Below are 55,929 nucleotides of genomic sequence, written 5' to 3' on the forward strand. Positions count from 1 at the left end.
CCGGCTTGACCTTGATCGGGGTGTTGTCGGCCTTGACGATGACGGGAGCGTCGCTGCCACCCTTGCCGCCAAAGGACAGGGCAAAAGCGCCAAGGCCGCCTGCAATCGCCACCGCAGCAACGACGCCCGCGATCAGCAGGCCGCTCCTGCGCGGCCGTGCGGTTTCCTGCTCGGACAGGCCCGGCACCGCCATCGCCTCGTCCAGATCCGGATCGTAGTCGAGTTCGTCGACCGCGAAATCGTCAGCCTGCGAAACCGGCCGGCTGCCCGGCAGATCGTTCATGTCGAAGCCACCGGCGGCACCACCGGCATAGGACGGTTGCGCTGCGGCCACAGGCGCTTCTGCCGGCCGCGCCGCATAGGCACGCTGGTCGAGCTCGTGGCCAGAACTGAAGCCCGAGCCGTAGGAATCGTCGTCATAAGCGGCGCTGCGCGTGGCCGCAGGCGGCGGCGCCACTTCCAGCGCGTTCATGTCAGTGAGCAGACCGGCGAATTCGGCGTCGATATCGTCATAGGCGGCCGGCTCGTCTTCCTGGAAGCTGAGCTCGGGAATATCGAGGTCGTCGGTGATCGCCACGACACGCTCCGGCACATCGACCGTCTCGACATCCGGCATCTCGTCATAAGCCGGAGGCGGCGCTTGGCGCGTTGGTGCCGGCGCAACATGGGCGGCTGCGACCGGCTGGTCGCGATAGGTTGGCGCTGCCGCCGGCGGCATCGAAGGCTTTTCTGCAAAAGAAGCTTGCGGCTGTGCTGCAAAAGAAGGTTGCGCTGCAAAAGAAGGTTGCGCGGGGGTCGGGGTCACGCGGCTCCACGAACGCGCCGGCTCCGGCGGCGTCGAGCGCCAATCATCAGCGGAGCGTTCGGACGTGCCGTCATCGCCGAGATCGATGCCCTTGGCCAAGGCCGCATCGAAGGCGTGATGATCGAACTCGATCTCGGGCTCATGACCCTCGAGTTCACCCGCAAGCAGATCGTCGAAATCGGTATCGTTCTGGGCCGCGGCGGCTTGAGGAGCCTGCGCAGGCGCGTGTTCGTCCAGGTTCCAATCGAGATTGTCGGCAGGAGCCGCCGGCGCCGCAGCGGACCGCTGCACCGGCACGACAGGCTCATAGACCCTTGTGGGCTCGATGACTGGCGCCGGCCGTGGCGTGGTCATCGCGCCAAGCAGCGCGTTGAGTTCGTCTTCCAAAGTCCGTTCGTCCGCAACCGGCGCTGCCGGGGTCGCCACGACGGTGGGCGCCACATAGGCGGGTTCGACCGGGGCTGGCTGTACCGGAGCGGCGGCGATTTCGGGAACCGGCTCGTGGTCGGCAACCGCATCGTCGATGCTCAGGTCGAAATCGTCGAATGCTTCGTGCGCGGTCTCATGGGGAGCCTCCGCAGTGGGAGCCTCCGCAGTCCAGGCCGGCATCTCATCGGCTTCCGGCGCATCGATCTCAACCGGCGCGCTGGCCTCCATATCGCTGACATCCAGATCGCGCTCTTCCGGATACTCGGCTTCAACAGGCTGAGTTTCGAAAGCCTGAGGCTCGACATCCTGGGCTGCAAAATCCATGTCGACATCGGCCATCGCGTCGTCGAAATGACCGCCAAAGTATTCGTCGGCAACAGCGTGGTCGCCGGCATCGACGACCGGCGACTCGGTTGCCGGAGCGGCATACTGGTCCTGCGCCGGCACATTTCTGTCCAGCGTCAACTCGTCTTCCAGCGACATCGAGACGGCATTGTCGAAATCATCGTCGAACGCGACATCGTCAACAGGCGCAGCAGCAACCTCGGCGACATCTACGCCATGGGCGACGTCATCGGTCACATCGTCATCGAGCAGCAACCGCTGCTCAAGCGAAGCGGCAAGCTCGTCGCCCATCGGCAGATCATCTTCGAGCGGCGACACGTTCTCCAGCGAACTGGCGACGGCAGTGTCGAAATCATCATCGAATGCCGGTTCGTCGAATGCGGGCTGGGCAAACGAAGGTTCGACCGCAGAAGCCGCAGCCTGCGGGGGAGTACCAAAATGATGATCGGCGGCATCTTCGAAGACGAAATCATGGTCCAGAGAGGCGGCAAGCGCGTCGTCCATCGCAGCGTCGGCAACTTCGAAAGCCGGCTCGCGAATCTCTGCGGCAGGTTGGCTAACCTCCATGGACGCGACGTCGTCGCCGAATTCGCCCATCAACTCCTTCTCGAGGTCGATGTCGAAATCACCCTCGTCCGCAGCCTTCTCGACGGCTGGCGCCTGTGGCTTGACCGGCTGGCGCGGATCGAAACCCATGATCCTGGTCAGTTCCGCGAACGGATCATCCTCGGCGAGGTCGTTGTTGTCGGCTACTCTCAGCTGGGTTCTGTCTGCCATTATTGTTCCCGAACTCGCACTCATTCGGACGCCATGGACGTCGCGTAGGGTTGGCCCTTACCAGCGCAATGTGGGCAAATGGTGACAGGTGTTTTAGTTAAACCTAACGCATTTCGGTGGGCGCATCAGCCCCAATCAGCGTCAGGCCGGAGGTCAAAACATCCGAAACAGCCTGCACCAGCCCTAGTCTGGCATGCGTCAATTGTCGGTCGTTAACCTTAACAAAACGTAAGTCTGGATTCTCGGTGCCCCGGTTCCAGTGTCCATGAAAGCTGGAGGCCAGGTCGTAAAGGTAGAATGCCAGCCTGTGCGGCTCCAGCGCAAGGGCCGCGGATTCGATCAGCCGGGGATATTCAGCCAGCTTCCGGATCAGCCCGATCTCGCCCTCGTCGGTGAGCGACGCCGAGGCGGCCGCCAGGCTGTTGCGGTCGAAATTGGCCTCGCCCAGCTGCTCGCTCGCCTGCCGGAACACCGAATGGCAGCGCGCCGAGGCATACTGCACGTAAAACACCGGATTGTCCTTCGACTGCTCGGTCACCTTGGCGAAGTCGAAGTCGAGCGGCGCGTCGCTCTTGCGGTAGAGCATCATGAAGCGGATCGCATCGCGGCCGACCTCCTCCACCACTTCGCGCAGCGTCACGAAGTCGCCAGACCGCTTCGACATCCGGACCGGTTCACCGTCGCGAAACAGCTTCACCAGATTGCACAGCAGCACGGTCAGCTGCAGCTTCAGATCATCACCGGCAATCGCCCGCGCCAGTGCTTCCAGCCGCTTGACGTAGCCGCCATGGTCGGCGCCCAGCACATAGATCAGGTCGACAAAGCCACGATCGACCTTGTCCTTGAGATAGGCGACGTCGGCGGCGAAATAGGTGAACGAGCCGTCCGACTTGACCAGCGCCCGGTCCATGTCATCGCCGACCGCGGTCGAGCGAAATAGCGTCTGCTCGCGATCTTCCCAATCGTCCGGCTTCTCGCCCTTGGGCGGCGGCAGTTTGCCCTTGTAGATATGACCTTTCAGCGTCAGATCGTTGATCGCCGAGCGGATCTTCTTGGCATTGTCTGCATGTAGCGTGCGCTCCGAGAAGAACACGTCGTGATGCACGTTGAGCAGCGCCAGATCCGAGCGGATCATCGCCATCATGGCGTCGATCGTGCGGTCCTTGACGATGGCCAGCGCCTCGTCATCCGGCATTTGCAGCAGCTTGCGACCGAACTCCGCGACCAGCGCCTGCCCGACCGGCACCAGGTAATCGCCGGGGTAGAGGCCGGCTGGTATCTCGCCAATGTCGTCGCCCAGCGCTTCGCGGTAGCGCAGGAAGGCCGAGCGCCCGAGCACGTCGATCTGCGAGCCGGCGTCGTTGATGATGTATTCCTTGGTGACGTCGTAGCCGGCGAAGGCCATCAGATTGGCCAGTGTGTCGCCGACCACCGCACCCCGGCAATGGCCGACATGCATCGGCCCGGTCGGGTTGGCCGAGACATATTCGACATTGGTCTTGCGGCCACCACCGATGGTCGAGCGGCCATAGTTGCGGCCCTGGCCGAGCAGCGCGGTCAGATGCGTCTGCCAGAAGGCGTCCTTGAGCCTGAGATTGACGAAGCCGGGGCCGGCGACGTCGGCTGCGGCGACATCGGCGTCCGTGCGCAGCACTTCCACCAGCCGTTCGGCCAGCGCGCGCGGGTTCTGCCCCGTCGGCTTGGCCAGCACCATCGCCGCATTGGTGGCGAGATCACCATGGCTGGCGTCGCGCGGCGGCTCGACGGCGATGCGTGACAGGTCGGGCGTAACGCCATTACTGTCTTTCAAATCAAGCGCTTCGACAGCTTTTGTGATTCGCGCGCTGAAATCGGCGAAGATGTTCATGGGTCTGACTCTGGCGGACTGTGCAGGGTGACCGGCTCGTTGGCCGGCAAATCGCGCCCGCCCTAGCTTAAATCGGGCGTATGGTCAAACAGACGGCGGTGTTCCTTCAAGGCATAGGTGTCCGTCATTCCCGCCAGGAAATCGGCGACGCTGCGCGCCTTGATGCGATCCTCGGCTCGGTCGAGCCCTTCGCGCCAGCCATCCGGCATGGCGCGCGGATCGGCGAAATAGACATCGAACAGGTCGCGCACAATCTGCTCGGCATCGCCACGCACGCGCATGACCTCGTCATGTCGGTAGAGGTGCTTGTAGAGAAAGGTCTTCAATTCCTTCTCGGTCGCTGCCATTTGCGCCGAAAACGTCACCATCGTCTCGCCCGCCGACTGCACCGCCTCGGCGCTGTCAGGTTTTATACGCGCCAGGTTTGCGGTGGTCGAAACGATGACATCCTCGACCATCATCGTGATCTGCCGGCGCATCAGCTCATGGCCGGTGCGGACATCGTCAAGGCCCGGGTAACGCGCGCGCACGCCTGCCAGGATCGATCCCGGCAGCGTAACCGTCTCCAGCATGTCCAGCGTCAGGAAGCCGGAACGCAGGCCGTCATCGATGTCGTGGGTGTTGTAAGCGATGTCGTCGGCGATCGCCGCGCATTGCGCCTCGATGCCGGCGAAACGGTCGAGTTCGAGGTCGTGCAGTTCGGAATAGTCGCGGATCGCTTGCGGAACCGGGCCTTTGAGGCCTTTTCCCTTAGCATCGGTCAGCGGGCCATTGTGCTTAACCAGACCTTCCAGCGTTTCCCAGGTCAGATTCAGCCCGTCGAACTCGGCATAGCGCCGTTCCAGCCGCGTCACCACGCGCAGCGACTGCGCATTGTGGTCGAAGCCGCCCCATTGGGACATCCGCCCGTTCAGCGCGTCCTCGCCGGTATGGCCGAACGGCGTATGGCCGAAATCGTGGACCAGGGCGACCGCCTCGGCCAGATCCTCATCGCCGCGCAATGCCCGCGCCAGAGCCCGCGCAATCTGCGCCACCTCGATGGAATGGGTCAGCCTTGTGCGATAATGATCGCCTTCATGCGCGACGAACACCTGCGTCTTGTGCTTCAGCCGGCGGAACGCCGTCGAATGGATGATACGGTCGCGGTCGCGCTGGAACGGCGTGCGCGTCGGGCTCTCGACCTCGTCATAGAGCCGCCCGCGAGACTTGGCCGGATCGCTGGCATAGGCCGCGCGCGGCCGATAGCCGAACCCAATGTCGCCAAGCTCATTTGTCATGGCTGATGCCGCCGCAGTTGACTTGCCCCTTCCCGCTTCATACCTATCATGTGAAACCGAAAGCAAGGTGACGCCCATGGGCGCTGATGCCAAGACTGCCATGAAAGTCGAGATGACCGACTCCGCCGCCAGGCGGATCGCGAAAATCGTCTCTGGCGAAGCCGGCAAGACGGCGCTGCGCGTTTCCGTCGAGGGTGGCGGCTGCTCCGGCTTTTCCTACAAGTTCGACCTGGTCGACACGCGCAATGACGACGACGTCGCCATCGAGAAGGACGGCGCGACGGTGCTGATCGACGATTTGTCGCTGGTCTATATGGGCGGCTCGGTCATCGACTTCGTCGACGATCTGATGGGTCAGTCGTTCCAGATCCGCAACCCGAATGCAGTAGCCTCCTGCGGCTGCGGCACCAGTTTCTCCATCTAAGCAGATGTCTGCCATCGGCGCGGTCCGTCAGGTCGCGCTGTCGGCCGGGCGCGATCTCGACGTCACATTGGCGTTCTGGCGCGACGTACTCGGCCTGGGCGTGCACGCCCGCTACGATCCGCCCGGCATGGCCTTCATCATGGCCGGTGATATCAGGCTGCTGTTCACCGACGGCGTGCCGGCCGGCACCGTCTATCTCGACATAACAGGCCTCGAAGCCTTCCACGCCGAGGCGAAAGCATCCGGCGTTCCCTTCACCGCACCGCCCGTACTCGTTCACAACGATACCGAAGGTACGTTCGGTCCAGCGGGGGAAAGCGAGTGGATGGCCTTTCTAAAGGACCCGGCTGGCAATACGATCGGGCTTGTCGAACGTCTCCCGCCTGAACATCCCTGAGGCCGCCCATGAAAATCGTCACCTGGAACATCAACGGCGTTCGCGCCCGCATCGGCAACCTCACCCATTGGTTGACCGAGAGCCAGCCCGATATCGTCTGCCTGCAGGAGATCAAGACGGTCGACGAGCAGTTCCCGCGCGCCGAGATCGAGGCGCTCGGCTACAACGTCGAAACGCATGGCCAGAAAGGCTTCAACGGCGTCGCCCTGCTGTCGAAGCTTCCCTTTGGCGAGGTTATCAGGGGCCTGCCCGGCGACGACACGGATGAACAGGCGCGCTTCATCGAAGGCGTGTTCTCGACCGACCAGGGCGCGCTGCGCGTCGCCTCGCTCTATCTGCCCAACGGCAATCCGATCGATGACGAGAAGAAGTTCCCCTACAAGCTGTCCTGGATGGAGCGGCTGCATCGCTGGGCCGAGCAGCGCCTGCTCCTGGAAGAGGCGCTGGTGCTGGCCGGCGACTACAATGTCATTCCCGAGCCGATCGATGCGCGCTTCCCCGAGAACTGGCTGGGCGACGCGCTGTTCCAGCCGCAGACCCGGCAGGCCTTCCGCCGACTGAAGAACCTCGGCTTCACCGAAGCGGTGCGCGCCGTCACCGACGCTGCCGACGTCTACACCTTCTGGGATTATCAGGCCGGCGCCTGGCAGAAGAACAACGGCATCCGCATCGACCATCTGCTGTTGTCGCCCGAAGCCGCCAACCGCTTTTCCTCGGCCTCGATCGAAAAGCATGTGCGCGCCTGGGAAAAACCTTCCGACCATGTGCCGGTGGCGATCGATCTGGCGCTGCAGCCGGCCTGACAACGCCCGAGAACCCTGATATCGCCACAATCGCGACGTTGATTGAAAGTCAGCATGGCGGCTGGGGTTCCATGATCATACGATTCCTTCTTTGTCCGATCGGCCTGGCTTTTGCCTTGGGCGCACCTGCGACGGCCTTCGCCGACCAGCAGTGCCTGGCCAATGGCAAGTCGTACCAGGTCGGCCAGGTCGCTTGCCTGACGGTTTCCGACCAGAGCCACATGGCCCGCTGCGACCTGGTGCTCAACAACACCTCATGGACGAAGATCGGCGACACCTGCCCTGACAACACGATGAAGCCTCATCTGCACGTAACGCCGATCTCGATGCCGGCGCCCAGCATGGTGCCGACCGAGCCGATCGAGAACTGATTTTCCGATTGTTTTGAGGCCGGCAACCTTACTGGTCGCCGCCGCCCTTGGTCAGGATGTCGTCGGCCAGGGAAATGGCTGTGCGGCGGTCGGCTTCGCCGGCGGCGGCGAACGCCTCTTCCTGCATGCCGCGGATCCATGGCTGGTCGGCCGGCGAGGCGCGTTCGAGCGCGGCCGTCATCATCGCCAGCCCGCGCACGATCTTGCCGCTCTGGAACAGAAGATTGCCGAGCGTCGCCTGGGCGCCGGCATGGCCCTTTTCAGCAGCGAGCTGGAACCAGCGGCCAGCTTGCTTGACGCTGGCCTTCACGCCGCCCTCGCCCTTCAGGAACATCTGGCCCATCTCGAACTGGGCGTTCGGATTGCGGTAATTGGCGGCCGCGCGCATGTAATATTCCTGCGCGGCGACCTCGTTTTCCTCGACCGGACTGCCGGGAATGCCTGTCCTGAGATAGTCGCCCAACGCCACCAGCGCGTCGGAGACGTAGCTTTCCTCCGGCGATCCCGGCTCGACGTCCTGGTCGACGATCTCGGAGAAGAATTTGAAGGCTGCATAGTCGTCGCGCGTCACGCCGTCGCCTTCGGCATACATGCGCGCGAGCTTCCAGGTGGCGCCGATCTGGCCGTTCTCGGCGGCGTATTTATAGGCCTCGACCGCTTGTTCCTTGTGGCCGCTCTTGTAGGCGGAGAAGCCGAACTGGAACACGGCCCACGGGCTCGACTGCGGCTTCACGCCGGTCTTGTCGTCGAACACCTTGTCGTCGAAGGCCATGGCCTGACCCACGGCGCCAAAGATCGCGACAGCGACCAGTGCCGGAAGGACAGACGACCTCAACAACTCAGATATCCGCATAGCAATGTGTTTCTTTGGCACCGCCCGGATGGGTGACCGCGCCGTCGCGGGCAGGCCCTACCGTCTGTGCGTATTTCCAGATCGCGCCCGATTGATAGTCGGTCGTGCGCGCCTTCCAAGTCTTTGCCCTCGTTGCCAGTTCAGCCTCGGACAGATCGACCTCGATCGTGCCTTTGGTCGCATCGATCGAGATCACATCGCCGTCTTTCAAGAGCCCGATCGGACCGCCAACAGCAGCTTCGGGGCCGACATGGCCGATGCAGAAACCGCGCGTCGCGCCCGAAAAACGGCCGTCGGTGATGAGGGCCACCTTGCCGCCCATGCCCTGGCCGTAGAGCGCCGCCGTCGTCGACAGCATCTCGCGCATGCCCGGGCCGCCGCGCGGTCCCTCATAGCGGATGACGAGAACCTCGCCTTCCCGGTAGTTGCGGTGCGTGACCGCCTCGAAACATTCCTCTTCCGAATCGAAACAGCGTGCCGGGCCTGAGAATTTCAGCTCCGTCATGCCCGCGACCTTCACGATCGCGCCTTCGGGGGCAAGGTTGCCCTTCAAGCCCACGACACCGCCGGTTTGGGTGATTGGTCGGTTGGCGGGACGGACCACATCCTGGCTATCATTCCAGACAACGTGCTCCATGTTTTCGGCCAAAGTACGGCCAGTCACGGTCAGGCAGTCGCCATGCAAATAGCCGTGGTCGAGCAAGGTCTTCATCAACAGCGGAATGCCGCCGGCCTCGAACATGTCCTTGGCGACATATTTGCCGCCCGGCTTGAGGTCGGCGATGTAGGGCGTCTTCTCGAAAATCGCCGCGACGTCGAACAGGTCGAACTTGATGCCTGCCTCATGCGCGATCGCCGGCAGGTGCAAAGCCGCATTGGTCGAGCCGCCGGTGGCCGAGACCACGGTCGCCGCATTCTCCAGCGCCTTTAGCGTGACGATGTCGCGCGGCCGGATGTTCTTGGCGATCAGCTCCATGATCTTTTCGCCGGAGGCGAAATTGAAGCGGTCGCGCATCTCGTAAGGGGCCGGCGCGCCACAGGAATAGGGCAGCGCCAGACCGATCGCCTCGGCGACGGTGGCCATGGTGTTGGCGGTGAACTGTGCACCGCAGGAGCCGGCCGACGGACAGGCGACCTGCTCTATTTCCAGCAGTTCAGCGTCGCTGATCGTGCCGACCGAATGCTGGCCGACCGCCTCGAACACATCCTGCACGGTGATCTGCCGGCCGCGATAGCTGCCAGGCAGGATCGAGCCGCCATAGATGAAGATCGACGGCACATTGAGCCGCACCATGCCCATCATCATGCCGGGCAGCGACTTGTCGCAGCCGGCAAGCCCGACCAACGCATCATAGCAATGGCCACGCATGGTGAGTTCGACAGAATCAGCAATGACGTCGCGTGACACCAGCGACGACTTCATGCCTTGGTGGCCCATGGCGATGCCGTCGGTGACGGTGATGGTGCAGAATTCGCGCGGCGTGCCGTTGGCGGCGGCGACGCCCTTCTTGACCACTTGCGCCTGGCGCATCAGCGAGATGTTGCAGGGTGCCGCTTCGTTCCAACAGGAGGCGACACCGACCAGCGGCTGCGCGATCTCGGCCGCCGACAAGCCCATGGCATAGAGATACGAACGGTGCGGCGCACGCGCCGGACCGACGGTCACATGGCGGCTAGGCAGCTTAGCCTTGGAAATGACTCTGGCGTCCATACTCTTCCTTGCCGCGGGCGGTGCGGCCTGCCTCATCGCCGAGCCTTCTGGCGCGTGTCCCGAGACAAATTTGAGGTGCGCCGGGTTTATGGCGGGAAATGGGCAATTTGGTCGGGCGGAACTGTAGCGCGGGGGTTGTTCAGAAACTGTTGCCAAAACGTCACAATCGCGGGAGGCGACACATGTGCGACGTATCTGCAACGCCAGCCCTCGCCAGCACGGCTCGAAACTGTGCCCGCATACGAAAAAGGCCGGGCAGTGCCCGGCCTTTTTCTATTCAATTTTAAAGGCTTACCATTTCACCTTCAACGAGGTGGAGATAGCCGAGACAAGATCGTTGCCGAAGTCGGCGGTATAATCCGTCCCGTAGGTAACGCCATCGTCGCCTACGACTGGATGGATCGAGCCGCTGGTGAGTACACCCAACGCGCCGCCAAGACGAACCTCGATGTTCTGGGTCGGGGTGTAGGACACGCCACCGCTGACTGTCCAGGTATCGGTCTGGGCGCTGAGGCCAGTGGTGGTTCCACGATCCCATGTCAGACCGGCGGCGCCGCTCCATTGGTCATTGAACTTGTGGCCAATACCGCCCGACACCGTCCAGCCATCGCGATAGAGCAGATCAAGTGAAGTAACCCGGGTCGGGCCGGTCGTGGTGCATGCACCGGGGGCGGCGGTCGGGCAGAATGGTACGCTCTGCAATACGCTCCAATTGACCCATTTAATGGATCCAAACGCGAGCCAACCAGGAGCAATACCTGACTGGAGCTTGAGTTCCAAAGACTCAGGCACTTCCGAAGAACCGCTTACGTCGGTTATGTGACCCAGAATTGGATTGGTGGGATCGAGGAATCCGGGAACCTGGGTCAGATCAAGCGTCCCCGAGAGGTTGTCGAGCTTGACGGCTGAATTGTAGACCAGGCTGGCGCGCAGCGCGATATCAGGAATTTCATAGGCGGCACCGACGCGCCATCCATAACCGTCGCCCTTGAGATCAAGGCGCCCAATGCCCGTACCAAGAAAGGCAGGAATAGGGGCGACCAACTGTTCCTTGAAACCCGAGACGTCCTCGTGGAACACGCCGCCGATGAAACGAAATTGTCCTTTGCCGAGGTCCATTTTGTACGAGCAGGTTCCGCCCACGGCTTCGCTCTTGATCTTGGTTACGATATTGCCGTTCGCACCGGCCCAATCGGCGCCGGGATTGCTGTATGCACCGATCGGCTGGCCGTAGTCGATAAGGCAATCGACAGGCCCCAATCCGGCCTTGATGCCTACGCTCGGCACCCAATAGCTTTCGGTATCGCGAGCGCTGTTGGAGAAGCCGATCAGGTTAAGGGGGCCGTCAGCCGGATTCGTGTCCACCACATTCTTGAGGTCGCGTTGCGGCATCACATAGGTGCCGGTAAACTCGGCCGTGACCGGCGCCGGATCGAACAGCAGGTCGATGTCGTAGCCGCCGCGCTCCAGGCCGCCGGCATGCACTGAACCGATCAGACCCAGCGAAAAACACCCCGCCCCCAGCAGTGTTTTCAAACGCAAATTGCTCATGGATGTCCTCCCCGAAATACTAGTGCGTCAAGCTAGAACCAATTCAGGTTAACGGTGCAACAATGAATTCAGATAGCGTACACGTACACTCTTGCGGACCGCATTTCGAACACAGTGGCGACCTTGGCCAGCAGGTCCGAAAATGACCATTTGGGAGCACACTAGGAACAAAATCAGAAAAAAACGCTTAAAACGGCACGAAATCCGGCTATTTTGCCGGCATTCCGCCCGATTGTTACATTATGGCAACAATGGGGCTGAAACTTTCCGTTTACGTCAATATTAACGTTACGGAATGCCTGTTTTTTGGGCAAAAGAGCCGTCGCGAAGCGCTTGTCGGCGCCTCTTGAATCCGGTGCTCAACCGGCGTCGCGCACCCTGGTCAACGCCACCGAAAGCTTCTCCTGCTGATCGCGGTATTCGTCGAGTTTTTCGCGCTCGGCCGCGACGATCTCTTCCGGCGCGCTGGCGACGAATCGTTCGTTCGACAGCTTCTTGTGCAGCCGCGCGATTTCTTCGGTCACCTTGGCCAGTTCCTTCTGCAGACGCGCCGCCTCGGCGGAGAGATCGATCAGGCTGCCGAGCGGCAGGCAGATCGTCGCCTCGTTGAGCACGATCTGGGCCGAGCCCTTGGGCGCTGCGTCCTGCAGCGAGATGTCGCCGACCCGCGCCAGCCGCTTGATGGCGAAAGCATGGCGTTCCAGCCTCTGGTGGGTCTCGGCGCTGGCGCCGACCACCACCAGCGGCGCGATCGCGGCCGGCGGCACGTTCATCTCCGAGCGCACAGAACGAATGCCGGAGACCAGATCGACCAGCCAGTTGATGTCGGCGGCCGCATCAGCGTCCTCGAAGTCCGGCGACGGCCAGGCGGCGTGGCAAAGCAGCGAGTCGCGCGTCATGCCCTCACCTGCAGTCTGCGCCCACAATTCCTCGGTCATGAACGGCATCATCGGATGAAGCAGCTTGTAGATCTCGTCGAGCACGAAGGCGACGCAGGCGCGGCTTTCCGCCTTGGCCGCCTCGTCGGTGCCCATGAACACCGGCTTCAACAGTTCCAGATACCAGTCGCAGAACAGGTTCCAGACGAAACGGTAGGCAGCGCCGGCCGCTTCGTTGAAGCGGTATGAGGTGATGCCCTCGGTGATCGCGTGCGACGCCCTGGTCAGCTCGGTCAGGATCCAGCGGTTGACCGGCAGCGTGGCGTCGTTCAGCCAGAAATCGTCATTGCGGGCGACCTCGTTCATCTCGGCAAAGCGCGTCGCGTTCCACAGCTTGGTACCGAAATTCCGGTAGCCGGCGATGCGCGCCGGATCGAGCTTCACGTCGCGCCCCTGCGCCGCCATCACCGTCAACGTGAAGCGCAGTGCGTCGGCGCCAAACTCGTCGATGAGGTCGAGCGGATCGATGACGTTGCCCTTCGACTTCGACATCTTCTGCCCGTTCTTGTCGCGCACCAGCGCATGCACATAGACGGTGTGGAACGGCTCCTCATGCATGAAATGCAGGCCCATCATCATCATCCGGGCAACCCAGAAGAAGATGATGTCGAAGCCGGTCACCAGCACGTCGGTCTGGTAATAGGTCTTCAGCTCCGGCGTGTGATCCGGCCAGCCCAGCGTCGAGAACGGCCACAGCGCCGAGGAGAACCAGGTGTCGAGAACATCCTCGTCGCGGGTCAGGATTTCGCCCGGCTTGAAATTCTCGAGCTTGTCCTCGACCCAGGCCTTCCACGGCCCTTCCAGTGCCAGATAATACTCGATGGCAGCGGCCAGCGCCTCTTCCTCGGTCTTCTCGACGAAGACGCGCCCGTCAGGCCCGTACCAGGCCGGGATCTGGTGRCCCCACCACAGCTGGCGTGAAATGCACCAGGGCTGGATGTTCTCCATCCAGTCGAAATAGGTCTTTTCCCAATTCTTCGGCACGAAGTTGGTGCGGCCCTCGCGCACCGAGGCGATCGCCGGCTTGGCCAGCTCCGCAGCATTGGCATACCACTGCTCGGTCAGGAACGGCTCGATCGGCACGCCGCCGCGATCGCCATGCGGCACGGCGTGGCGATGCGGCTCGATCTTGTCGAGAAAGCCGCCGGCCTCCATCAGCTCGACGATCTTCTTGCGCGCGACGAAACGGTCGAGACCGTCGAGTTCGTCCCAGATGGCCTGACGCTCGGGCGTGATCTCAAGGCCAGCGAGGAAGTCCTCGTTGTCCTTGAGTTTGATGGCTGCCTCGATGGTCAGGATGTTGATTGCCGGCAGCTTGTGGCGCTTGCCGACCTCGAAATCGTTGAAGTCGTGCGCCGGCGTGATCTTGACCGCGCCGGAGCCTTTTTCCGGATCGGAATACTCGTCCGCCACAACAGGGATCTTTCGGCCGACGATCGGCAAGACGACATTCTTGCCGACCAGATGCCGGTAGCGCTCGTCGTCCGGGTGCACGGCGACTGCCGTATCGCCCAGCATAGTCTCGGGCCGTGTCGTCGCCACGGTGATGAATGTCGCCGGATTTTCCGGATCGAAAATCTCGCCCTCGATCGGATAGCGGAAGTGCCAGAGATTGCCGTTGACCTCCTGCGGCTCGACCTCAAGGTCGGAGATCGCGGTCAACAGCTTGGGGTCCCAGTTCACAAGGCGCTTGTCCTTGTAGATCAGCCCTTGCTTGTAGAGGGTGACGAAAACTTCGAGCACGGCCTTGGACAGGCCTTCATCCATGGTGAAGCGTTCGCGCGACCAGTCGGCCGAGGCGCCAAGCCGCTTCAGCTGGTTGAAGATGGCGCCGCCGGATTCGGCCTTCCACTCCCAGACCTTTTCGATGAACTGTTCGCGGGTGAGATCGCGGCGATGGATCTGCTTTTCCATCAGCTGGCGTTCGACCACCATCTGCGTGGCGATGCCGGCATGGTCCATGCCGGGCTGCCACAGCACGTTCTTGCCGCGCATGCGCTCGAAGCGCACCAGGATATCCTGCAGCGTGTTGTTGAGCGCGTGACCCATATGCAGCGAGCCGGTGACGTTGGGCGGCGGAATGACGATGGTGAAGGCTTCGGCCCCTTCCTCGGCGCCGGCGCCGGCGCGAAATGCGTCCGCCTCCTCCCATATTTTGGCGATCTTGGGCTCGACGGTTTTGGCGTCGTAGGTCTTTTCAAGCATGGGAAAATGGTCCGCGCTGTCGGGATTTTTGCTGGTTCGGTGTAAATCGGAAGGTCTTGGCCAAGTCAACCGCAAGGGCGGTCAACGGTACCAGCCATTAGATAGGGCGGCATGGATCGAGGCAACAGGCCCGGGCGCGGCCCTGGCCTTGGCCGCAAGCCACAACAAACCCGCCATACCTTGCTCTCGCTGCTGTAGGGCGCATCGGCTTTTGGCCGGAGGGGCATTCCCCGCCTACGCCATGCCAACACTCGAGCACCACAGAAAACAGGCCAAGCTCTACCTACCCGCAACGAAAAAGCGCCGCCCAAGGGCAGCGCTTTAATCCGGAATGGGCTGTAACTCTTACTGCGCGCCGCGCGCGACGCGCTCGATTTCCTCGCGCACCAAGCGCTCGACCAGCGTCGGCAGATTGTTGTCCAGCCAGTCCTGCAGCATCGGCCGCAGCATCTCCTCGGCCATCTCGTCGAAGGTCTTCTTGCTGCGGCTGGCAAAGGCGTCGGAGAGCTCGCCGAAGGCTGCGGCGACTTGCCGTCCCGTATGTTCCGAAACGATCGCCGGACGGACCGGCATTGCATCGGCCTGGCGCGCCTGCTCGCTGCGCGAAGGGCCAGGCTCGAAAGTCGGCTCGGCCGCCAGATCGTCCTCGAAAGCCTCGATCTCCACGGATACAGCCTGCTGTCTCCCCGTCTCTTGCTGCTTAGTCTCCTGCGGCCTGATCTCTTGCGGCCTGACTTCCTGCGGCTTGGCCACATCGGCTGGCTTTGTCTGACTGCCCACGGCGGCAATTTCGCGCCGCCAATCGGTGACGATCGAATCGCTGGTTTCCGCCTTTGCCCGGGCCGGCGCTTCCACCTTGGCCGCCGGCGCAGACTCGCCGGCGATTCTGGCGCTGACTTCCGCCAGGGTCATCGGCGCATGCGCGGGAGGCGCAGCGGTTGTAGCGGCTGGATTTGCCGGTGCCGGAGTGCTCGGCTTCACTGGCGCCGGTTCGGAGCGCGGCTCCAGCCGCGTCACGACAGGCTCGGCCAGTTGGGCCTGCACATCGGCCAGCGTCACCGGCTTCTTGCTTTCGGCCGCGCTGTGCAACTCGCTGCGGAAGGCCTCGACATCGGAGGCCGGTCCGGCGGCCGGCGCAAGATCCTGGCGCAACTCGTCGGCGTCACCCGGCTGCTTGCGGCCGGTGTCGCTGTCTTCGATGATCCTCCTGATGGAAGCCAGTATTTCTTCCATGGATGGTTCGCGCTGTGCGCTGCTTGCCGTCGCCATCGTCACATCCGCCGCCCTTGTGACCCGTTTTGCAGATTCCTGTCCGGTAAAGCCGGGCACGAATCATGGCGACAGCGTAGCCGACGGATCGCCATCCGAGAATCCCCAATCTCGGGAGATGCGGGATTTCAACAATTTAGACATGGCTCAGAGCCGAAGACCTTTCTTTCGGAAAAGATCATGTCGCTACAAAAGGATAGCGCCGCGCATCCCTAAGATGCGCGGCGCTCCAATGCTTCAATCCTGGCGGGATTTGAACCGTCTGGATGCGATCAGCGGCCGTCCGGCGTGCGCAGGCCGATCCATTTGTCCTTGACGGCTCTGTAGTGCTCTTCAGGCTTGTACTTCGTCACCTGCAGAGCAAGCCGCTCGACCGACAGGCGGCCCATGGCCGAAAGGATGGCATAGCTCGCCACCACCACATCGCGCTCGGAGCTGGCGAGGTCGATCTTGGCCGAAATGACGGCGTTCTGGGCGTTCAACACGTCGAGCGTGGTGCGCTGGCCGACATTGCGCTCCTCGATGACGCCGTTGAGCGCCAGTTGCGCGGCGGCGATCACCTGCCGGTTGGCGTCAACGCTTTCCTGCGCAGAGGTATATTGCGTCCATGCCGACGTCACCGCCTGGCGGACCTGGTCGCGGCTAACATCGACCTCGATGCGAGCCTGGCTAAGCGATTCCTTCGACTGGCGGACCAGGGCCGAGGTGCGGCCGCCCGAGTAGATCGGAATCGTTAGCGACGCGCCGATGCTGGCGGCATTTGACGTGGCATCGCTGGTGGCGCTGGGAACCGTGTTGCTGTAGGCGCGGGAAACGCCGGCGCTGGCGGTGAGCTGCGGCAACAATGCTCCTTCCTGCGACTTCACCGCAAAACCCGCCGCATCGACAAGATGCTCGGTGGCGAGAATGGCCGGGTGTTCGGTCGCCGCGATACCGATCGCCGCATCGAGGCTCCTCGGCAACAGCTTCGCCAGCGGCGAGGCCGCCTTGAGCTTGCCCGGCTCGTCGCCGACGATCTGGCGATAGGTCGCCGCACTGGCGAGCGCCTGCGCGCGGGCAGCGCTCAACTGCGCCACCGCGGCCGAGCGCGAGGCATCGGCCTGTGCCACGTCGGTGCGCGTGCCTTCGCCGACCTCGAAACGCGAACGCGCCGCGCGCGCCTGCTCGGTCAGGAATTGCAAATTCTGTTCCGTCAGAACCGCCACCTGGCGATCATGGATCACATCCATGTAGGCGCTTGCCGCGTTGAACAGGGTGTTCTCTTCGGTGTTGCGCAAACTCTCAACCGAGGCCCTGACCTGCGCTTCGGCCGCCGCGACATTGTTTTTGGTCTGAAACCCGTCGAAAAGAGTCTGGTTGATCTGGATACCGAAACTGCCGGTGGTCAGGGCCAGGCTCCTGTTAGCACCGACAATGTGTCTGGACGTATAGTCAATGTCAGCCGAACCATTGATGGTCGGGCGCCAGCCCGACTTGGCGATAGCGACGCCCTCATCGGTAACGCGCACGCCCGCACGGGCGGAATTCAGCGACGAATTGTTCTGGTAGGCCTTTGAAAGCGCGCCGAGAATGGTTTCCGCCGAGGCGGCTATCGGCGAAAGCGCTGTCGCGGAAATGAGGACGGTAACAAACAAACTCTTGGCTAAGGACGGCACTTTAATCCCTCATTCGTTTTGCACGGGAACCACGCCGCGCCAGCCCATCCCTAGGGATCAGCCAGCGCCGCGTCGATATATCGTTCCCCCGCTGACAGCCTCCCGAAAACACCGGTTAACCAAATCAGCAACGATTGTTCAATCGCAAGCCAACATGACAGCGTTTTTGCTGCAAGGCAAAATCACTTAGAATTCGAACGAATGAATACGTTCAAATCCCGGTAGTGGCTTAATTGCCGCATTAAATGCTCGTCTTCCGGTTACAACCCCCCCTGCTTTGAAAAAAAGCCGGGCCACACCCGCATTGCCCTGCCCTTCGACGGCGACCAGACGGCCGCCTTCGGCGAGTTGGCCGAGCAGCGCCGCCGGCACGTCCTCGACGCTGCCGCCGATCAGAATCACATTGTAGGGCGCCTTGGCGGCATGACCTTGCGGCAACGGCCCGGTGACCACGGCGACATTGTCGCAGCCCTGCGCCGAGAGTGCGGCTTTGGCCGTTTCCGCCAGTCCGGCATCGCTTTCCAGCGCCATGACGGATTTTGCCAGTCTGGACAGCAACGCTGCGCAATAGCCGGTGCCGCAGCCGACATCGAGCACCGAATCGCCGGCGCCGATCTCGGCCAGTTGCAAAAGCTTGGCCAGCGGCGACGGCTCCATGAGGTAGCGTGCACCGCTGCCGTTGGCGCCGTCGGAGATGCGGATATCCTCGTCAATATAGGCAAGAGCCTGCTGGCCGGCCCCGACAAAGGCCTCGCGCGGCACCGCGAGCATGGCATCGAGCAATGCTGCGTCAGTCACATCGGTTGTGCGGACCTGGCCATCGACCATCTTGACGCGAAGTTCGGAGAAATCACCGCTCATGTCCCAACCAATCCGTCAAAAACCAATGCGCTGAAATGCGCTTGCCGCGCCAACACTGCGGCGCATTCGACCGGAACTCAAGCCCCCGCCGCGCGGGAGCTGAAGCAACTGGAGGCCTCGCCCGGAATCGAACCGGGGTGCAAGGATTTGCAGTCCTCTGCGTAACCACTCCGCCACGAGGCCTCGTCGCTCCCGGCGAGCGAACTCAATATGGTGGCAGCGAAAGGTCGTCAAGCGTCCGCGCAGCATTCCGGCGCGCTTTCCTCGTCAGCTTCCGCAACGTGGTTCCCGAGCGGTGTAACCGCTTGGTGCAGCGGTATATTAGGCAGTCGTTAAGCATGGCCTGCCGATCGGTGAAACTCGAACCCGCGGGTTTACGTTGCGGGAGATGGAGGTAGCCCATGCCCAGGGCCGCAACAGACCGGGAAACCAGCGCTTCGGCCAAATTGTCGCTGCTGCGCTGCGAACAGCTTGTGCGCTACGCGATCGACCGCCTCTCCATCGAGGGTGCAAACCGGCTTTCGCCGCATGATCGCGCGCGGCTGGCTTCAGCGGCTGCCGTTCTCAAGGAAATCTGCGAGGGGCTGGAAAAGCGCAGCGACCGCTGAGCCGGGACCGCGTGCCCATCGCTTTCAACTCGGCCGGCGGCGTCGTTCCCACCAGACGACGAACCGCCGCCGCTGGCGGCGCACCGCGGCAAATTCGTAGGAAAGCACCAAAAGGCCGAGCGGAATCATCCAGAAGCCGAGAATCGGCAGGAAGCCGAGAATGCCGAAAAACACCAGCACGATGCCGATGGCGATCCTGAGCCCGCGCGAGCGCGGCATGGTGAACTCGCGGCCGAACACCGAAATTTTCCGCGCCGGTGCCTGGTTTTCGCCTGCTGCAGTCATGTCGAAAGTCGATCCGGTTGCCATCAGTAAAGCCATATGCCGTAAAGGCTGCAATCGCCTTTTGGGTTCCGCCGACCATGGCCGGACGGCGCCCAAGACCGCTCATATGTGGTGTCATCAGGCGATTGCCAGAAACCATTGCATGAAAAAGCGCTAAAAAAATGCGAAATGCTTCTTTGCAAAGCCGAAACGGGTTTGCTATAGGCTGCGCCACTCACATGAGAGCCTCTGTTCCCCGGTAGCTCAGTGGTAGAGCAACCGGCTGTTAACCGGTTGGTCGCTGGTTCGAATCCGGCCCGGGGAGCCAACATTTCCAAATAGTTAGGCGATACGGAAAACCGGCCATTTCCCGGTTATGTACGGCATATGTACGCCGCCGCCGTTTGCTTCCCCGATTTGCGTTTGCCGACTCGCCGACGGAGCATTCTTTTATGACGAACCCCCTGAAGGGCCGGCTGAAGGCCATTGAGAAGCTCGAAAAAGCCTTCATAAAGAAGGCGGCGGCCCATTTTGATGCCGGCGATATGTATCTCACCCACATGTTTCTTCTGGGAGCTACTCAGCGGACCCTATGTCAATCTCGGGGTTTTCGGCGTCTGATTGAGAGCAAGAACTTTCCATCGGCGACGGTCCTGCTCAGGACTCAAATCGACACGGCGATGCGGATTAATGCCCTGCCCCTCATCGATGACCGTGAAAACAGCATGAAGAGGTTGATGGCGAGCGAGATTCAGTTCGATAGGCTGATGACTACTATAGATGGAGGAAAGCGAGAGCGCCTTACCGACGCCTATCTCAGGAAACGCCTTTCAGCTGAGCATCCATGGATCGACAAGGTCTACACTGAGACTTCCGACTTTGTTCATCTGTCGTTTCGTCACCTGTGGACCGCAGTGGCGAGGCTTGAAGATGAAACGCGGACCGTTCACTTCGATATCTCGGGCACAGACGCTCAGCGTCCCCAGTCTGATTATTTTGAGATCTGCGAAGCCTTCGCCGCGGTCTCGACACTCGCTTACGCGCTAATCCAAGCATCTTGGGGTCCGGTACGGCCTCCTCGAGACCCTCTGCAAAACGCTGCCTGATCATCGCTCAGCGGTGCCGATTGCAGTGCCATTTCATTCCTGCGACTATCGACCGGTCCGCGCGACATGGATGCCACATCGGAAGGCCGATTTTTGACTGCCCTAGATGAGTCTTACGAACTGATCGGCCGTATCTTGGCAAAGCTTGTGCTTGGCGGGCTCCGAAGGCAGGAAATCGAGGCCCGCGATGTGATGCCACTGGATGCAGTAATACAGGACGGCTCGCAGCATTTCTTGGCTGCGACGCATTGGTTGCGATCGGAGGGGTTGATTACCGCGGGCGGCATATACTCAGATGGCAGAGCCTGGGGCGTTCAATTGACGTCGAAAGGGATCGGCGCCATCGAAAAGGGCACGTTCAACGGGCCAGAGGCATCGATCCGAGAGACGGTGGAATCAAAGCCTGATGGAGGCCTCGGGTCTGACACCTACGGGAAAATCGGTTCTTTTGTAGGCGGCTTGCTCGGCGGCTTCTCGCAGTCGGCGCAATAAGGAGGCTTGCTCCGATGCGCCTCTATCACTTCACATCCGCTCAATATGCATTGCAAGACATCGAGCATCGCCGGCTCAAAATCGCGGAGATAAAAGACCTCAACGATCCATTCGACCTTCGAGCACCGCGACTCAAAAACAGTCGAGAGCGGCGCAGTTGGGAGGATTGGCGGGACGACATGAGTCGGAAATACGGTATGCTCTGCTTCTCGCCAAATTGGGTTAACGCTGTGATGTGGAGCCACTATTCAGATCGCCACAGAGGGATCTGCCTTGGATTTGACGTCTCCGACGACATTGCGGAGAAAGTAGCCTATTCGCTGAAGCGACCGGCGATTGATCTTTCTCGCGGACCTCGAGAGAGCGACCTCGGGCGCCTTCTGTTCATGAAAGGTCCAGACTGGAGTTATGAGGAGGAGTATCGGGTCTGGACCCGGTTGGAAGACCGCGATCCAACACACGGTGTCTACTTCATGCCATTCGACAAACAGCTTGTTCTCCGCCAGGTCATTGTCGGCCCTCTCTCGGCTGTTACCAAGGCCGACTTGGAGCCCTTGGTGATTGGAATGAAACCTCAAGTTTCATTGATCAAGGCCCGGCTTGCGTTCCGATCGTTCCGGGTTGTGACCCAAAAGATGGGTTTGACGTAGAAGCCCGCCACCTCTCGGCAGCGGGCCAATCCTGCAATTTGCGGGTGGGCTCAGATTTTGGGTATGGCCCGCAACGCCCAACCTATAGGTACATTAGCTATTGCTCAATCAAGACTGAAGTCCCCGGTCTTGCGTGGGTTCTGTCCCCGCAGGCTCGCCGAGAACACCCACCCGGGTTCTCAGCGAGCCAGCCACCCCGGCACGAGGGACACAACGGAGCGACCTCTAACCTGTACGGGTTCGATGTGCGGAAAGTTGCCAAGCATCTCCCAGGAGACTTCGTGCCACTCGATCTACGGCTGGGTAGCATCATCCGGACCACCCAAAATATATGAGGATTCACTAAAAAGTTTGGAACATCAGATGGACAGGGACAGAACCAAAGCGGTCACGCCAGACCTTCGAAAGCAAGCCGCAAGACTTTAGTCTGATAGAAAAAGCCCAGCACTGAGGTCCCAGCAGTGGGCTTTAAGCGGCTACATCCACAGAGGGAATCGACCGCCTTGCAAATACAACTCCAGATGGGCGGCTATATTCCCGGTGGATCCGTTACGGTCTGAGTTGGGCGGCGCCAACTCAACGGAAGCCGGCGGTACCCTTAGCTGGCAACCAGCGGCACGGTGACGGTTGTCGAGTAATTGATGGGGTATTGGTCGAAATACGGGAAGGCGATGACGAAGCCATAGCTGGCGGTCAGATGCGCCATCTTGAAGCCGCCGCTGGCAGGGTCGATCGCGATCGTCACAATGACGTTCTGCAGACCCAGGTTCACCAATTTCTGCGTAGCGATGGCCTGGATGTCGCTCTGCGAAAGCGTGTTGTTCAGCTGCAGCGCCCGAGAAGAGGTCTCCAGCGTATAGCGGACGGTCGACACGGCATTCATGGCCCAGCCGAAGGCGAAGATTCCGAACAAAAGCATCACCAGGACAGGGGCGATCAAGGCGAATTCCAGCCCTGCTGCGCCGGAGCAATCACGGCGCCATCTGGACCCCATCCTTTCAGCGGACACGGATCACCTGCTGATGACTGATCGCGCGCGGGTCCGGGAAGACACCGAAGTTGAACGGGGGCACCCAGGTGCCTGTCGCCGTTATCTGGACGAAGACGGTCGGCAGCTTCGTTCCGCCGCAGATGGTGGTCGCATTCACGACCGTGGTGCCGCACAAGTAGGAGCGGACCAGCACGACCGCGGCGTCATCGGGCTTGTTGTCCCAGCTCGAAAGCGCGACCGCCTGCGTTCCCGTGTCTTTGGCCGCGTCACTGCCCGCGCCGGCCATCACCAGATTGGCCGCGGTTTTGACGCCGGCCCGCATCTGCAGGTAGCTCGTCACGTAGGACCAGCCATCGGCGATGCCGAAGCAGACCAAGCACAGGATGGGCAGCACCATGGCAAATTCCACGGCGGCCATCCCGGCTTTGTCCCGGACAATGCGCAAGGCCCGCTTACCCATCCCGCTACTCGACCAGCTGAACGGACTGCGTCGCCGGGATGTTCTTCATCCCGAGGCTGGTGCAGTCCTGCTTGATGGTCGTACTGCCGGACCATTGGATGGTGTCGGCGACGACCTGGGTGCAGCCGCCGTTCCCCGAGAAGTTGCCAAGGTAGTTGACCTGCTGCTTGGGAAAATAGATGGCGCCAGTCAAAAGCGAGTTCGCCGTGCCGTTGAAGGTGCTCTGCGCTGCGGTCCCTGTCCTGTCGCCGTAGAACAGCACGCCGGAATAGGCTCCGGAGGTGGGCGCGCTCAGCGTCACCGTGGCATTGCCGTTCATGCTGACGGTGTTGCTGCCGGCCATGAAGATGGTTACCCCGCTGCCCGCGACGACCGCGTTAGCGTTGACCTTCATACTGCCCTGCACGACATAGACGCCGGGCTGCAGGGTGACGTTGCCGCTGAGGCTCATGCCGCTGCAGTAGGTGCCAGGCTGGAGTGTTTGCGAGTTCTTGTTGCCGTTGACATTCTTGCATGGGTTGCCGGCTGTCGGCGTCGCCAGGCTGGAGAAAGGATCGGATGCCGGCAAGGCCTTGGTGAGGTTGGACTTGCAGACCGTGGTTGCTGGAACGTTCAGCACCATGCCGCCGACCGTGATCAGGCAGTCGGCCTTTATCGTCGCCGATCCCTGGGTCTTGATGGCGTCCGAGGCAATCGAGTCCGACATGACCGAGCAGCCGGTGAGGTTGACGGTGGTGTTGCCGGAAAAGAGCGCAGCCTGGGCGGCCGACGGGCTGAGCGCCAGCACGCAGGCTTTCGAGGCGTCGGTGATGAGCGCTACGGCCCTCGCCTGTTCCGGAACCGGCGTGCTGTTGAAGATCGCCGTGAAGTAGCGATCGACGTTCTGCTTGACGATGACCTCCACCGCCTTCTTCGCGGTGTTCGGGCCGGACAATGGCGGCGTGTTGACCTGGATCGTGCCCGGCGTGGCAAAATTGTTCGAGGTCGCCGACTGCGTCGCGGCGGCGATGATGGTCGGGTCGTCGGAACCCGCGACCTTCTCGAGCGCGCCGGCATAGGCCGCGGCATCGGCCACCGCCTGCAGCTTCAGGCTGTTGTAGTACCAGAGGGAGGTCTCGACACCGAGGCCTGCGCCGCCGACCACGACCGGCAAGGTAAAGGCAAAGATGACGGCAACGTTACCGTTCGTGGCGCGCCTTAGGCGGCCCAAAACAAACCGGATCCGGGTGAACGCGTTGAACGCCATATGTTATTAGAAATCACGAATAGATAAACGAATGTCTAAAGACTCCATTCTGATTCGACGTAGTGCGACAGGCTAGGCGCGCGTTCGCGCCTGGAATTGTCGTTGGGAAGCTTGGTGATCTGTCGCGTGTCACCGCCACCGATGGCGCAAGACTGGTCGATATGAGCACATGGTCCAACTCGGATCGCGAGCGGCACACTCAACCGTGACGGAGCCGGATGGGCGTTTACCCGCCAGACATCGGCGCCCGGTGCGTTTCATTCGCTTAATGCATGTCGCCCAAAAGTGCGCAGCGGTTTTGGGACAACGACTTGCATAAATACAACAGCCTAAAGCGCGTCGCATGAGGCCGTTCAGACGCGACGCGCTTTAGGCCTTCAAACGCCGCCGAATTGTTGTCTGAAATCGTCAAGCACGCCCTTGCGGGGGCGAAGCTGCGCGTTTGACCGGCTGTTTGGCGGCGTCCGGAATGGCCTCCTTCGCCTCCTGCTCAGTGTTCCGCCGCCCGTAGACAAGCCCAAACACAAGCGCGAAATACCCCGCCTGCAGCAGAAAAGCGGCGATGACGCCCCAGATTACACCCTTCCCGATGGACCCCGTGTCAAGATAGGCCCAAACTGCAACGAGCACCGACGTCGCCAGCATTCCCACCAGAAACCGCGGAAAATACATTGACCCAAACCCCTTGCCGCCGTTCCCCAACGGCTCCCCGCACCTCCTGACCATTATTTAGTATTTTAGCAATTGCGCAAGTATGGCAGTTCGGTCGCTTGCGCAGCCGCCCTGAGGGAGAAGCCTTCCGGGCTAGGTGTCCTCGCGGGAATCCTGCAGCGAGGCAGGGCGCACGTCCACCCGGCAAGGCTATTTGCCCTACGCGATCACACCATACCCTTGACTGGTGAGTCCGCTATTCTTCATGAGCGGCGGACCCCATTTCCGCCTTAAGGCCGGCGCCACCCCAAAAGCCCACCCAGGCATACCCCAACGGCGTCGGCCATTTTTCCCCGGAACATCTCCATGACAGCGACGTTCGCCTTGATGGCGATCGTCACCGGGTTCGCATCCGCAGTGGTGGTTCTGTTTGTCGTGCTGCTGTTCATCCATGCAGCCCGAGACCTTCAAAGCTCGCCCAGCTATCACCGGTTGTGTCGCCGCCTGCGCAAAGGCTTTTAGCGCCTTACGCGCATCGCCTATTGATTCCCATCAGGCAGGGCCTGCGTAGCCGGCGGCTAGTCTCTAAAAGCCAGTCACGATCCACGGATCGGTGTCGTATCCGACGCGTGGTTTTTCCGGCGTTGCATCAATAGCGATCAATCTTCCTTGCGGAAATCCTGAAACGAGGCATGGCGCAGGCTTCACATCCAATCTTTTGCACGTAACGGAGAGCGACGACGGATCGGTGGTCGCCGTCCATCGCGATACCGCGGCGAAGTGGAACGGCAAACGGCTGGATCTGCTCACCTGCATCGTCTTCGACATCGAGAACGGCAAGGCGATGGACCGCCGCACAGGCTCCAGGTGGTGGCATCCCGGAAGCGGTCGTTGAGGTCGCGGCGCAGGCCGGCATTGACATAGAATTGGTGAAGCCTATGGCCGCATCGAGAACCTGTTCGACGAGCAGTACCAGGAAGCGTTCGGCTACAACACGCAAGGCCGAACTGCTTTCATCGGCCTGAGAGGAAGCTATAGAGCGCGATGCCGACAGCCTATTCAACGACGATAGTTGGGGCAGTGTTTACCGCCCTCGCCTTGAGTGCATGCCTGCCGGCCCTGGCAGACGAGGCGCCAAAGCGCGTCGTCTCCATGAACCTGTGCACCGACGAAATGGCGATGCTGATCGCCGGCCCGGCGCAGCTTTATTCCGTGTCCTATCTCGCCAGCGACCGCGCCTCGTCGGTGCTGGCCGATCAGGCTGGTTCCTACGTGGTCAATCATGGTGCCGCCGAAGAGATCTTCCTGATGCAGCCCGATCTGGTCATTGCCGGCACCTATACGACGCGCACCACCGTTGCGCTGCTCCGGCGCCTCGGCTTCCGGGTCGAGGAGTTCGCGCCGGAAAATTCCTTCGACGATATCAGGGCGAGCCTCACCCGCATGGGTGACATTCTCGGCCGGCAGCGACGCGCCGGCGAACTGGTCGCCGAACTCGATGCCGGCCTGGCCGGGCTTGCCACCAAAAAGCCGCCGGACAAGACCGTCGCGCTCTACTACGCCAACAGCTACACCTCCGGTTCGGGCACGCTGGCCGACGCCATCGTCAAGGCTTCGGGCCTGACCAACATCGCCGACACGCTGGGTTTCACCGGCACGACGAAATTGCCGCTCGAACTGCTGCTGCTCGCCAATCCCGACATCGTCGTCGACGGCGGCAGCCATCAGGAGACGCCGGCCTTGGCGCAGGAGAATTTCGTCCACCCGGCCTACCAGGCGCTCAGTGGCCGCAAGATCGCGGTGCCGGCCAAATACACGATCTGCGGCGGGCCGTTCACGCTCGAAGCCGTCCGCATGCTGCAGGATGCGGCGCGCAAGCCGGCCGGTGCGCCATGAGCGAGCTTGCCCGTTACCGGCTGGTGCTTTCCCTTCTCGGCCTGGCTGTCGTGATCCTGTTCCTGCTGTCGCTCACCGTCGGCCCGGCGGCGATCGGGCTTAGTGACAGCGTGGCAGCGCTGTTTTCCGACAAGCGCGACGCCATCTCGCTGATCATGCAGGAGATCCGCCTGCCCCGCGCCATGCTCGGCCTGATGATCGGCGCCACGCTCGGCCTGTCGGGCGCCGCGCTTCAGGGCTGGCTGCGCAACCCGCTGGCCGAGCCCGGCCTGCTCGGCGTCAGCGCCTCGGCCTCGCTCGGTGCGGTGATCGCCATCTATTCCGGCCTGGCCGCGGTCTTTGCCCTCGGCCTGCCGCTGGCCGCCCTTGCCGGTGCGGTGCTGGCGGTGTTCGTCGTCCAGGCGATGGCTGGCATGCGCGGCGGCATGATGACCATCATCCTGTCCGGCGTCGCCATCTCCGCTTTCGCCGGCGCCATGACCTCGCTGGCGCTGAACCTCTCGCCCAATCCATTTGCCTCACTCGAAATCACCTTCTGGATGCTGGGTTCGCTGGCCGACCGCTCGATGACCCATGTCTGGTTGTCAGCACCCTTCATGCTCGTGGGCTGGGCGATGCTGGCAAGCCTTGGCCGCTCGCTCGACGCGCTGACGCTCGGCAGAGACGCCGCCTCCTCGATGGGCGTCGATACCAGGCGCGTGCAGTTTTTGGCCGTTTTCGGCACGGCGGCTTCAGTGGGGGCTGCAACCGCGGTCGCCGGCGCCATCGGTTTCGTCGGCCTGGTCGTGCCGCATATGCTGCGGCCGCTGGTCGGCGCGCGGCCGTCGCGGCTCTTGCCGGCCAGCGCGCTCGGCGGCGCCGCCATGCTGCTTGCCGCCGACATATTGGTGCGGGTCATCGCACCGGGGCGCGATCTCAAGCTCGGCGTGCTCACCGCAATCGTCGGTGCACCGTTCTTCCTGTGGCTGGTCTACCGTACCAGGAGGCAGCTGCTGTGAGCCTGCTTTCCCTTTCCGACGTTCGCGTCTCGCTCGGCGGCAAGCCGGTGCTCAATGGACTGTCCTTCGACATTCAACCCGGCGAGTTCGTCGGCCTGATCGGCCCCAATGGCGCCGGCAAATCGACCTTGCTGCGCGCCGCTCTTGGGCTTGTTCCGAGCCAAGGCAGGATCGCCATCGACGGGCACGAAACCCTCTCCATTCGCGAGCGCGCGCAACACGTCGCCTACCTGCCACAGGAGCGCGACATCGCCTGGGCGGTCTCGGTGGAGATGCTGGTGTCGCTCGGGCGCACCCCGTACGGTTCGGCCTTCTCGCGCCTGACAGCCGCCGATCTCGATGCAATCGAGCGCGCCATGCGGCGCATGGAGGTCGAGGCGTTTCGCGATCACCCGGCCACCAACCTCTCCGGCGGCGAGAAGGCGCGCGTGCTGATCGCCCGCGCCCTGGCGCAGGATGCGCCGCTGCTTTTGGCCGACGAGCCGACGGCCGGGCTCGATCCCTCGCACCAGATCGGCTTGATGCGGATCTTCGCCGAACTTGGCCGTGAAGGCCACGCGGTCGTGGCCTCGATGCACGATCTTGGCCTCGCCGCCCGCTGGTGCTCGCGACTGATCCTGCTCGACCACGGCCTCGTCGTCGCCGACGGGCCGCCGCGTACCGTGCTGACCGCCGAGCGCCTGCGCTCGGTATATGGCGTCGAAACCTATCTCGGCGAAGCAGCCGGCGGCATGGTCGTCCAGCCGCTCGATATCGCCGCTGCTAGCACCCAGACAATCAAACCGGGAGGAGCGCGATGATCGAGCTCGAATATCTGCTGCGCGAGCATCTGGCGGACTGGCGCACTGGCTGGAGCATGGGCACGTTCGGCGCCATCGCCGAGTTCCATCAGGATGCCGGCGAGATCACCGTGGTGGACGAGCCGCACAGCCTGATGCGCGCGACAAAGCGCGGCGCCATCCACATCGACCGCAGGCGGCTGGCCGGTATCCGCGCCATTGCCCATGAGACGGTGAGCCCAAAACGCCACCGCTGGAGCCAGGCCGTGTCGCTGTGCCTGCCCGAAGCCCGGGCGCGGCGTTCGGCCCGCTCGGTGCTGACCGAACTTGGCCCCGACGACGACGCCATCCGCGGCATCGACCGCACCGGCATATTGTTCGACATGGGGCTGTCGCTGCCGCAATGCGATTTCTGCGTCCGCACCAGCGAACCGAAACTGCTTTCGGCCTTGCGAGCCGGCCTTGGCCGTTCGCTGTTCGAGCACGACAATCCGGCGCTGATGGCAGTTCTTGCCGGCCATCCGCACCGCGTTGCGCTGACCAATATCGGCCGCGTCGAGGTCTATCAGAAGATCGGCGGACCCGAGACCGGCGGCGTCTCGCCGCCCGGACCGCACACGCATCTGCTGCCGAAGCTGTTGAAGAGCGGTCGCACGCATTCGGCCAACATCCCTATCCCCGAAGGCCTGCTGCCACTCGGCTCCCTGCATCCCGGTAACCCGGTGATCGGCCCGATGGGCGAAGACCTGCCGTTCGACGCCGACCTGCATCGCGACTTCCAGGCCCTGCTGGAAAATTATGGCAACCCCGAAATCGTTGCGGTGAAGCAGCATGTGCTGGACGAACTTGCCAGCGGCGATGGACCGGAGAGCTTCGACATGCCCGCCAACCGCTTTGCCCGCGCCGCCGTGCGGCTGGCGCTGCGCCAGCAGGCCCATGTCGCCACGCATGACCGCAACCACGCGCTCGGCACCGTCATCGCCGCTTGGCAGGCGGTGCATGAGCAGACCGCCCAGCAGGATGCGGAAGACGACGATGCGCCGGGGCATTAGCCTGACGCCCCTTGTCGCGCAATCATGATGGACGATGGAACGGGCGGATGACGTTATGCCTCGGTAATTGAACTTGGCCCCACTTGCGCGCGGATGCCTGCCGCGGGACGGTGGCGGCAAAACCTGGAGGACCCATGCGAAAGATTCTGGCATCGGCGCTGCTGGTCGCAGTCGCATTATCTGCAAACCCTGCTGCGGCGCTGGACAGTTCCAGCCCACCGGTGGTCGTGACGCCGCTTGCCGATCGTACCCAGACGGCTTCCGGCCAGCCGATCGTGCTGCCGCAGAAAAATGTCCAGGTGCTGGTTTCGACCTACGACATTGCGGTCGGCGCCACCTTGCCGGTGCACAAGCATCCGTTTGCCCGCTATGCCTATGTCGAGGCCGGGACGCTCAAAGTGACGAATGTCGAGACCGGCAACAGCAACACATACAAGACAGGCGATTTCATCGTCGAGATGATCGGCCAGTGGCACCAGGCCACCAATATCGGCGACGGTCCGGTCAAGCTGCTGGTCATCGACCAGGTCGAACAGGGCGCCAAGAACACCATCCTGCAGAAACAATAGGTCTCCCGCGACGGATCTAGGCCGCGTACCGGCTGGCCCAAGCAGCGACTGGTTGTTCCCGCTTCCCCGGCAATCGAGCCGATGCTAGGGCTGGCCGTCTTTAAATCATGAAGGATCGCCCCTTGGCCGGAAATGCTCGCCCCCTGATCGAAATCTGCGTCGAAGGCATCGACGGGCTGCTCGCCGCGCAGGCCGCCGGCGCCGATCGGGTCGAGCTCTGCGCCAGCCTCGTCGAAGGCGGCATCACGCCGAGCCTCGGCACGGTGCGTGCTGCGCTTGAGAGCGCGACCATTCCCTTCCACGTCATCGTGCGCCCGCGCGGCGGCGACTTCCTCTACAGCGAGGCCGAATACCGCTCGATGCTCGCCGATGTGGCAGCACTTCGCGATCTTGGCGTCGCCGGCGTCGTTGTCGGTTGCCTGGATGCTGACGGCACCATCGACGAAACCCGCATGGGCGCACTGGTCGAGGCGGCCGGTCCGCTCAACGTCACCTGCCACCGCGCCTTCGACATGACGCGCGACCCGACAGAGGCGCTGGAAGCGCTGATCCGCTGCAAGGTCGGCCGCGTGCTGACCAGCGGCCAGAGGGACACCGCGGTGGAAGGCGCCGGCCTGCTGGCGGATCTCGTCCGCCAGGGTGGCCACCGCATCATCATCCTCGGCTGCGGCGCGCTCGATCCCGAAAACATCGCCGAAGCACTGGCATCAACCGGGCTGACAGAAATGCATTTCGCCGCGCTCAAGGACGTGCCGAGCCTAATGCGTTACCGCAATCCGCAAGTCGGCATGGGCGGCACCGATCTCGACCGCGAGTACCGCACCACGGTCACCGACGGCGCGCTGGTGGCAGCGACGATCGCGGCGGCCAGAGCATGATGAGCAAAGCCATGACTGCGCCCTCGCCGATCAGCCGCGTCTCGGCACCCGATGAAGCCGCCATCCTCGCGCTCAACAACGAGCACGCCGCCGAACTGTCATGGCTTGAGCCGGAACGGCTATCCTTCCTGCTTGGCGAAGCGTTTTACATCAGGCGCATCGGTTCCCTCGAAGCCTTCATCATGACCTTCGACCAGGATGCCCGCTACGACAGTCCGAATTTCCTCTGGTTCCGTGAGCGCTATCCACGTTTCGTCTATGTCGACCGTGTCGTCGTTGCCGCTGAGGCACGCGGCCGCGGCCTTGCCCGCCGCCTTTATGAGGATCTGTTCGCAGAAGCCGCCCGCGCGGGCCACAGCATCGTCACCTGCGAGGTCAATGCCGAACCGCCCAATCCGGCCTCGGACGCCTTCCACGCCGCGCTCGGCTTCACCGAGGTCGGCGACGCTGTGATCCATGGCGGCAAGAAGGCGGTGCGCTACTACCTCAGGCAGATCGCCGGCTGACGCGGGCGCCACTGGCGCCATAAAGAAGCCAAGGCTAGTGTAATCGCTCTCCGCCAGTTGGGGCGAAACACCATGCCGAGCAACGTCTTCCGCTTCGATGAAAGCTGGGACATCCCCGAGGCGACGCCGCAAGATGTCTGGGACGTGCTCTCTGACGCCGAATTGCTGCCGCTGTGGTGGGGCGACGTCTACAAGGAGGTCGTGCCGCTCGACCGCAAAGGCAAGGGCGTCGTCGGCTCGCGGGCCAAAGCCCGGGCGCGCGGCGCCCTGCCCTATGAATTGAACTTCATCGTCGAAGCCGCTGAGCTCGAGCCCGGCCGCCTAGTGGTGGTGAAGACCTTCGGCGATTTCGACGGCCTGTGGCGGGCGGAGCTGTCACCTTCGGGAACCGGCACCCACGTCGACCTTGTCTGGCAGGTGACAGTCGAGCGGCCGATCCTCAAATTCCTGGCGCCGCTGCTGCGCCCGGCCTTTGCCTGGAACCATCGCTGGACCACCCCGCGCGGCGAAGCCGGCCTGCGCCGCTATCTCGCGGCGCAGAAGAAGGCGGCCTGATGCCGCCTCGGCGCCGCAGAACTCACCAATTGCGGTTCAGCCAGGCCCGCGCCGGCTTCTCGACCAGATAGTAGCTGCACAATGCGCAGGCGAAGACTGCCGCCAGCATCGGGATCGGCGCGCTGCCCTGCTCGGCGACGAATTTGTAGAAGGGCTGCTGCCAGAGATAGAGCGAGTACGACCACAGGCCGATCATCACCATCGGCCTCGACGACAGCAGGCCGCTCAGATGCCAGCTGCTGCTATCCAGCGTATTGACGGCAAGGGCCAGCAACGGCACCGCGAAGAGATAGTGGATCGGCGTAGGCACCGGATCGAGGAACAGGAGGATAGCCGCGGCCGCCGACACCAGGCTGACATAGGGCCCTTTCAGCAGGGACCGCAGCCGGTCATCATGCTTGAGCAGGCAGATCGAAGCCGACAGCAAGATCGAGGCGATATGCACGTCGGTGCGCCAATAGCTGTGCTCATAGTCCATGCCGTACACCCAGTATGAAATGGCGCCGTTGGCCATCGCCAGCAGCGACAGCGTCACCAGCAACCGCACGACATTGCCCCGCCCGGTCACCACCACGCTGATCAGCGCCAGGATGATGTAGGCATGCTCTTCCACGCACAGCGACCATATATGGTCGAGCGCGCCGGCGCGGGTAATGAGAATGCCGGCGTAGTTGTAGGTGAAGGTCAGCGCCGTCAGCGCCGCCTTCCATTTGAAGGCGATGTAGGTTCCGGAAAGCCCGACCATGGCGGCGATCACGAACACCAGCAGCGCCGGGTAGATGCGCGAGAAGCGGCGCTTGAAGAACTTTTTCAACGGAAAACGTTCGATGAACAGGATCTCGCCCATCAGTCGGCCGCTGAGCACGAAGAAAAACTCGACGCCGAGCACGCCGAGATTGATCCCGGGAACGGGGAAAAAATGCCCGATCAGCACCAGCGCGATCGACAGCCCGCGCCAGCCATCGAGATAGGCCAATCTTGCTCTGGCTGCTTTGTCGGTGACGGATCTGGACGGCACGACATGCGTCGCGGAGATGTCGGTCATCCCGGCTCCCTTCGCATTGAAATCTACGAAAAGGGTCGCAGGCCGCTTGCAACGCCCCGAACCCAGCTCGCGCTGGTCACCAGCATATTGCAGTGCAATATCGCTTTGTGCAAGTGCGAGAATGGCGCCGGGGCAGTCCCTGGGAAGTATGCGTCTGTTCTTGCACGGGAATTACCGGAAGCGACGGATACGCGCGCGGCGGCGCACTGGGAAGAACTGGGCAGGTACAGCCCACCTTCCACGAAAAAGGGGCCGCAACGGCCCCTTTCCTTGTCAGTAGTTGGCAGTGTCAGGCATTGGCCGCGGCCACAGCGCGTTTTGCCATCACCACAATCAGGTTGGCGCGGTATTCGGCCGAAGCGTGGAGGTCGGTCATCAAATTCTTCGCCGGCACTTTCACGCCGTCGAGCGCCGATGCGGCAAAGTTCCTGGCCAGTGCCGCCTCGATCTCCTTCGAGCGGAACACACCGTCATCGCCGGCGCCGGTGACGGCAACGCTGACCCCGTCCTTGCCCTTGGCCACGAACACGCCGACGATCGCGTAGCGCGAGGCCGGGTTGCGGAACTTTTCATAGGCCGCCTTCGCAGGCGCGGTGAAACTCACCGCGGTGACGATCTCACCGTCCTTGAGCGCCGTCTCGAACAGGCCGGTGAAGAATTTCGCGGCTGAAATCTCGCGCTTGTTGGTGATGATGGCGGCGCCAAGGGCCAACAGCGCCGCCGGATAGTCGGCGGCCGGATCGTTGTTGGCGACGGAGCCGCCGATCGTGCCCTTGTGGCGCACGGCCGGATCGCCGATCAGCGACGCCAAATGCGCCAGCGCCGGACAGGCCTTCCTCAGCTTCTCATCATTGGCGACGTCGTAATGGGTGGTGGCGGCACCGATGGTGACGGTCTTTCCCGACACCTTGACGCCTTGCAGGTCCTTGATCCGCGACAGGTCGACCAGGTCGGAGGGCGCGGCAAGCCGTGTCTTCATCGCTGGGATCAGCGTCATGCCGCCCGACAAAAGCTTGGCGTCGCCGCTTTTCACCAGCTTGGCGGCGTCAGCGACCGAGGCGGCGCGGTGGTAATTGACCGAATACATCTTCGTTCCTCCTCAGTGCTTCTTCGTCGCGCGGATTGCCGCCCACACGGTGGATGGCGAGGCCGGCATGGCGATTTCGGTAATCCCCAAAGCGTCGGTGATGGCGTTGATGACCGCGGGCGGCGAACCGATGGCGCCGGCTTCGCCGCAGCCCTTGATGCCAAGCGGATTGCTCGGACACGGCGTGTTCGAGGTCGAGACCTTGAACGACGGCAGGTCGTCGGCGCGCGGCATGGTGTAGTCCATGTAGCTCGCCGTCAGCAATTGCCCGCTGGCGTCATAGTGGGCGCCTTCCAGCAGCGCCTGGCCAATGCCCTGGGCGATACCCCCATGCACCTGGCCCTCGACGATCATCGGATTGAYGATGTTGCCGAARTCGTCCRCCGCGACGAACTGGACGATCTCGGTCGTGCCGGTTTCCGGATCGATCTCGACCTCGCAGATGTAGCAGCCCGCCGGGAAAGTGAAGTTCGCCGGATCGTAGAAGGCGGTTTCCTTCAAGCCGGGTTCCATGCCGGCTGGCAGATTGTGGGCGGTGTAGGCGGCAAGCGCCACCTGGAACCAGGGCAGGCTCTTGTCGGTGCCAGCAACCTTGACCTCGCCATTCTCGATGACGATGTCGCCCTCATCGGCCTCGAGCAGATGGGCGGCGATCTTCTTCGCCTTGGCCTCGACCTTGTCGAGTGCCTTTGCGATGGCCGACATGCCAACGGCGCCCGAGCGCGAGCCATAAGTGCCCATGCCCATCTGCACCTTGTCGGTGTCACCATGCACGATCGACACCGAGTCGATCGGCACGCCAAAACGCTGGTTGACCAGCTGCGCGAAGGTCGTCTCATGGCCCTGGCCATGGCTGTGCGAGCCGGTCAGCACTTCGATGGTGCCAACCGCGTTAACCCGCACTTCGGCCGATTCCCACAGGCCGACGCCGGCGCCGAGCGAGCCGACCGCCGCCGACGGTGCAATGCCGCAGGCCTCGATATAGCAGCTCATGCCGATGCCGCGCAGCTTGCCCGCCTTGGCGGCGGCAGCCTTGCGTTTGGCAAAGCCGGTATAGTCGGACGCCTGTGTCGCTGCGTCGAGCGAAGCGCCATAGTCGCCGGCGTCATAATTCATGATCACCGGCGTCTGGTGCGGGAAGGTGGTGATGAAGTTGGTGCGCCGAAGCTCCGCCGGCGACACGCCGAGTTCGCGTGCGGCCGTCTCCATGGTGCGCTCCAGCAGATAGGTCGCTTCCGGCCGCCCTGCCCCGCGATAGGCATCGACCGGCGCGGTGTTGGTGTAGACGGTGCGCACATTGGCGTGGATCGTCGGGATATTGTACTGGCCCGACAGCAGTGTGGCGTAGAGATAGGTCGGCACGCAGGACGAGAACAGCGACATGTAGGCGCCGAGATTGGCGATGGTGTCGACCTTGAAGCCGGTGATCTTGTTGTTCTTGTCGAACGCCATTTCGACCGTCGAGACATGGTCGCGGCCATGCGCGTCGGTGAGGAAGCTTTCGGTGCGGTCGGCGACCCATTTGACCGGCACGCCGGTTTTCTTCGACGCCCACAGGCAGACGATTTCTTCGGGGTAGATGTAGATTTTTGAGCCGAAGCCGCCGCCGACATCGGGCGCGATGACCCGCAGTTTGTTTTCCGGCGCGACATTGTAGAAGGCGCTCATCACCAGCCGCGCCACATGCGGGTTCTGCGAGGTCGTCCAGCAGGTGTAATGGTCTTCGGCCTTGTCGTAATGGCCAAGCGCCGCGCGCGGCTCCATGGCGTTGGGAACCAGCCGGTTGTTGACGATCTTCATGCGCGTGACGTGGGCAGCCGCCTTGATCGCCGCGTCGGTCGCCTTGGCGTCGCCGATCTCCCAGTCGAAGATCAGATTGTCCTCGGCCTCGGCATGGACCTGCGGCGCACCTTTTTGCAGCGCCTTGGTGGCATCGACCACCGCCTTCAATTCCTTGTAGGTGATCTCGACCGCTTCCGCCGCGTCGCGCGCCTGGCCCTTGGTTTCGGCCACGACGATGACGATGGCGTCGCCGACATAGCGTACCTTGTCAACGGCGAGCGGCGACCAGGCCCCCATCTTCATCGGCGAGCCGTCCTTGGAATGGATCATCCAGCCGCAGATCAGATTGCCGATGCCGTCGGCCTTGAGTTCCTTGCCGGTCAAGACGCCGATGACGCCGGGCATGGCTTGCGCCTTCTTGACGTCGATCTTCTTGATCTGCGCATGCGCGTGCGGGCTACGCACGAAAGCGGCATGCTTCATGCCGGGAACCACCATGTCGTCGACATAACGGCCGGCGCCGGTGATGAACCTTTTGTCTTCCTTGCGCACGACCCGAGCGCCAACACCTTCAATGCCCATAGGAATTCCTCCGGAATTTAGGGAGTAGTCAGTAGGGATTAAGCAGTAGGGGAAAGGGGCTCTCGGATCCGTGTGGGCCGCTTGCCCTACTCCCTATTGCCTACTCCCTACTGCCTTGTTCACGCTGCTTGTTTCACCTTGCCCTTCGACACCTTCGCCATCGTCTTCGATGCGGCGAGGATCGCCTTGACGATGTTGTGGTAGCCGGTGCAGCGGCAGATGTTGCCTTCGAGTTCGGCGCGAACCGTCGCCTCGTCGAGGCCTTCCGGGTGGCGCGCGATCATATCGGTCGCCGTCATGATCATGCCCGGCGTGCAGAAGCCGCATTGCAGCCCGTGATGTTCCTTGAACGCAGCCTGCACCGGATGCAGATCGGCGCCGTTGGCGAGCCCCTCGATCGTCACCACGGTCGATCCGGAAGCCTGCACGGCCAGCATCGAACAGGACTTCACCGCCCTGCCGTCGACGTGCACGACGCAGGCGCCGCATTGCGAGGTGTCGCAACCGACATGCGTTCCGGTGAGACCAAGATTTTCGCGCAGGAAATGAACCAGAAGCGTTCGGTCCTCGACAGCGCCACTGACCCGTTTTCCGTTCACGACAAACGAAACGTCCGACATGCATCCTCCCTGGGTATAACCTCGGTAATCATGCTGCCGATGCGGCGTTGGCGCTCGGCCACGCGCTATTCGTACACCGCACAACGCGCAAAAAACACACGGTGCTCATTGTACTTTCGGTCATGGAGAAACCGAAAATCATCGGCCCGACCGCCCCATTGCCAAAGTGCGGATTGAAGGCAACAATGTCATCGACGCTGGCGCCAAAAGACATAAAAACAGGCGCGCACAAAAATGCGTCGGAGGAATGCGGAGAAAGCTGCTGGCCAGTTCACGGACGAGCTATGCATCCGGTCTGTCGGCACTAACCACCGACGAGCCTGACATGGATGCATTCGCCCGGGCGGTCGCCACTGAGGCCGCTGCCATCGACGCCGGCTTTGCGCTGCTGTTCTTCTCGCAGAGCCTGGTCGATGCCACCGCCCTGTCGCAAGCGCTGAAGGCCCATGCGCCGGCGCTGGCCTACGCCGCCTGCTCGACCGCCGGCGAGATCACGCCGCAGGGCCTCGAGGACGGCCATGTACTGGCTCTTCTGCTTCCCTCCGCGTCGTTTTCGGCGGTCAGCACCATGGTCGACAATCTCTCTTCGTCGGGCATGGACAGGATCACCGACGAGGTCGAAGCCTTGCGGCGATTGCTGCGCGGGCGCACCGGCAGTTGCCATACCAAAAGCACCTTCGCGCTCTGCTTCATCGACGGCCTGTCCTTTGCCGAGGAAGCGGTGACCTCGGCCATCCATTGGGGGCTGGACGATATCCCGCTGCTCGGCGGCTCGGCGGGCGATGATCTGAAATTCGAAACCACCAGGCTGATCTCGAACGGCAAGGTGGCTTCCGACAGCGCCATCATCGTACTGATATCGACCGAAATTCCCTTCCACGTCTTCAAGACCGACAATTTCGTCCCCACCGACGAGAAGCTGGTGGTGACGGCATCCGATCCCGATCACCGCACTGTGCGCGAATTCAACGCCACCAATGCAGCTGAGGAATATGCAGCCTCGGTCGGCATCGTTGCGCAGAACCTGACGCCAATGAGCTTCGCTTCGCATCCGGTGGTGGTGAAGGTGGGCGGCGAATATTACTGCCGCTCGATCCAGAAGATGCATCCCGACGGCTCGCTGTCGTTCTTCTGCGCCATAGACGATGGCGTCGTGCTGTCCATCGCCCAGCCCAAGGATATGGTGGAATCGACGCGCGCCGCACTGCGCGACGTCGAGGAGCGGCTCGGCGGCATCGACATGATCCTCGGCTTCGATTGCGTGCTGCGCAGGCTCGATGCCCGCAACCGCCAGGTGTTCCGCGACATTTCGGAGCTCTACCGGGTCAACAACGTCATAGGCTTCGGCACCTATGGCGAGCAGTACCGCTCGATGCACCTCAACCAGACTTTCACCGGCATCGCCTTTGGCGACCGACAGGCGGCGGAATAGGTTCCATGCCGCTCAGGGATATCGACGACATCGACAGGCTGAAGAAGATCAACGCCGCTTTGGTCAGCCGCGTCGAGCGCTCGATGGACCAGCAGGGCAACGCCTTCTCGCTGTTCCAGACCGCGATTTCGCTCGAAAATCGGGTGCGCGTCCGCACCGAGGAACTGCACTCGACCTTGCGCCGGCTGGAGCAGTCGAACATCGACCTCAGCGCCGCCAAGGAAAACGCCGAACTGGCGAACCTGTCCAAGACCCGGTTCCTGGCCGCCGCCAGCCATGACGTTCTGCAGCCGCTGAACGCCGCCCACCTGTCAGTATCGGCGCTGGCCGAAGTGCAGACCAGCGACGAGGGCAAGAAGCTCGTCCGCCAGGTCGAGCGCTCGCTGGAGACGATGGAAGACCTGTTGCGCACGCTGCTCGACATTTCCAAGCTCGATGCCGGCGTGGTCCAGCCCGACATCGGCGACGTCAATCTGGAGACGCTGTTTTCCTCGCTGCGCTCGGATTTCCTGCCGGTGGCCGAAATGAAGGGCCTGGCGCTGAAATTCCGCCCGGTAAGCGCGGTGGTGCGTTCGGACCGCACGCTGTTGCGCCGCATCCTGCAGAACATCCTGTCCAATGCGCTGCGCTATACCCGCTCCGGCGGCGTGCTGGTCGGCACCAGGCATCGCGGCGACACCATCCGTATCGATGTCGCCGACACCGGCTGCGGCATTCCCGAGGATCAGCGTGAGGCGGTGTTCGAGGAGTTCCATCGCGGCGCCGCCATTCCGGCCGATACCGGGATCTCCGGCGGCGGGCTGGGGCTGGGCCTTGCCATTGTGCGCCGCATGGCGGCCGCGCTCGGCCATCCCGTGACCTTCTCCTCGAAAGTCGGACGTGGGACCATCTTCCACATCGATGTGCCGGTCGGCATCGGCGCCAGCGCCGACGCCATCGCCAGCCTTGCCGAGATGGAGCGCCCGCGCGGCTATGGCCTGTTCGGCACCAAGGTGCTGCTGGTCGAAAACGACGCCGACGTGCTGCAGGCGATGACTTTCCTGCTCGAGCGCTGGCAGTGCCTGGTGCGCGCCGCGACCTCGACCGAGGATGCAATCAGCCTGCTCGGCGATACCGACTGGGTGCCCGACATCGTCATTGCCGACCAGCATCTCGACGACGGCGACCTCGGCACTGCCACCATCGCCGAAGTCCGCGACTATCTCGGCCGCGCCGTGCCGGCGCTGATCGTCACCGCCGACAGTTCCGAAGCGGTGGTGAAGGCCGCTCGTGCGGCCGGCATCGAACTGATGCGCAAGCCGCTGAAACCGGCGCAGCTAAGGGCGCTGCTGGCGCACTTGCTGGCTTAGCCCAATCGAGAAATCTGGCAGCCGAGGCAGGTAGCTGAGGAGAAAGTGCACTGTTGCCATAGTTCATATGCAGGTAGCGCAATGATAGTGATCAAGCATATCTACAGCCGGGATCTTTTAGTTGAAGGAAAAATATTAGACCTTTGGGATTTACCTATTCAGTCTAATATTTATATTAATATTAGAGTTACCATCGGATTTGAGGAAAACAATTTTGAAGAGGTTTTTGATTCTGCAATCATAACTGGGAGTCTAGTAAAAAAGCTAATCGACGACTCCACCATCGTGCCGTATGGCGGAAAGGTATTCAAATACAAAGAATTCGCACCTGTTTTAATAAAATCGGATATCCATCAAAAGATATTTAGCTGCGACAGAATGGACTTTCGAGAGAGTATTCATGAGCTCTCAAAGATCATGGAATGGGATTTCGAAGGGATGTAAATTAGCCATTCGATGTAAGAATTTCGAACTAAGGTGACAGCGCATTTTCTAGGTGGCACTCAAAACCCAGCCTGATCCCGAAACAGCTCCGCATTGTCCAGCTTCGATACCTCGATCACCGCTTGCGTGCGGCTGTAGACGTTGAGCTTGCGCAGGATTTCCGAGACATGCGCCTTCACCGTGGTCTCGCCGACCTGCAGCTCGTAGGCGATCTGTTTGTTGAGCAGGCCCTGGCGTAGCATCTGCAGCACGCGCAGCTGCTGCGGCGTCAGTTTCGCCAGCCGCTGCACCATGTCGGCGCGGTCTGCGCTGTCGGCGTCGGGCGGCTGACCCTCATAGGTTTCCGGTACGTAGATCGCACCCTCCATCACCGAGCGGATGGCGGCGGCGAGATCGCTCTTGCGCGCCGATTTCGGAATGAAGCCGGCAGCACCATAGGACAGCGCCTCGGAGATGATCCTTGGCTCCTCATAGCCGGAGACGACGACCACCGGCAGGCGCGGATGGCGGGTCCTGAGCTGCAGCAGCCCATCAAAGCCATGGACATCGGGCATGTTGAGATCGAGCAGCGCCAGATCGAACGGCCTTATCCCGGCGAGAAGATCAAGCGCTTCGGCGATCGAGCGCGCCTCCACCGTGTCGACTTCCGGGTAAGCCATTTGCACGGCGCTGTGCAGCGCCTCGCGAAACAGCGGGTGGTCGTCGATGATCAGGAATCGGGCGCGATCGTTGATTGCGGTCATGGGGTTCGTTTCAGTCCTCCCTGGGCACGATACTCCCGCTGGTATGGCCAGCTTATTGGCAAATAGTCTATCGCCATCTTAAGTCGGAGGCCGAGCCGGCGCTTTTGCGAACGCTCATGCCTTGCCCGGCGGTTCAAATCGGTCAAATGTGCCGGCAGCTGAAGCAGAAAGACCGCGCATGACTGAATTCGTCCTCCCCTTGCCCGCAACCCCGTCGGTGGCCGTCGCCGGCTCGGCCGAGCGTTTTGCGGTGCGCCGCATCTTCTGTGTCGGCCGCAACTATGCCGCCCACGCCCGCGAACTCGGCAATGACGAGCGCGACCCGCCCTTCTTCTTCACCAAGCCGGCCGATGCGGTGGTCGATTCTGGCGTTGCCATCCCCTACCCGCCGCTGACCAAGAACCTGCACCACGAGATCGAACTGGTCGCGGCGATCGGCAAGGGCGGCTTCCGCATTCCGCGCGCGCAGGCGCTCGACCATGTCTGGGGCTACGGCGTCGGCATCGACCTCACTCGCCGCGACCTGCAGGACGAGGCCAAGAAAGCGGCGCGGCCCTGGGACTGGTCGAAAGCCTTCGACCGCTCGGCGCCCTGCGGCCCTCTGGTCCCTGCCGCAAAATCCGGCCACCCGCAAAAGGGCCGCATCTGGCTCGCCGTCGACGGCACGGTGAAACAGGATGGCGATCTCGCCGAGCTGATCTGGCCGATCGCCGATATCGTTTCGATCTGCAGCGAGTCGGTTGCACTACAACCGGGCGACCTGATCTTTACCGGCACGCCGGCCGGCGTCGGCGCGGTGGCGTCCGGCCAGACGATGACCGGCGGCGTCGACGGCATCGGCACGATCGAACTGACCGTCGGTCAACCCAGTTGAGGACGTGATGAGCGACCTCGTCCTCCATAACTACTACCGCTCGTCCACCTCCTACCGCGCACGCATCGCGCTGGAGATGAAGGGGCTGACCTACGAGTACGTGCCGCATCATCTGCGTCATGGCGACCATCTGGAGCCAGCCTACCGCGCGGTCAATCCGCAAGCGCTGGTGCCGGCGCTGATTCTGAGCGACGGCACGCTTTTGACGCAGTCGCTGGCGATCATCGAATATCTCGACGAGACCCATCCCGAACCGCCGTTGCTGCCGAAGGACGCGCTCGGCCGTGCCCGGGTGCGAATGCTGGCGCAGATGATCGCCTGCGACATCCATCCGGTGAACAATCTGCGCGTGCTGACCTCGCTGCGCACTCTGTTCGGCGCTGGCGACCAGGATGTCGTCAACTGGTTCCGCCACTGGGTGAACGAAGGTTTTCAGCCGCTTGAAAAGATTCTGGCTTCGTCAGCCGAGACCGGCACATTCTGCCACGGCGATAGGCCCGGCTTGGCCGACATCTGCCTGGTCGCCCAGATCGCCAGCAACGCCCGCTTCGGCGTCGACCTGACGCCCTACCCCGAGATATCGCGCATCCACGCCGCCTGCATGGCGCTATCGGCCTTCCAGAGGGCGGCGCCGGAGAATCAGATAGATGCGGAATAGGCGCACACTGCCGGAGCAGAGCATGGAGACTTGCCGATGAAAGCCGTCGTCTTCGAAAAATTCGGCGAGGCGCCGAGAATCCAGACCGTGCCGGATCCGAAACCGGCCGCCGATGGTGTCGTCATCAAGGTCGAGGCGACAGGGCTCTGCCGCAGCGACTGGCATGGCTGGATGGGTCATGATGACGGCATCACGCTGCCGCATGTGCCGGGTCACGAGCTGGCCGGCATCGTCGTCGCCGCTGGCAAGCAGGTCACCCGCTGGAAGGCCGGCGAACGCGTCACCGTGCCGTTCTGCGTCGGCTGCGGCCGCTGTTTCGAATGCACCTCCGGCAACCAACAGGTCTGCGAGCACCAGACGCAGCCGGGCTTCACCGCCTGGGGCTCGTTTGCCGAATATGTCGCCATCGAGCATGCCGACACCAATCTCGTGCGCCTGCCCGACGAGATGGAATTCGCCACCGCCGCCAGCCTCGGCTGCCGCTTCGTGACCTCGTTTCGCGCCATTGTCGACCAGGGCCGGGTGAAGCCCGGCGAATGGGTGGCGGTGCATGGCTGCGGCGGCGTCGGCCTGTCGGCGATCATGATCGCCAGTTCCATGGGCGCCAATGTCATTGCCATCGATCTCACTGAGGAGAAGCTGGACTTCGCCAAGAAGATCGGCGCGGTGGCGACCATCAACGCCGCCACCACGCCAAACGTCGTCAAAGCGGTCAAGCAGATCACCAATGGCGGCGTCCATATGTCGATGGACGCGCTCGGCCATCCCACGACATCGTTCAATTCGATCGCCAATTTGCGCCGGCGCGGTCGCCACGTTCAGGTCGGCCTGATGCTGGGCGAACATGCCCGCCCACAGATCCCAATGGACAAGGTGATCGCCTTCGAACTCGAAATCCTCGGCAGCCACGGCATGCAGGCCTACCGCTATCCCGCGATGATGGAGATGATCCGCACCGGCAAGCTCAAACCAGAGCTGCTGGTCGGCAAGAAGATCAGCCTCGATGAGGCGCCCGCAGCCTTGATGGCGATGGGCGGTTTCGAGGGGATTGGCATTGGCGTGGTGACGAAGTTTTAGGTGCGGAGTCGCCCTCCGCCACCAAAACTAGCGCGCAAACTTCTTCGCCCCGAACACGCAGGCCACCACGCCGAGCGTGACGACCACCATCAGCGGGCTGACCTGCTCGTGCAGCAGCGTCGCCGCCAGCGCCAGGCCGAAGAAGGGCTGCAGCAACTGCAGCTGTCCGACGGCGGCGATGCCGCCTTGCGCCAGGCCGCGATACCAGAAGATGAAGCCGATCAGCATGCTGAACAGCGAGACATAGGCGAGACCGATCCAGGCGTGGGAGCCGACGGCGGCAAAGGATGGCGGCAGCGTCACAAAAGTCAGCACCAGCATGATCGGCAGAGACAGCGTCAGCGCCCAGCAGATCACCTGCCAGCCGCCCAGCCTGCGCGACAGCGCGGCCCCCTCGGCATAGCCCAGCCCGCAGACGATGATGGCGGCCAGCATCAGGCCATCGCCGACCGGCGACGCCGTCACACCTTGCATCAGGGCAAAGCCCGCGACCAGCGCGCTGCCAATGCAGGAAAACAGCCAGAAGGCCGGGCGCGGACGCTCACCGCCGCGCAGCACGCCGAAGATTGCGGTGGCCAGCGGCAGCAGGCCGACGAAGATGATGGAATGGGCGGAGGTGACGTGCTTCAGCGCCAGTGCGGTGAGCAGGGGAAAGCCGACAACCACGCCAAGGGCCACGATCACCAGCGACAGGAAATCGCTCCACTCCGGGCGCTTCTGCCGGAACAGGACGAGCATTGCGAGGCCGAGCAGGCCGGCAATCGCGGCGCGGGCCGAGGTCAGGAAGGTCGGATCGAAATCCGCCACCGCCACACGCGTCGCCGGCAGCGAACCGCTGAAGATCAACACGCCGACGAATCCGTTCACCCAGCCGCTCGCGGTCTTGTCCATTCCAGGCTCCATTGCTTTCGCCCTTTATCGGGCCAGGGGGTATGGAACTGCCAGAGACAATGCGGTACAATTCTATGAAACTGTAATGGCCAATCGAGCAGTACGGATGACGGAACTCGCTTTGAAAACCGACGGCGCACACGCCCTTGTCGCGACCACCTTAGTCGAGACTGTCATGGCGACCATCCGCCAGCGGATAGCTGCGCGCAGCCTGACGCCGGGGGCACGACTGCCCTCGATCCGCGCCTTTGCCAAGGCCATGCAGGTGTCCAAATCCACCGTGGTCGAGGCCTATGAGCGTCTCGCCGCCGAAGGCGCGATCCGCTCCCGGCCGGGCTCGGGTTTTTATGCCGCCGGATCGCTGGCGCCATTGTCGCTGGCGGAGATCGGACCCCGGCTCGACCGCGCCATCGATCCGCTCTGGGTGTCGCGCCAATCGCTGGAAGCCGGCGGCGAAATGCTCAAACCCGGCTGCGGCTGGATGCCGGCATCGTGGATGCCGCAGGCCGCCTTGCGCCGGGCGCTGCGCACGGTGGCGCGCGCCGACGATGTCGACCTCGCCGATTACGGCACGCCGCTCGGCCTGCCGCCGCTGCGGCAATTGCTGGCGCGGCGAATGGAAGGGCACGGCATCGAAGTTTCGCCCGAACAGATCATGCTGACGGAATCCGGCACGCAGGCCATCGATCTCCTGTGCCGGTTCCTCATCGAACCAGGCGATACCGTGCTGGTCGACGACCCCTGCTATTTCAATTTTCACGCACTGCTGCGCGCCCACCGCGCCAAGGTCGTCAGCGTGCCCTACACGCCATCGGGGCCGGATATCGAGCTGTTCGCGCAGGCGCTGACCGAGCACAAGCCGCGCCTCTACATCACCAATTCCGCCATCCACAATCCGACCGGCGCGATCCTGTCGCCGGTCACCGCCCACCGTCTGCTGAAACTCGCCGATCAGTCGGACCTGACCATCGTCGAGGACGACATCTTCGCCGATTTCGAGCACAGTCCCGCCCCCCGGCTGGCGGCATTCGATGGCCTCAACCGCGTCGTCCATATCGGCAGCTTCTCCAAGACGCTGTCGGCCTCGGTGCGCTGCGGCTTCATCGCAGCACCGCGCGACTGGATCGAGCAGCTCACCGACCTCAAGATCGCCACCACCTTCGGCGGCGGCCGGCTGGCGGCCGAACTGGTGCTTGCGCTGCTCAAGGACGGCAGCTACCGCAAGCATATGGACCTGCTGCGGGCGCGCCTTTCCCGCGCCATGGGCGAGACGAGCGCCCGCCTGAAGGCAATCGGCATCACCCCATGGATCGACCAGCCCGCCGGCCTGTTTTTGTGGTGCAGTCTGCCCGATGGCGTGGATGCGGCCGAAATCGCCCGCCGCGCACTGGCCGACAACATCGTGCTGGCGCCCGGCAACGCATTCAGCCTGTCGGGAACCGCCAGCCGCTTCCTGCGCTTCAACGTTGCCCAGTGCCAGGACGAGCGGATTTTCCGGGTGCTTGAGACCGCGATGGCGCGCTGATCGCTCAGCGAGAGGCCGCACAGACCTCCCGCACGCAATCGCGCAGCCAGCGTTGCGCCGGATCGGCGTCGAGCCGTGGATGCCACAGCATCGAGATGGTGACCTCGACGGTGGCGACCGGCAGCGGAAAGCTGACCATGCCGGCGCGTGCGCTCTCTGTATGCCGTTCGGGCACGCTGGCGATCAGGTCCGACGCACGTGCCATGGCCAGGGCTGCCGAGAAGCCGGAAACCATGCACACGACAGTCCGCTGCAGGCCGAGCCCGCTCAACGCTTCATCGATCGGCCCCTTTTCGCGACCGCGCCTGGAAACACTGATGTGGCGGCCGGCGGCATAGCGTTCTGGTGTCATCGCACCTTCGCTCAACGGATGGCCGGCCCGCACCGCACCGACGAAGCGGTCGCGAAACAGCGCCTGGATCCGCACCTCCGGTCCGGTTTCGCCGGCGACGCCAATTTCCAGATCGACCACCGCGTCGCGCAGCGAGGCGACATCCCTGTCGGCTTTGGGCGCAAAGCGCAGCCGCGCGCCGGGTGCCTCGGTCTGGGTGCGCGTGACGAGACGCGGTCCAAATTCCTCGACGAAGCCTTCATTGGTGCGCAGCGTGAAAATCTGATCTAGCTTCGCGAGATCGAGAAGCCTGGCAGGGCGCAGCAACATCTCCGCCTCCTGGACGACGCGGCCAGCCTGCTGCCGCAATTCCTGCGCGCGTGGGGTCGGAACCAGGCCACGGCCGGCACGAACCAGCAACGGATCGCCGGTCGCCTCGCGCAGCCGCGCCAGTGTCCGGCTCATTGCCGACGGGCTGAGCCGCAGCCGACTGGCGGCGCGCGCCACGCTGCCTTCGGCGAGCAGAACGTCGAGCGCGTACAGCAGATTGAGATCGGGCGTTGTCATCGGCGCATCGTATCATGACATGGCGTTCCATGCATGAATAAGATGCAAATGCTGCGCCTTCCGTTATGCCACATTGGAAATTAGATCTCCGACAGGTCCGTTTCCCGGACCAAGAAGAAGGAGATCGCCATGGCAATTGCTGAGCAGAATAGAAACGAGCGCGCATCAGCGTCGCAACAGGCCCAGCCCGTTGTGTTAGCATTGGCAAGCCTGTCGCTCGCCACGCTGCTGTCGTCGCTCGGAACCAGCATTGCCAGTGGCGGGCTGCCTTCCCTGATGCAGGCCTTCGGCGCGTCGTTCCAGTCGGTGCAATGGGTGGTTCTCGCCTATCTGCTGGCCATCACCGCCCTAATCGTCAGCGCCGGGCGGCTGGCCGACATGGTCGGCCGCCGGCCGTTGCTGCTTGGCGGCATCGCGCTGTTCACGCTGGCTTCGGTGCTCTGCGGCCTGGCGCCGACACTGTGGCTGCTGATCGCGGCGCGCGCCGTGCAAGGGCTTGGCGCCGCGTTGATGATGGCGCTGACGCTGGCCTTTGTCACCGAGACCGTGAGCAAGGAGAGAACCGGCAGCGCCATGGGCCTGCTCGGCGCCATGTCGGCAATCGGCACCACGCTCGGTCCCTCGCTTGGCGGCTTGCTGATCGCCGGTATCGGCTGGCGGGCGATCTTCCTCGTCAACGTGCCGCTCGGCGTCGCGACCTTCGCGCTTGCCTGGCTGGCCCTGCCTGCCCGCGGCAAGTCTACGGAAGCCGCTCAAGGCAGCTTCGATGCGATGGGCACCGCGCTGCTCGCTCTGACGCTCGCGGCCTATGCACTGGCCATGACGCTCGGTCGGGGCAATTTCGGCACCCTAAACATCGGCCTGCTTATCGCCGCCGGCATCGGCGTCGTTCTGTTCGGCATTGCGCAGACGAAGGCGAAGAATCCCTTGATCCGGCTTGCCCGGTTGTACGACTTCCAGCTCAGCGCCAGTCTGGCCATGAGCCTCGTCGTCGCCACCGTCATGATGGCGACCCTTGTGGTCGCGCCGTTCTATCTGTCGCGCGGGCTCGGGCTCGATGCCGCGATGGTCGGCCTGGTGCTGTCGACGGGTCCGCTGGTCTCGGCGCTCTCGGCGCTCATCGCCGGACGCCTCACCGATCGCTTCGGCGCCAACAGGATGATGGTTGCCGGCCTGCTCAGCCTCGCCATCGGCACCTTGCTGCTGTCGTTCGCCATGACAAAACTCGGCATTGCCAGCTATGTCGTGCCCATCACCGTCACCTGCTTCGGCTACGCGCTGTTCCAGACATCCAACAATGCGGCCGTTATGAGCGGTGTCGCCTCGGCCGAGCGCGGCGTCGTGTCCGGCCTGCTCAATCTGTCGCGCAATCTCGGCCTGATCACCGGAGCATCGCTGATGGGTGCCATCTTCGCGGCCGCTTCGGCGGGAGGACAGGAAACTCAGGACGTGCTGACATCAGTGGCAGCCGCGCACGGAATGCACGTCACCTTTCAGACGGCGACGGCTCTGGCAGTGGCTGCATTGGTGCTGGCATTGCTCTCGGCCCGCGCCGCCGCGCGGTCATCGTCGCGGCAACAGCCATCACGATCGAGGCTGGGGGCTTACGCCCCTGCCCGCTTGCGGCGCTCATAGAGCATGACCAGCGTTTCGGCGGTCAAAGCCGGCCTCTGCTCGCCTTCGATCTCGACCGTGTTGGCGGCCTTCATCAGATACTGGCCCGGTCCCTTGTCTTCCACCGACAAAAGCGTGGTGCGCAGCCTGATGCGTGCGCCCACCCTGACCGGCGCCAGGAAACGCACCTTGTCGAAGCCGTAGTTGAAGGCAGCTTGGGTGTTTTCGGGCACGATACCCAAATCGAGAGCCAGCGCGCCGATGATCGACAGCGTCAGATAGCCATGCGCGATCGTGGTGCGAAACGGGCTCTGCCGCTTCGCGCGCTCCGGATCGACGTGAATCCACTGATGGTCGCCCGTGCATTCGGCGAACTGGTTGATGCGGTTCTGGTCGACGGTCGTCCATTCCGACACACCGAGCTCCTGCCCGGCCATCGACTTCAGCTGCTCAAAGGTCGGCGGCGTCTTCGGCCGTATTTCCGTCATTCCTGCTTTCCCGATGGCTCCAAATGCCTCGGACCACGAACCGACAGCCCCTGTCAATTCGCCTGTTGCGATTCCGTTCCGCCACTTTCCGCCGAACGGCACGCCTCGTCCATGGCCACGCGCCGCAAACCGCCCGCTTGTACAGGAGGCGGCGGGCCGCGATCAGGCAACGCCAAGAATCACTTCTTATCGTAGCCGGAGCGGATCTCCTCCATCGCTTCCTTGATGCGCTCGCGCAGGATTTCGACCGATTCGGTGCCGGATTTCTTGACCAGCTCGGCCACTTCGCTGGCATTTTTCAGGGCGGCTTCGAAGGATTTCTTGGCGAACTCGGCCTGCTTGGACATCAGTTCCTGCGGGTTGCCCGGCGCCCTGTAGCTCTGCGCCATGTCGCTGACTTCACGTAGCGTGTCCTGCAGCATCTCGCGCTGCCTGGACAGAAGCGATGTCGCGCCGGCAGCCCCTGCCCGCGCCGATTTTTCCAGCGCCTCGAGGTTCTTGCGGTGGTGCGCAAGGATCGCCTCGACATTCGGCACCTTCAGGTCACGGCCGAACTTGCTGAACATGTCCAGGAACGAATCGGAGTCGGGTTGTTTGGCCATTGGTCGCTTGCTCCCCAGTTTGCGCAAATGCTGAACCCTAGGCTGGACAATAGCACTCGCGCGCCGCGTGTCCATTCGCCCGCGCAATGCAATTTGGCGGCGAATGCAGCGTCAGCCAGTAAGCAACAGCCGCTCGCCCACATAGAGCGCGACGCCGGCAAGGCCGCCGATGATCATGCCGTTGAAGCGGATATATTGCAGGTCCCTGCCGATGTTCATTTCGATCAGCCTGGTCAGCTGGGCAAGGTCCCAGCGCTTGACCTGGTCGGCGATGAATGTCGACACACCGCTCTTCTGGCTGTCCACGAACGAAGCCAACGCCACGACAAAGCCCTGGTTCATGTCGGCCCTGATCTGCGGATCGCCGTAGAGATGGCGGCCGACCTCGACGAACATGTTGGCGAGATGCTCGCGCACGATCGAATTCTCCGCCTTGGCGTCCTGCTCTATGAACAGGCTGAGGCTCTGCCACATGTCGCCGGCCAGCGCCTTGACCTCCGGCCGCGCCAGGAAATCGCGCTTCAGTTTCTCGGCCCGCTTGGCGTATTGCTTCGAGGTCCTGAGCCGCTCGATGAAGCTATGCGCGAAACGGTCGAATTCGGCGCGCATCGGGTGATCGGGATCGGCACGGACCTCATCAAGCAGCGAACCGGCGGAAGCGACGATCTTCTTCAACAGATACGCGTCGGCGCGAAACAGGTTGAACAGCGACGGCAATTCCTCGCGGATTTTTTCGCGCATGGTCGCCAGCGCCTCTTCGTCGTTCAGGAAGCGGCCAATCACCCTGGTGAATTCGTCGAACAGTTTCTGGTGACGGCGGTCGTCGGTCAGCGCCGACAGCAGTTCGGCCGCCAGCGGCGCCAGCGGCACCTTGTCGATCTGCTCCAGCATGCGGCTGGTGACGAAGCCGCGCAGGCCGGATTGCTCGATTGCCGAAAGCGTCTGCGGCACCAGCCGCACGACGAAGCGCGACAGGCCGGCGGCGCGCTCGGCATCGGCCAGCCAGTCGGCGACCAGCGCTGCAAAATCGACCTCGGCAAGCTTTTCGCGCACCGGCTCGGGCGCCAGGAAATTGACTTCGATGAAGCGGCCGAGATTGTCGGCGATGCGGTTCTGGTTCTCCGGGATGATGGCGGTGTGGGGGATCGGCAGGCCGAGCGGCCGCTTGAACAGCGCCACCACCGCATACCAGTCGGCCAGCCCGCCTATGGTCGCCGCCTCGGCAAAGGCCGCCACGAAGCCCAGCCACGGATAGCTGCCCTCGAACGATTTGGCCACGGCAAAGACCACGACGCAAAGCACCAGCGCAGCCGTGGCGAAGAACTTTGTCCGCCGCAGCGCCGAAAGCTTGGCACCCGCCTCGCTGTCAAAAGCGGCGGGCGCCACGGACGAAACCGATTGAGACATGGATGAGGCGCTCCTGGTCGATCTCTATCTGGTCTGGGCTATTTAGGGAGTGTTTCGGCCCGTGGCATGATCGGATAGGCCGATTTCGCCTGGGACTTGCCGATTTCGCACGCAAAGTTGACAAGAATATTCATCTATCATGCAATCCCAGTCTGGAATTGTTCCAAGGTATAGGCCATATTCCGGCCAGGCCAGTGCGGGCGAATCCGAAGTTCCAGATGAGAAGCCGCGCCAGCACGAATCTAAAATCTGGTGCGGTTGCAACGCGCCAGCACTTGGGTGAGGAATGAAATGCGGTTAACGCGTCAAACCAACTACGCCATGCGCATCCTGATGTATTGCGCGGCCAACACCGAACGGCTGAGCCGCATCCCGGAGATCGCGGCCGCTTATTCGGTGTCGGAGCTTTTCCTGTTCAAGATCCTGCAGCCACTGGTCGAGCACGGCCTGGTCGAGACGGTGCGCGGCCGCAATGGCGGCGTCAGGCTTGGCCGCCCCGCCGAGCAGATCAACCTGTTCGACGTCGTGCGGGTGACAGAAGAGAGCTTCGCCATGGCCGAGTGCTTCGAGAACGACGCCGCCGAATGTCCGCTGATCGACAGCTGTGCCCTCAACTCGGCGCTGCGCGAGGCGCTCAATGCCTTCTTTGCAGTGCTCTCCCGCTACACGATTGCCGATATGGTGGCAGCGCGCCCGAATGTGCGCCATCTGCTCGGCATCGACATGCTGGAGCGGCGCGCCCCGGCCGCCTGACTTTCCTAAGCGGCAGACTGCGGCAACACGAACGGCATATTGGCGACCGGCAAGACGCCGACACGCAGCCGGCAATCAAAGACCTTCTCGATCAGGTCGTCGCTCAGCACCTCTTGCGGTGAGCCGTTGGCGGCGAGCCGGCCGCGATGCATGACGAAAACCCGGTCGGAATACATGGCCGTCAGATTGAGGTCGTGCAGGATGGCGATCACGCCGCCGCCACGCCGGGCGAAATCGCGGGCGATGTTCATGATGATCAGCTGGTGCTTGATGTCGAGGCTGGAGACCGGCTCGTCGAGGAACAGATAACGCGGCTTGCCGTCAAGCACCGGCGCCCAGACCTGGCACAGCGCCCGCGCCAGCTGCACCCGCTGCTGCTCGCCGCCCGAAAGTTCCTGGTAGAAGCGGCCGGCAAAGCCGTCGAGGTCGACTCGCGCCAGCGCTCGTTCCGGCAGTCGTTCGTCTTCACCCGGCAGAACGCCGGAACGGCCGCCGACAAGGCCGAGCCTGACCACTTCGCGCACAGTGAAGGGAAAGGACAGCGTCGTCGCCTGCGGCAGCACGGCACGCGCTGTCGCAGCCTCCACCGGCTTCATCGTTGCGAGGTCGCGACCATTGACAGCAACCGTTCCGGTAAACACCAGATCGCCCGACAATGCCTTCAAGAAAGTTGTCTTGCCCGAGCCGTTGGGTCCGACAATGGCTGCGATCTCGCCCGGGCGCGCGGTAAAATCGACATTGGTGACAATGCGCTTGCCGCTAATCGCCACCGAGACATCGCGTGCTTCGATCATGACGGCCTCATAAGTCGATTAGGCCGCGCTTGCGCAGCAGGATCCAGAGGAAGAACGGCGCGCCGGCGATCGCGGTGACGATGCCGATCGGCAGTTCGGCTGGCGCCACGATGACGCGGGCGACGGCATCGGCCAGAAGCAGCATCGAGGCGCCGAGCAGCGCCGATGCTGGTAAGAGATAGCGATTATCCGGACCGATCAGCAGCCGCAGCAGATGCGGCACGACGATGCCGACGAAGCCGATGCCGCCGCTGACCGCGACCGAAGCGCCTACCGCCGCCGAGACGCCGACGATCGCGGTGTATTTCAGCCGCTGCACCGGGATGCCGAGATGGCCGGCCGTTGCCTCACCCAACGCCAGCGCGTTGAGGCCGCGCGCCAGGAACGGCATCGCCGCCAGCGCCAGCACGATGATCGGGCCGACGGAAGCAATCTTCGGCCAGGTCGCGCCGCCGAGCGAGCCCAGCTGCCAAAAGGTCAGGTCGCGCAACTGCCGGTCGTCGGCCATGAAGATGAGGATGCCGGTCAGCGCCATGGCAAGGGCGGCCAACGCAATGCCGGCAAGCAGCATGGTGGCGACCGAGGTGCGCCCCTGCCGCGTGGCGACGCGGTAGAGCACCAGCGTCACCGCGAGGCCACCGCAAAAGGCGGCGAGCGGCAAGGCCAAACTGCCGAGCGCCAAAGTCAGCGGCGCCAGCCATGTCGTGCCGAGCACGATGACGGCAACCGCACCGAGGCTCGATCCGGCGGAAACGCCGATCAGGCCGGGATCGGCGAGCGGGTTGCGAAACAGGCCCTGCATGACCGCGCCGGATACGGCCAGTGCCGCCCCGATCAGCACGCCGAGCAGCACGCGTGGCATGCGGATGTCATAGACGATCAGCCGGTCGCGCGCGCCGAGCGCGGCATCTCCAGGCACAGCGCCGGTCAGCCAGTCACGGATGACGCCGACGGCCGATGCATCGGAGGCGCCCGATGTCAGCGACAGGAACATGGAAAGCGCAAGCACTAGGCACAGAAGCAAAATAACCAGGCGCGCACGCCCCGAACGATCGCCGTCGACCGCCGTCGCCACTTTGCCCGCCACGCCGGCGATCGACTGATCCACCATCGGCTCAGTCCGTGACCTGACCGCCATAGAGCGAGACGGCGAGATCGTGGATGGCATTGGCGGTGCGCGGCCCGAAGCCAAGCAAATACCCACCATCCATCAGGATCAGTTTGCGGCCTTCACCCGCCGGCGTCGAGGTGATCGACGGGATGGCGAACAGCTCGGCCTCCGCGATCGGCGGCCCGGCATTCTTCATCGCCAGGATCACGTCCGGCCTGGCGGTGACGATGGCCTCGTCGGACATCTGCTTGTAGCCGGAAAAACCTTCGACGGCGTTGACCGCGCCAGCAAGCTTGATGATGCCGTCACCGGCCGTGTCGCTGCCGGCGGCCAAAATCTTGCCGCCCTGAATCGACAGCACGAACAGGATGCGCTTGCGCTCCTTGATCGACACCGTCTGCTTCTCGGCCGCCTTCAGCTTGGCATCGGTCTCGGCCACCAGCTTCTCAGCCTTAGCGTCGACGCCGAGCGCCTTGCCGACGATGCGGATCTTTTCCAGGATGCCGTCATGGCTGTAGTGCTCGGGCACGTCGATGAATGGAACGCTCGACTTCTTCAGCACATCGACCGCTTCCTTCGGGCCGCTGCCATGCAGGGCCAGAATGCCGGACGGATTGACCGACAAAACACCTTCCGGCGACAGCTGGCGCATATAGCCGACGTCGGGCAGCGCGACCGCGGCGGCGGGGTAGCGGCTGGTCGAATCGCGGGCGACGAGATGGCCTTCCTCGCCGAGCGCGTAGACGATCTCGGTGATGGAACCGCCAATCGCCGCGGTCCGCGACGTGTCGGCAAACACCCCCACGTTTTCGCTGGCCGGCGCCGGCGCGGCAAGAAACAGCGATAGGCCCATGGCCGCGGCAAGCGTCCTGAACAGTGAAATCATCGTCGTTTCCTCAGGCTGCGGTCGGGCTTGGAATGCGCGGCAGGTTTTCGGCCAGGAACCGCCAGTCGTCGCGCTCGCCCTCGCCTTCATGCCGTTTGCCGAAGAACTGGATGATCATCTTGCCGTCGGCGCCATAGGCTTCGAGCGACGTGACATGACCGTCCTTGGTCGGCTTGCGCACGGCCCAGACCTCCTGGATGTGATCGGTGCGCAAATGCAGATGGAAGGTCTCGTCCAACACGTTGATCCAAGGGCCCATCGGCTTGATCGACTTGACCGGGCCGGAATGGATCTGGATGCAGCCGCGGTTTCCGACAAAACACATGATCGGCATGGCGTCGGCGGCAGCATGGTGGAACATGGCGCTGACGGCATCATTGTCGAGCAGCCAGGCATAATCCTGGCCGACCATGCGCACAGCCTGGCGGCGGCTGAGCTTCAGCGCTTTCAGCATCCCGAAGAACTGATGCACATCGGTCAGCCGGCTCCAGCGGTCGCGCAAATCGTCGATGTTTGCGGCAACGCCTGGTGTCTCCGCGTCATCCTCGGCCACCCCTGCGACAGAAACGGTCGACTCCTGGTTCGATGATTCGAGGGCCGCCACCAGCTTCTGGTAGGCATAGAGATTGGACGCCGGCCGCAGATGCACCTTGTGCACCGCATCGCCCGCCGCGTCGAAGAATTGCAGGCTGCGGCGGATATCGCCGTCGTCGCGCTTCTCCACGGCAAAGCCATGCGCCCAGGCCTTCGGAAAGATGCGCAAGTCGATGTTTTCGCCGAGCACCATGGCATTGTGTGCGCCGGGCACGACCTTGTCGTAGACGCCGATCTTCTCGTGCACCGCGCTTTCGTTGCGGGTCAGCGCCATCACTTCGCCGACGGCATCGAGACCGGTCAGAAGATCGTTGACCCGCGGCTCGACGCGCACGACGCCGTCGCCGCAATGCGCGGCGACCAGTTCGGCCTCGGAAATACCGAGTTCGGCGGCAAGATCGCGCTCGCGCGCTTTCGGATTGTCTGCCCGCGCC

At 62.9% G+C, this 55,929-nt stretch carries 56 protein-coding genes and 2 tRNA genes (2 of these 58 cut by a window edge); 27 read left to right on the top strand and 31 right to left on the bottom strand.

From position 1 onward, the window contains the following. The 3 genes from AC1DYO_RS18060 to AC1DYO_RS18070 form a co-directional block, all read right to left on the bottom strand. A protein-coding gene (locus tag AC1DYO_RS18060) for an SPOR domain-containing protein (protein ID WP_477265480.1) crosses the window boundary here: on the bottom strand, positions 1 to 2,356 show its 5' portion. The gene continues 956 nt to the left of window position 1, outside the view; 2,356 of the gene's 3,312 nt are visible here — the first part of the coding sequence; its start codon is at positions 2,354 to 2,356; its stop codon lies off the left edge, out of view. Positions 2,357 to 2,459: 103 nt separating this feature from the next. After that, positions 2,460 to 4,223: an arginine--tRNA ligase gene (gene argS, locus AC1DYO_RS18065; protein ID WP_477265482.1), complete on the bottom strand. Its 1,764-nt coding sequence runs from the start codon at positions 4,221 to 4,223 to the stop codon at positions 2,460 to 2,462. 62 nt (positions 4,224 to 4,285) lie between these two features. After that, positions 4,286 to 5,500 (bottom strand): deoxyguanosinetriphosphate triphosphohydrolase, encoded by a 1,215-nt coding sequence (locus AC1DYO_RS18070; protein ID WP_477265484.1) that lies wholly within the window; start codon positions 5,498 to 5,500, stop codon positions 4,286 to 4,288. Positions 5,501 to 5,576: 76 nt separating this feature from the next. Here AC1DYO_RS18070 and erpA point away from each other — a divergent pair, with 76 nt between their 5' ends. The 4 genes from erpA (at position 5,577) to AC1DYO_RS18090 (ending at position 7,495) form a co-directional block, all read left to right on the top strand. Beyond that, positions 5,577 to 5,924, top strand: coding sequence for an iron-sulfur cluster insertion protein ErpA (gene erpA / locus AC1DYO_RS18075; protein WP_142865088.1), 348 nt, complete (start codon positions 5,577 to 5,579; stop codon positions 5,922 to 5,924). A gap of 4 nt (positions 5,925 to 5,928) precedes the next feature. After that, complete coding sequence (locus AC1DYO_RS18080) at positions 5,929 to 6,321, top strand: VOC family protein (protein ID WP_477265486.1); 393 nt, start codon at positions 5,929 to 5,931, stop codon at positions 6,319 to 6,321. 8 nt (positions 6,322 to 6,329) lie between these two features. Then, positions 6,330 to 7,124: an exodeoxyribonuclease III gene (gene xth / locus AC1DYO_RS18085; protein WP_477265488.1), complete on the top strand. Its 795-nt coding sequence runs from the start codon at positions 6,330 to 6,332 to the stop codon at positions 7,122 to 7,124. 71 nt (positions 7,125 to 7,195) lie between these two features. Next, positions 7,196 to 7,495 carry a hypothetical protein gene (locus tag AC1DYO_RS18090; protein ID WP_477265490.1) on the top strand — a complete coding sequence of 100 codons (300 nt, stop codon included), beginning with the start codon at positions 7,196 to 7,198 and terminating at the stop codon, positions 7,493 to 7,495. 28 nt (positions 7,496 to 7,523) lie between these two features. On the opposite strand, the gene AC1DYO_RS18095 is transcribed toward AC1DYO_RS18090, so the two are convergent. From AC1DYO_RS18095 to AC1DYO_RS18130, 8 genes are all read right to left on the bottom strand, one after another. Continuing rightward, positions 7,524 to 8,348, bottom strand: a complete 825-nt coding sequence (locus AC1DYO_RS18095; RefSeq protein ID WP_112564806.1) for a tetratricopeptide repeat protein — start codon at positions 8,346 to 8,348, stop codon at positions 7,524 to 7,526. Further along, a complete protein-coding gene (gene ilvD / locus AC1DYO_RS18100; protein ID WP_477265492.1) occupies positions 8,335 to 10,059 on the bottom strand; it encodes a dihydroxy-acid dehydratase in 1,725 nt (574 codons plus the stop codon). The genes AC1DYO_RS18095 and ilvD overlap by 14 nt, the downstream gene beginning before the upstream one ends. Positions 10,060 to 10,350: 291 nt before the next feature. Further along, a complete protein-coding gene (locus tag AC1DYO_RS18105) occupies positions 10,351 to 11,610 on the bottom strand; it encodes an OmpP1/FadL family transporter (protein ID WP_477265494.1) in 1,260 nt (419 codons plus the stop codon). A gap of 359 nt (positions 11,611 to 11,969) precedes the next feature. Further along, positions 11,970 to 14,753 carry a valine--tRNA ligase gene (locus tag AC1DYO_RS18110; RefSeq protein WP_477265496.1) on the bottom strand — a complete coding sequence of 928 codons (2,784 nt, stop codon included), beginning with the start codon at positions 14,751 to 14,753 and terminating at the stop codon, positions 11,970 to 11,972. Positions 14,754 to 15,098: 345 nt separating this feature from the next. Further along, a complete protein-coding gene (locus tag AC1DYO_RS18115; RefSeq protein ID WP_477265498.1) occupies positions 15,099 to 16,022 on the bottom strand; it encodes a PopZ family protein in 924 nt (307 codons plus the stop codon). Between the two features lie 272 nt (positions 16,023 to 16,294). After that, positions 16,295 to 17,677, bottom strand: a complete 1,383-nt coding sequence (locus AC1DYO_RS18120) for a TolC family outer membrane protein (protein WP_477265500.1) — start codon at positions 17,675 to 17,677, stop codon at positions 16,295 to 16,297. 186 nt (positions 17,678 to 17,863) lie between these two features. Next, positions 17,864 to 18,538: a protein-L-isoaspartate O-methyltransferase family protein gene (locus AC1DYO_RS18125; protein WP_477265502.1), complete on the bottom strand. Its 675-nt coding sequence runs from the start codon at positions 18,536 to 18,538 to the stop codon at positions 17,864 to 17,866. Between the two features lie 109 nt (positions 18,539 to 18,647). Continuing rightward, positions 18,648 to 18,721 (bottom strand) — tRNA-Cys (locus AC1DYO_RS18130). A 218-nt stretch (positions 18,722 to 18,939) separates the two neighbouring features. On the opposite strand from AC1DYO_RS18130, the gene AC1DYO_RS18135 reads away from it, so the two are divergent. After that, positions 18,940 to 19,146, top strand: a complete 207-nt coding sequence (locus AC1DYO_RS18135) for a hypothetical protein (RefSeq protein WP_477265504.1) — start codon at positions 18,940 to 18,942, stop codon at positions 19,144 to 19,146. 24 nt (positions 19,147 to 19,170) lie between these two features. Here the strand turns inward: AC1DYO_RS18135 and AC1DYO_RS18140 are convergent, their stop codons facing one another. Next, a complete protein-coding gene (locus tag AC1DYO_RS18140) occupies positions 19,171 to 19,431 on the bottom strand; it encodes a PGPGW domain-containing protein (RefSeq protein ID WP_181056168.1) in 261 nt (86 codons plus the stop codon). Positions 19,432 to 19,663: 232 nt separating this feature from the next. On the opposite strand from AC1DYO_RS18140, the gene AC1DYO_RS18145 reads away from it, so the two are divergent. The 4 genes from AC1DYO_RS18145 (at position 19,664) to AC1DYO_RS18160 (ending at position 21,658) form a co-directional block, all read left to right on the top strand. Next, positions 19,664 to 19,738 (top strand) — tRNA-Asn (locus tag AC1DYO_RS18145). A 124-nt stretch (positions 19,739 to 19,862) separates the two neighbouring features. Continuing rightward, positions 19,863 to 20,516 (top strand): hypothetical protein, encoded by a 654-nt coding sequence (locus tag AC1DYO_RS18150; protein WP_477265506.1) that lies wholly within the window; start codon positions 19,863 to 19,865, stop codon positions 20,514 to 20,516. Between the two features lie 66 nt (positions 20,517 to 20,582). After that, a complete protein-coding gene (locus tag AC1DYO_RS18155) occupies positions 20,583 to 21,008 on the top strand; it encodes a hypothetical protein (RefSeq protein ID WP_477265508.1) in 426 nt (141 codons plus the stop codon). A gap of 14 nt (positions 21,009 to 21,022) precedes the next feature. After that, a complete protein-coding gene (locus AC1DYO_RS18160; RefSeq protein WP_477265510.1) occupies positions 21,023 to 21,658 on the top strand; it encodes a DUF2971 domain-containing protein in 636 nt (211 codons plus the stop codon). Between the two features lie 598 nt (positions 21,659 to 22,256). On the opposite strand, the gene AC1DYO_RS18165 is transcribed toward AC1DYO_RS18160, so the two are convergent. From AC1DYO_RS18165 to AC1DYO_RS18180, 4 genes are all read right to left on the bottom strand, one after another. Further along, a complete protein-coding gene (locus tag AC1DYO_RS18165; protein WP_477265669.1) occupies positions 22,257 to 22,652 on the bottom strand; it encodes a TadE/TadG family type IV pilus assembly protein in 396 nt (131 codons plus the stop codon). Positions 22,653 to 22,656: 4 nt separating this feature from the next. Beyond that, positions 22,657 to 23,067, bottom strand: a complete 411-nt coding sequence (locus tag AC1DYO_RS18170; RefSeq protein WP_477265512.1) for a TadE/TadG family type IV pilus assembly protein — start codon at positions 23,065 to 23,067, stop codon at positions 22,657 to 22,659. Positions 23,068 to 23,113: 46 nt separating this feature from the next. Continuing rightward, positions 23,114 to 24,319, bottom strand: coding sequence for a pilus assembly protein TadG-related protein (locus tag AC1DYO_RS18175; RefSeq protein ID WP_477265514.1), 1,206 nt, complete (start codon positions 24,317 to 24,319; stop codon positions 23,114 to 23,116). Positions 24,320 to 24,763: 444 nt separating this feature from the next. Further along, a complete protein-coding gene (locus AC1DYO_RS18180; RefSeq protein ID WP_477265516.1) occupies positions 24,764 to 25,027 on the bottom strand; it encodes a hypothetical protein in 264 nt (87 codons plus the stop codon). Positions 25,028 to 25,372: 345 nt separating this feature from the next. On the opposite strand from AC1DYO_RS18180, the gene AC1DYO_RS18185 reads away from it, so the two are divergent. After that, positions 25,373 to 25,528: a hypothetical protein gene (locus AC1DYO_RS18185; RefSeq protein ID WP_477265518.1), complete on the top strand. Its 156-nt coding sequence runs from the start codon at positions 25,373 to 25,375 to the stop codon at positions 25,526 to 25,528. Positions 25,529 to 25,655: 127 nt separating this feature from the next. On the opposite strand, the gene AC1DYO_RS18190 is transcribed toward AC1DYO_RS18185, so the two are convergent. Continuing rightward, positions 25,656 to 26,006 (bottom strand): hypothetical protein, encoded by a 351-nt coding sequence (locus tag AC1DYO_RS18190; protein ID WP_477265520.1) that lies wholly within the window; start codon positions 26,004 to 26,006, stop codon positions 25,656 to 25,658. A gap of 44 nt (positions 26,007 to 26,050) precedes the next feature. On the opposite strand from AC1DYO_RS18190, the gene AC1DYO_RS18195 reads away from it, so the two are divergent. The 8 genes from AC1DYO_RS18195 (at position 26,051) to AC1DYO_RS18230 (ending at position 32,239) form a co-directional block, all read left to right on the top strand. Beyond that, complete coding sequence (locus AC1DYO_RS18195) at positions 26,051 to 26,902, top strand: ABC transporter substrate-binding protein (RefSeq protein WP_477265522.1); 852 nt, start codon at positions 26,051 to 26,053, stop codon at positions 26,900 to 26,902. Continuing rightward, positions 26,899 to 27,900 (top strand): FecCD family ABC transporter permease, encoded by a 1,002-nt coding sequence (locus AC1DYO_RS18200; protein WP_477265524.1) that lies wholly within the window; start codon positions 26,899 to 26,901, stop codon positions 27,898 to 27,900. Before AC1DYO_RS18195 ends, AC1DYO_RS18200 begins: the two co-directional genes overlap by 4 nt. Beyond that, a complete protein-coding gene (locus AC1DYO_RS18205; protein WP_477265526.1) occupies positions 27,897 to 28,700 on the top strand; it encodes an ABC transporter ATP-binding protein in 804 nt (267 codons plus the stop codon). Before AC1DYO_RS18200 ends, AC1DYO_RS18205 begins: the two co-directional genes overlap by 4 nt. Beyond that, the gene (locus tag AC1DYO_RS18210; protein WP_477265528.1) at positions 28,697 to 29,731 is read left to right on the top strand and encodes a DUF6925 family protein; all 1,035 of its coding nucleotides are present in this window, start codon (positions 28,697 to 28,699) and stop codon (positions 29,729 to 29,731) included. Before AC1DYO_RS18205 ends, AC1DYO_RS18210 begins: the two co-directional genes overlap by 4 nt. A gap of 134 nt (positions 29,732 to 29,865) precedes the next feature. Beyond that, positions 29,866 to 30,300 carry a cupin domain-containing protein gene (locus AC1DYO_RS18215; RefSeq protein WP_477265530.1) on the top strand — a complete coding sequence of 145 codons (435 nt, stop codon included), beginning with the start codon at positions 29,866 to 29,868 and terminating at the stop codon, positions 30,298 to 30,300. A gap of 107 nt (positions 30,301 to 30,407) precedes the next feature. Next, the gene (locus AC1DYO_RS18220; protein WP_477265532.1) at positions 30,408 to 31,178 is read left to right on the top strand and encodes a copper homeostasis protein CutC; all 771 of its coding nucleotides are present in this window, start codon (positions 30,408 to 30,410) and stop codon (positions 31,176 to 31,178) included. 11 nt (positions 31,179 to 31,189) lie between these two features. After that, positions 31,190 to 31,684 (top strand): GNAT family N-acetyltransferase, encoded by a 495-nt coding sequence (locus AC1DYO_RS18225; RefSeq protein ID WP_477265534.1) that lies wholly within the window; start codon positions 31,190 to 31,192, stop codon positions 31,682 to 31,684. Between the two features lie 72 nt (positions 31,685 to 31,756). After that, positions 31,757 to 32,239, top strand: coding sequence for an SRPBCC family protein (locus AC1DYO_RS18230; RefSeq protein WP_477265536.1), 483 nt, complete (start codon positions 31,757 to 31,759; stop codon positions 32,237 to 32,239). Between the two features lie 22 nt (positions 32,240 to 32,261). Here the strand turns inward: AC1DYO_RS18230 and AC1DYO_RS18235 are convergent, their stop codons facing one another. From AC1DYO_RS18235 to AC1DYO_RS18250, 4 genes are all read right to left on the bottom strand, one after another. Beyond that, positions 32,262 to 33,284 (bottom strand): acyltransferase family protein, encoded by a 1,023-nt coding sequence (locus AC1DYO_RS18235; protein WP_477265538.1) that lies wholly within the window; start codon positions 33,282 to 33,284, stop codon positions 32,262 to 32,264. A 289-nt stretch (positions 33,285 to 33,573) separates the two neighbouring features. Beyond that, positions 33,574 to 34,371, bottom strand: coding sequence for an FAD binding domain-containing protein (locus AC1DYO_RS18240; protein ID WP_477265540.1), 798 nt, complete (start codon positions 34,369 to 34,371; stop codon positions 33,574 to 33,576). Positions 34,372 to 34,383: 12 nt separating this feature from the next. Further along, positions 34,384 to 36,735: a xanthine dehydrogenase family protein molybdopterin-binding subunit gene (locus tag AC1DYO_RS18245; RefSeq protein WP_477265542.1), complete on the bottom strand. Its 2,352-nt coding sequence runs from the start codon at positions 36,733 to 36,735 to the stop codon at positions 34,384 to 34,386. Between the two features lie 119 nt (positions 36,736 to 36,854). Beyond that, complete coding sequence (locus tag AC1DYO_RS18250; RefSeq protein ID WP_181056042.1) at positions 36,855 to 37,355, bottom strand: (2Fe-2S)-binding protein; 501 nt, start codon at positions 37,353 to 37,355, stop codon at positions 36,855 to 36,857. 325 nt (positions 37,356 to 37,680) lie between these two features. Between AC1DYO_RS18250 and AC1DYO_RS18255 the strand changes: the two genes are divergently transcribed. The 3 genes from AC1DYO_RS18255 to AC1DYO_RS18265 all read left to right on the top strand — a co-directional run bounded on the left by AC1DYO_RS18255 (position 37,681) and on the right by AC1DYO_RS18265 (position 40,580). Further along, positions 37,681 to 38,787 (top strand): FIST N-terminal domain-containing protein, encoded by a 1,107-nt coding sequence (locus AC1DYO_RS18255; RefSeq protein WP_477265544.1) that lies wholly within the window; start codon positions 37,681 to 37,683, stop codon positions 38,785 to 38,787. A gap of 5 nt (positions 38,788 to 38,792) precedes the next feature. Continuing rightward, a complete protein-coding gene (locus tag AC1DYO_RS18260) occupies positions 38,793 to 40,136 on the top strand; it encodes an ATP-binding response regulator (protein WP_477265546.1) in 1,344 nt (447 codons plus the stop codon). An 87-nt stretch (positions 40,137 to 40,223) separates the two neighbouring features. After that, entirely contained in the window at positions 40,224 to 40,580 is a 357-nt protein-coding gene (locus AC1DYO_RS18265; protein ID WP_477265548.1) for an Imm8 family immunity protein, read from the top strand. A 59-nt stretch (positions 40,581 to 40,639) separates the two neighbouring features. On the opposite strand, the gene AC1DYO_RS18270 is transcribed toward AC1DYO_RS18265, so the two are convergent. After that, a complete protein-coding gene (locus AC1DYO_RS18270) occupies positions 40,640 to 41,323 on the bottom strand; it encodes a response regulator (protein ID WP_477265550.1) in 684 nt (227 codons plus the stop codon). A 178-nt stretch (positions 41,324 to 41,501) separates the two neighbouring features. Between AC1DYO_RS18270 and AC1DYO_RS18275 the strand changes: the two genes are divergently transcribed. From AC1DYO_RS18275 to AC1DYO_RS18285, 3 genes are read left to right on the top strand one after another with little or no spacing between them, the layout of a single operon-like run. Further along, a complete protein-coding gene (locus AC1DYO_RS18275) occupies positions 41,502 to 42,197 on the top strand; it encodes a fumarylacetoacetate hydrolase family protein (protein WP_477265552.1) in 696 nt (231 codons plus the stop codon). Between the two features lie 7 nt (positions 42,198 to 42,204). Then, positions 42,205 to 42,855 (top strand): maleylacetoacetate isomerase, encoded by a 651-nt coding sequence (maiA, locus tag AC1DYO_RS18280; protein ID WP_477265554.1) that lies wholly within the window; start codon positions 42,205 to 42,207, stop codon positions 42,853 to 42,855. Between the two features lie 36 nt (positions 42,856 to 42,891). Then, complete coding sequence (locus AC1DYO_RS18285; protein WP_477265556.1) at positions 42,892 to 43,932, top strand: zinc-dependent alcohol dehydrogenase family protein; 1,041 nt, start codon at positions 42,892 to 42,894, stop codon at positions 43,930 to 43,932. Between the two features lie 27 nt (positions 43,933 to 43,959). On the opposite strand, the gene AC1DYO_RS18290 is transcribed toward AC1DYO_RS18285, so the two are convergent. Then, positions 43,960 to 44,823: a DMT family transporter gene (locus AC1DYO_RS18290; RefSeq protein WP_477265558.1), complete on the bottom strand. Its 864-nt coding sequence runs from the start codon at positions 44,821 to 44,823 to the stop codon at positions 43,960 to 43,962. Positions 44,824 to 44,929: 106 nt separating this feature from the next. Here AC1DYO_RS18290 and AC1DYO_RS18295 point away from each other — a divergent pair, with 106 nt between their 5' ends. Next, positions 44,930 to 46,348: an aminotransferase-like domain-containing protein gene (locus tag AC1DYO_RS18295; protein WP_477265560.1), complete on the top strand. Its 1,419-nt coding sequence runs from the start codon at positions 44,930 to 44,932 to the stop codon at positions 46,346 to 46,348. 4 nt (positions 46,349 to 46,352) lie between these two features. Here the strand turns inward: AC1DYO_RS18295 and AC1DYO_RS18300 are convergent, their stop codons facing one another. Further along, positions 46,353 to 47,246, bottom strand: a complete 894-nt coding sequence (locus tag AC1DYO_RS18300; protein ID WP_477265562.1) for a LysR family transcriptional regulator — start codon at positions 47,244 to 47,246, stop codon at positions 46,353 to 46,355. Positions 47,247 to 47,375: 129 nt separating this feature from the next. Between AC1DYO_RS18300 and AC1DYO_RS18305 the strand changes: the two genes are divergently transcribed. Beyond that, entirely contained in the window at positions 47,376 to 48,881 is a 1,506-nt protein-coding gene (locus AC1DYO_RS18305; protein ID WP_477265564.1) for an MFS transporter, read from the top strand. Here AC1DYO_RS18305 and AC1DYO_RS18310 read toward each other — a convergent pair. From AC1DYO_RS18310 to AC1DYO_RS18320, 3 genes are all read right to left on the bottom strand, one after another. Continuing rightward, a complete protein-coding gene (locus tag AC1DYO_RS18310; protein WP_477265566.1) occupies positions 48,851 to 49,348 on the bottom strand; it encodes a MaoC family dehydratase in 498 nt (165 codons plus the stop codon). The genes AC1DYO_RS18305 and AC1DYO_RS18310 overlap by 31 nt on opposite strands. A gap of 179 nt (positions 49,349 to 49,527) precedes the next feature. Beyond that, entirely contained in the window at positions 49,528 to 49,950 is a 423-nt protein-coding gene (locus tag AC1DYO_RS18315; protein ID WP_477265568.1) for a phasin family protein, read from the bottom strand. 111 nt (positions 49,951 to 50,061) lie between these two features. Then, positions 50,062 to 51,357, bottom strand: a complete 1,296-nt coding sequence (locus AC1DYO_RS18320; protein WP_477265570.1) for a DUF445 domain-containing protein — start codon at positions 51,355 to 51,357, stop codon at positions 50,062 to 50,064. A gap of 291 nt (positions 51,358 to 51,648) precedes the next feature. Here AC1DYO_RS18320 and rirA point away from each other — a divergent pair, with 291 nt between their 5' ends. Next, positions 51,649 to 52,110 (top strand): iron-responsive transcriptional regulator RirA, encoded by a 462-nt coding sequence (rirA, locus tag AC1DYO_RS18325; protein WP_477265572.1) that lies wholly within the window; start codon positions 51,649 to 51,651, stop codon positions 52,108 to 52,110. Positions 52,111 to 52,115: 5 nt separating this feature from the next. On the opposite strand, the gene AC1DYO_RS18330 is transcribed toward rirA, so the two are convergent. The 4 genes in view from AC1DYO_RS18330 to AC1DYO_RS18345 are tightly spaced (at most 10 nt apart) and all read right to left on the bottom strand, a layout consistent with a single transcriptional unit that may run on beyond the window. Then, complete coding sequence (locus tag AC1DYO_RS18330; protein ID WP_477265574.1) at positions 52,116 to 52,904, bottom strand: heme ABC transporter ATP-binding protein; 789 nt, start codon at positions 52,902 to 52,904, stop codon at positions 52,116 to 52,118. A 7-nt stretch (positions 52,905 to 52,911) separates the two neighbouring features. Continuing rightward, positions 52,912 to 54,015, bottom strand: coding sequence for a FecCD family ABC transporter permease (locus AC1DYO_RS18335; protein ID WP_477265576.1), 1,104 nt, complete (start codon positions 54,013 to 54,015; stop codon positions 52,912 to 52,914). A gap of 4 nt (positions 54,016 to 54,019) precedes the next feature. After that, positions 54,020 to 54,901, bottom strand: coding sequence for a heme/hemin ABC transporter substrate-binding protein (locus AC1DYO_RS18340; protein WP_477265578.1), 882 nt, complete (start codon positions 54,899 to 54,901; stop codon positions 54,020 to 54,022). 10 nt (positions 54,902 to 54,911) lie between these two features. Further along, positions 54,912 to 55,929: the 3' portion of a hemin-degrading factor gene (locus tag AC1DYO_RS18345; RefSeq protein ID WP_477265580.1), read on the bottom strand. It continues 41 nt past the right edge of the window; 1,018 of the gene's 1,059 nt are visible here — the last part of the coding sequence; its start codon lies beyond the right edge, outside the window; its stop codon occupies positions 54,912 to 54,914.

Source organism: Mesorhizobium sp. P2_F5 (assembly GCF_056403715.1).

Coding starts and splice junctions, on each gene's coding strand:
- argS (WP_477265482.1), bottom strand. CDS start 4,223: ATGAACATCTTCGCCGATTTCAGCGCGCGAATCACAAAAGCTGTCGAA.
- AC1DYO_RS18070 (WP_477265484.1), bottom strand. CDS start 5,500: ATGACAAATGAGCTTGGCGACATTGGGTTCGGCTATCGGCCGCGCGCG.
- erpA (WP_142865088.1), top strand. CDS start 5,577: ATGGGCGCTGATGCCAAGACTGCCATGAAAGTCGAGATGACCGACTCC.
- AC1DYO_RS18080 (WP_477265486.1), top strand. CDS start 5,929: ATGTCTGCCATCGGCGCGGTCCGTCAGGTCGCGCTGTCGGCCGGGCGC.
- xth (WP_477265488.1), top strand. CDS start 6,330: ATGAAAATCGTCACCTGGAACATCAACGGCGTTCGCGCCCGCATCGGC.
- AC1DYO_RS18090 (WP_477265490.1), top strand. CDS start 7,196: ATGATCATACGATTCCTTCTTTGTCCGATCGGCCTGGCTTTTGCCTTG.
- AC1DYO_RS18095 (WP_112564806.1), bottom strand. CDS start 8,348: ATGCGGATATCTGAGTTGTTGAGGTCGTCTGTCCTTCCGGCACTGGTC.
- ilvD (WP_477265492.1), bottom strand. CDS start 10,059: ATGGACGCCAGAGTCATTTCCAAGGCTAAGCTGCCTAGCCGCCATGTG.
- AC1DYO_RS18105 (WP_477265494.1), bottom strand. CDS start 11,610: ATGAGCAATTTGCGTTTGAAAACACTGCTGGGGGCGGGGTGTTTTTCG.
- AC1DYO_RS18115 (WP_477265498.1), bottom strand. CDS start 16,022: ATGGCGACGGCAAGCAGCGCACAGCGCGAACCATCCATGGAAGAAATA.
- AC1DYO_RS18125 (WP_477265502.1), bottom strand. CDS start 18,538: ATGAGCGGTGATTTCTCCGAACTTCGCGTCAAGATGGTCGATGGCCAG.
- AC1DYO_RS18135 (WP_477265504.1), top strand. CDS start 18,940: ATGCCCAGGGCCGCAACAGACCGGGAAACCAGCGCTTCGGCCAAATTG.
- AC1DYO_RS18140 (WP_181056168.1), bottom strand. CDS start 19,431: ATGACTGCAGCAGGCGAAAACCAGGCACCGGCGCGGAAAATTTCGGTG.
- AC1DYO_RS18150 (WP_477265506.1), top strand. CDS start 19,863: ATGACGAACCCCCTGAAGGGCCGGCTGAAGGCCATTGAGAAGCTCGAA.
- AC1DYO_RS18155 (WP_477265508.1), top strand. CDS start 20,583: ATGGATGCCACATCGGAAGGCCGATTTTTGACTGCCCTAGATGAGTCT.
- AC1DYO_RS18160 (WP_477265510.1), top strand. CDS start 21,023: ATGCGCCTCTATCACTTCACATCCGCTCAATATGCATTGCAAGACATC.
- AC1DYO_RS18165 (WP_477265669.1), bottom strand. CDS start 22,652: ATGGGGTCCAGATGGCGCCGTGATTGCTCCGGCGCAGCAGGGCTGGAA.
- AC1DYO_RS18170 (WP_477265512.1), bottom strand. CDS start 23,067: ATGGCCGCCGTGGAATTTGCCATGGTGCTGCCCATCCTGTGCTTGGTC.
- AC1DYO_RS18180 (WP_477265516.1), bottom strand. CDS start 25,027: ATGTATTTTCCGCGGTTTCTGGTGGGAATGCTGGCGACGTCGGTGCTC.
- AC1DYO_RS18185 (WP_477265518.1), top strand. CDS start 25,373: ATGACAGCGACGTTCGCCTTGATGGCGATCGTCACCGGGTTCGCATCC.
- AC1DYO_RS18195 (WP_477265522.1), top strand. CDS start 26,051: ATGCCGACAGCCTATTCAACGACGATAGTTGGGGCAGTGTTTACCGCC.
- AC1DYO_RS18200 (WP_477265524.1), top strand. CDS start 26,899: ATGAGCGAGCTTGCCCGTTACCGGCTGGTGCTTTCCCTTCTCGGCCTG.
- AC1DYO_RS18210 (WP_477265528.1), top strand. CDS start 28,697: ATGATCGAGCTCGAATATCTGCTGCGCGAGCATCTGGCGGACTGGCGC.
- AC1DYO_RS18215 (WP_477265530.1), top strand. CDS start 29,866: ATGCGAAAGATTCTGGCATCGGCGCTGCTGGTCGCAGTCGCATTATCT.
- AC1DYO_RS18220 (WP_477265532.1), top strand. CDS start 30,408: ATGAAGGATCGCCCCTTGGCCGGAAATGCTCGCCCCCTGATCGAAATC.
- AC1DYO_RS18225 (WP_477265534.1), top strand. CDS start 31,190: ATGACTGCGCCCTCGCCGATCAGCCGCGTCTCGGCACCCGATGAAGCC.
- AC1DYO_RS18230 (WP_477265536.1), top strand. CDS start 31,757: ATGCCGAGCAACGTCTTCCGCTTCGATGAAAGCTGGGACATCCCCGAG.
- AC1DYO_RS18235 (WP_477265538.1), bottom strand. CDS start 33,284: ATGACCGACATCTCCGCGACGCATGTCGTGCCGTCCAGATCCGTCACC.
- AC1DYO_RS18240 (WP_477265540.1), bottom strand. CDS start 34,371: ATGTATTCGGTCAATTACCACCGCGCCGCCTCGGTCGCTGACGCCGCC.
- AC1DYO_RS18250 (WP_181056042.1), bottom strand. CDS start 37,355: ATGTCGGACGTTTCGTTTGTCGTGAACGGAAAACGGGTCAGTGGCGCT.
- AC1DYO_RS18255 (WP_477265544.1), top strand. CDS start 37,681: ATGGATGCATTCGCCCGGGCGGTCGCCACTGAGGCCGCTGCCATCGAC.
- AC1DYO_RS18260 (WP_477265546.1), top strand. CDS start 38,793: ATGCCGCTCAGGGATATCGACGACATCGACAGGCTGAAGAAGATCAAC.
- AC1DYO_RS18270 (WP_477265550.1), bottom strand. CDS start 41,323: ATGACCGCAATCAACGATCGCGCCCGATTCCTGATCATCGACGACCAC.
- AC1DYO_RS18275 (WP_477265552.1), top strand. CDS start 41,502: ATGACTGAATTCGTCCTCCCCTTGCCCGCAACCCCGTCGGTGGCCGTC.
- maiA (WP_477265554.1), top strand. CDS start 42,205: ATGAGCGACCTCGTCCTCCATAACTACTACCGCTCGTCCACCTCCTAC.
- AC1DYO_RS18285 (WP_477265556.1), top strand. CDS start 42,892: ATGAAAGCCGTCGTCTTCGAAAAATTCGGCGAGGCGCCGAGAATCCAG.
- AC1DYO_RS18290 (WP_477265558.1), bottom strand. CDS start 44,823: ATGGACAAGACCGCGAGCGGCTGGGTGAACGGATTCGTCGGCGTGTTG.
- AC1DYO_RS18295 (WP_477265560.1), top strand. CDS start 44,930: ATGACGGAACTCGCTTTGAAAACCGACGGCGCACACGCCCTTGTCGCG.
- AC1DYO_RS18300 (WP_477265562.1), bottom strand. CDS start 47,246: ATGACAACGCCCGATCTCAATCTGCTGTACGCGCTCGACGTTCTGCTC.
- AC1DYO_RS18305 (WP_477265564.1), top strand. CDS start 47,376: ATGGCAATTGCTGAGCAGAATAGAAACGAGCGCGCATCAGCGTCGCAA.
- AC1DYO_RS18310 (WP_477265566.1), bottom strand. CDS start 49,348: ATGACGGAAATACGGCCGAAGACGCCGCCGACCTTTGAGCAGCTGAAG.
- AC1DYO_RS18315 (WP_477265568.1), bottom strand. CDS start 49,950: ATGGCCAAACAACCCGACTCCGATTCGTTCCTGGACATGTTCAGCAAG.
- AC1DYO_RS18320 (WP_477265570.1), bottom strand. CDS start 51,357: ATGTCTCAATCGGTTTCGTCCGTGGCGCCCGCCGCTTTTGACAGCGAG.
- rirA (WP_477265572.1), top strand. CDS start 51,649: ATGCGGTTAACGCGTCAAACCAACTACGCCATGCGCATCCTGATGTAT.
- AC1DYO_RS18330 (WP_477265574.1), bottom strand. CDS start 52,904: ATGATCGAAGCACGCGATGTCTCGGTGGCGATTAGCGGCAAGCGCATT.
- AC1DYO_RS18335 (WP_477265576.1), bottom strand. CDS start 54,015: ATGGTGGATCAGTCGATCGCCGGCGTGGCGGGCAAAGTGGCGACGGCG.
- AC1DYO_RS18340 (WP_477265578.1), bottom strand. CDS start 54,901: ATGATTTCACTGTTCAGGACGCTTGCCGCGGCCATGGGCCTATCGCTG.